Below are 57,671 nucleotides of genomic sequence, written 5' to 3' on the forward strand. Positions count from 1 at the left end.
CCGCTTTTGCGATGCGTTCGACATTCCGATCGTCACGCTGGTCGATGTGCCGGGGTTCCTGCCGGGCACCGCGCAGGAACATAACGGCATCATCAAGCATGGCGCCAAGCTGCTGTTTGCCTATGCCGAAGCCACCGTGCCCAAGATTACCGTCATCACGCGCAAGGCCTATGGCGGCGCTTATGACGTCATGTCTTCCAAGCATCTGCGCGGCGACCTGAACTATGCCTGGCCGACTGCGGAAATCGCGGTGATGGGCGCAAAGGGCGCGGTGGAAATCATCTTCCGTGGCAAATCGACCGAAGAGATCGCGGAAAAGACCAAGGAATATGAAGACCGCTTCGCCAATCCGTTCGTGGCGGCGAGCAAGGGCTTCATCGACGAAGTGATCCAGCCGCATTCGACGCGCCGCCGCATTGCGCTCGGCCTGCGCAAGTTGCGTAACAAGGCGCTCGAAAATCCCTGGAAAAAGCACGATAACATCCCGCTTTGACCGCGGCGCGAAAGAAGAAAAATGGAAAATATCTACATCATCAGCGGCGTCCGCACCGCGATCGGCGATTTCGGCGGCACGCTCAAGGATATGGCGCCTGCAACGCTGGGCAAGCTGGTAATTGCCGAGGCGATCAAGCGCGCCGGGATCGAGGGGCGCGATGTCCAGCACGTCGTTATGGGTCAGGCGATCCCCAGCGAGCCGCGTGACTCCTACGTCGCGCGCATCGCCGCTGTCGAGGCAGGCGTGCCGATCGAGGCTCCGGCGCTGACCGTCAATCGCCTGTGCGCTTCGGGGATGCAGGCGATCGTATCGGGCGCGCAGATGATCGCGCTGGGCGAAGCGGAGGTCGTCGTGTCGGGCGGCACCGAGGTCATGAGCAAGTCGCCCTATGTGCTGACCGCGAGCCGCTGGGGCCAGAAAATGGGCAACATGACCGCGATCGACGCGATGCTGGGCGTTTTGTCCGATCCGTTCGAAGGCATTCATATGGGTGTGACGGCGGAAAATGTCGCGACCCGCTATCAGGTCACGCGCGAAGATCAGGATGCGCTGGCCGTCGAAAGCCATCGTCGCGCTGCCTTGGCGCAGGCGGAAGGTCGGTTTGACACGCAGATCCTGCCGGTCGAACTCAAGACCCGCAAGGGCGTCACCGAGTTCAAGACCGATGAGCATGTCCGCACCGACGTCTCGCTAGACAGCATGGCGAAGCTGCGTCCGGCCTTTGAAAAGGAAGGCTCGGTAACCGCCGGCAATGCCTCGGGCCTGAACGATGGAGCCGCTGCCGTTGTGCTTGCGTCGCAGGCCGCGGTCGACGCCAAGGGGCTCAAGCCGATGGCGAAGCTGATCGGATGGGGTTATGCCGGGGTCGAGCCGAGCCTTATGGGCATCGGGCCGGTGAAGGCCGTGCCGATCGCGCTTAGGCGGGCCGGATTGACGCTCGACGATATCGACGTGATCGAGGCCAATGAGGCTTTCGCTTCGCAAAGCTGCGCCGTAGCCCGCGAACTGGGCTTCGACCCCGACAAGGTCAATCCCAATGGATCGGGCATTTCGCTGGGGCATCCGGTGGGCGCATCGGGCGCGATCATCACCGTCAAGCTGCTCTATGAGCTTGAGCGGACCGGTGGCCGCTATGGCCTGGCGACGATGTGCGTCGGCGGCGGGCAGGGCATCGCCATCGTCGTGGAAAGGGTGGAGCCATGAAGCTTGGTCGCCTGAACCATATCGGTGTCGCGACGCCGAGCCTGGAAAAGAGCATCGCCTATTACCGCGACATCATGGGCTCGACCAAGATTCACGAGCCCTTCGACCTGCCGGCGCAGGGGGTGAAGGTATGCTTTGTCGATACCCCCGGTGAGAACGGAACGGCGGGAACGCAGATCGAACTGATCGAACCATTCGACGAAAGCTCGCCGATCACGGCCTTCATCGCCAAAAATCCGGCGGGCGGGCAGCATCATATGTGCTACGAAGTGCCCGACATTCAGGAGGCGAAGGCCTGGTTCGAAGCGAAGGGCGCACGCGTACTGGGCGAGCCGCGCATCGGGGCACATGGCACGCTGATCTTTTTCGTGCATCCCAAGGACATGAACGGAGTACTGACCGAGATCATGGAGACGCCGAAAGCGGCGCACTAGGCCTAAAGACCCTCTTCCCTGGGGAGAGGAGGGGCCCGCCGCGCAGCGGTGGGAGGGTGAGGGGTTCCGCCCCATCGCGAGGTCCACCCCCTCAACAACTTCGGCTAGCGGACAAGCCGCCAAGCCTGCATATCCTCTCCCTCAAGGGAGAGGGGAGAAGAGTGCAAATGACCGAGAAGCCGACGCTGGACCAATGGACCGCCGCAGCCGCCAAGGAAGTGAAGGGCAAGGACCTGACCTGGCGGACGCCGGAGGGGATCGACGTCAAGCCGCTCTACACGGCCGACGATGTGACGGCCGATCCGGGTCTTCCCGGTTTTGCGCCATTCACGCGGGGCGTACGTGCGTCAATGTATGCGGGCCGGCCCTGGACCATTCGCCAATATGCAGGCTTTTCGACCGCCGAGGAATCCAACGCCTTCTATCGCCGCAACCTGGCGGCGGGGCAGAAGGGGTTGAGCGTCGCTTTCGACCTCGCGACCCATCGCGGTTATGACAGCGACCACCCGCGCGTGACCGGCGATGTCGGCAAGGCGGGCGTCGCGATCGACAGCGTCGAGGACATGAAGATCCTGTTCGACGGCATTCCGCTCGACCAGATGTCGGTTTCGATGACGATGAACGGCGCGGTGATTCCGATCCTGGCATTCTTCGTCGTTGCGGGCGAAGAGCAGGGGGTCGATCGCAAGCTGCTCGATGGGACCATCCAGAACGACATCCTCAAGGAGTTCATGGTTCGCAACACCTATATCTACCCGCCCGAACCATCAATGCGGATCATCAGCGATATTTTCGGCTATACGTCGCGCGAGATGCCAAAGTTCAACAGCATCTCCATTTCCGGCTACCATATGCAGGAAGCCGGTGCGACGCAGGTACAGGAACTGGCCTTCACCATCGCCGATGGCATGGAATATGTGAAATATGGCGTGGCGTCGGGCCTCGACATCGACAAATTTGCCGGGCGCCTGAGCTTCTTCTTCGCGATCGGCATGAACTTCTTCATGGAAATCGCCAAGCTGCGGGCGGCGCGCGTGTTATGGCATCGCGCCATGACGGAGCTGGGCGCGAAGGACGAGCGCAGCAAGATGTTGCGTACCCATTGTCAGACCAGCGGCGTGTCGCTGACCGAGCAGGATCCGTATAACAACGTCATGCGCACCACGATCGAGGCGATGGCCGCGATGCTGGGCGGCACCCAGTCGCTGCATACCAACGCGCTCGACGAGGCGATTGCGCTGCCCACCGACTTTTCCGCCCGGATCGCGCGTAACACGCAGATCGTGATCCAGGAAGAAACCGGCATGACCAAGGTGGTCGATCCGCTCGGCGGCTCCTATTATGTCGAGGCGCTGACGCAGCAGCTGGTCGACGCCGCGCAGGAGATCATCGACAAGGTACAGGCCGATGGCGGCATGGCGAAGGCCGTGGCGGCTGGATGGCCCAAGGCGATGATCGAGACGGCGGCGGCGGCGCGCCAGGCGCGGGTGGACCGTGGCGACGATGTGATCGTGGGCGTCAACAAATACCGCCTCGCGAACGAGGACCTGCTTGAAACGCTGGACATCGACAACGCCAAGGTCCGTGAGGGGCAGATCGCCCGCATCAAGAAGATGAAGGCCGAGCGCGACGAAGCCAAGTGCCAGGCGGCGTTGCAGGCGCTGCGGGAAGGCGCCGCGCAGCCATCGAGCATCGAGAACAACCTGCTCGCGCTCGCGGTCGAATGCGCCCGCGCTCGCGCGACGCTGGGCGAAATCTCCTTTGCCATGGAAGAGAGCTTCGACCGCTATGGCACCCAGCCCACGCCGGTGAAGGGCGTCTATTCCGCGCCCTATAAGGGCGACCCGCGCTGGCAGCAGATCCTTGACGGCGTGCAGGCCGTCGAGCGGCGCCTTGGTCGCAAGCCCAAATTGCTCGTCGCCAAGATGGGGCAGGATGGGCACGACCGGGGCGCCAATGTGATCGCGTCGGCTTTTGGCGACATGGGATTCGATATCGTGTCGGGGCCGCTGTTCCAGACACCGGACGAAACCGTGGTGCTGGCGCTGCAGAATGAGGTCGATGTCGTCGGCGCTTCCTCACTCGCGGCCGGGCACAAGACGCTGATCCCCGAACTGATTGCGAAGCTGCGCGAAGCCGGGCGCACCGATGTCAAGGTCATCGCCGGCGGCGTCATCCCGCCACAGGACTATGACTATCTGCGTGACGCCGGGGTGCAGGGCATTTATGGGCCGGGTTCCAACGTCGTGGAATGCGCCGCCGATGTGCTGCGCCTCCTCGGCCACAACATGCCCCCGGCGGGGCTGGGGGAAGCTGCGTGACCATGACCGCCCGCACCGACTGGACGCGCGAGGAAATCGCCGCGCTGTTCGACCTTCCGTTCAACGACCTGATGTTCGAAGCGCAGTCGATCCACCGCGCCAACCACCCGCGCAACGCGGTGCAGCTTTCGACGTTGCTCTCGATCAAGACCGGCGGTTGCCCGGAGGATTGCGGCTATTGCTCGCAGTCGACGGAGGCGGACAGCGGCCTCAAGGCGACCAAGCTGATGGACGTGCAGGCCGTGCTGCAGGCGGCGGCGCAGGCCAAGGACCATGGATCGGGCCGCTTCTGCATGGGCGCCGCCTGGCGCAATCCCAAGCAGCGCGACATGCCCAAGCTGGTCGCCATGGTGCAGGGCGTGCGCGCCATGGGCATGGAAACCTGCATGACGCTGGGGATGCTGGACGAGGGGCAGGCGAAGACGCTGGCCGACGCGGGGTTGGATTACTACAACCACAACATCGACACTTCGCCGGAAAACTACGCCAACGTCATTACGACGCGGACTTTCGCGGACCGGATCGAGACGCTGGAAAATGTCCGCAATGCTGGCATCAATGTCTGCTGCGGGGGCATCGTTGGCATGGGCGAGACGCGGAGCGACCGCATCGGCTTCCTCCACGCGCTGGCCACCATGCCGCACCCCGAAAGCGTGCCGATCAACGCGCTGGTCCCGGTCGCGGGCACGGTGTTGGGCGACATGCTCAAGGACACGCCACTCGCGAAGATCGACGAGGTGGAATTCGTCCGCACCGTCGCCGTCGCGCGGATCGTCATGCCGCAGTCGATGGTGCGACTGTCGGCGGGGCGCGAGAGCATGAGCGAGGCGTGCCAGGCACTCTGCTTCATGGCCGGCGCGAACAGCATCTTCACCGGCGACAAGCTGCTGACCGCCGCGAATGCCGGCGACGACAAGGATGCCGCGTTGCTGGGGAAGCTGGGTATGACAGCGATGGCCGCCCAGCGGCATGGGCATCTGGAGGCGGCGGAGTGATTCAAGGTTTGGCTTTTCGAAAGCCCCTCCCCTTCAGGGGAGGGGTTGGGGTGGGGCCTGTCCTCCTGACGCAGCCCATGGGGCGAGGCCCCACCCCCAACCCCTCCCCTAAAGAGGAGAGGAGTCAGGTAGGCACTACCTTCGTCACCCCGGACTTGATCCGGGGTCTCGCTTTTCTTCTGCATGGCGCGAAGGCAGCGGGATGCCGGATCAAGTCCGGCATGACAGGCGAGTGCGAGTTTGGGGTGGCGTGATGCGTCTCCGCCCTCTTCGTCATGCTGAACTTGTTTCAGCATCCATTTCTCCCCCCGCGATGCGGTCGATTGGGGCACGATGGACCCTGAAACAAGTTCAGGGTAACGGTCTTTATTTGGACGCGGCGTTGTGAAAATTTCGCTTAAGCTGGGTCTTTCGGCCGCTGCATTGATCGTATTAGCACCTGCATTCTTTGTGGCTGCGTGGCTGGTCGCCGGGTTTTTAATAGGTCATTCGATAGGAATTTCGCCCGACTGGGAATGGCCCATTGCTGGAGCGTTCTTTCTGCTCTTCATTTTGTCAGAAACACTCATCTTATCTTTTATTTGGCGGGAATCCTGATTAATGATCAAAAAAATCCTGATCGCGAACCGTGGCGAAATCGCGTGTCGTGTCATGCGCACGGCCAAGAAGATGGGCATCAAGACCGTCGCGGTCTATTCCGACGCCGACGCGCGCGCGCCGCATGTGCTGATGGCCGATGAGGCGGTGCATATCGGCCCGTCGCCCGCCGCCCAGTCCTATCTGCTGGCCGACAAGATCATCGCTGCGTGCAAGCAGACCGGCGCCGACGCGGTCCACCCCGGCTATGGCTTCCTTTCGGAGCGCGAGAGCTTCCGCAACGCGCTCGACGCAGAGGGCATCATCTTCGTCGGTCCCCCGGCCAACGCGATCGCCGCCATGGGCGACAAGATCGAGTCCAAGAAGTTGGCTTTGGAAGCAGGCGTCAATGTCGTCCCCGGCTTCGTCGGCGTGATCGACGACACCGAACATGCCGTCAAAATCTCCAACGAGATCGGCTATCCGGTGATGATGAAGGCGTCGGCCGGCGGCGGCGGCAAGGGGATGCGCCTTGCCTATAGCGAACAGGACGTCCGCGAAGGCTTCGAGGCGACCAAGCGCGAGGGTCTCGCCTCCTTCGGCGACGACCGCGTGTTCATCGAGAAGTTCATCGAAAGCCCGCGCCATATTGAAATCCAGGTGCTGGGCGACCAGCATGGCAATATCGTCTATTTGAACGAACGTGAATGTTCGATTCAGCGCCGCCACCAGAAGGTGGTCGAGGAAGCACCATCGCCCTTCGTGTTGCCGGAGATGCGCAAGAAGATGGGCGAACAGTGCGTCGCGCTCGCCCGCGCTGTCGGCTATTTCAGCGCCGGCACGGTCGAACTGATCGTCTCGGGCGAGGACAAGACCGGCGACGGCTTCTACTTCCTGGAGATGAACACCCGGCTTCAGGTCGAGCATCCCGTCACCGAGGAAATCACCGGCGTCGACCTGGTCGAGCAGATGATCCGCGTTGCGAACGGCGAGGCGCTGAGCTTCACCCAGGACGACGTCAAGATCAACGGCTGGGCGATCGAGAACCGTGTCTATGCCGAAGACCCCTATCGCGGCTTCCTGCCGTCCACCGGTCGCCTGATCCGCTATAACCCGCCCGAGACCGGCAATGGCGTTCGCGTCGATGACGGTGTCGAGGAAGGCGGCGAGGTCAGCATGTTCTATGACCCGATGATCGCCAAGCTGATCACCTGGGCGCCCACGCGGCTCGAAGCCATCGACAAGCAGATCGTCGCGCTCGACAAATTCGAGATTGACGGGCCCGGGCATAATATCGATTTCGTGTCCGCCCTGATGCAGCATGAGCGGTTCCGTTCGGGCAATATCACCACCGGCTTCATTGCCGAGGAATATCCTGACGGCTTCCAGGGCGCGCCCGCGTCGCCGGAACTGTTGCGCAAGCTGGCCGCGGTAGGCGCCTTTGCCGCGATGGCGCAGGCCGACCGCGCCCGCCGGATCGAGGGGCAACTGGGCAAGAAGCTCAAGGCACCCACCGGCTGGCAGGTGAAGATCGGGACCGGCGACGACGCCACCCTCTATGACGTCGTTATTAGCGGCGATGACGTTACCGTGAATGGAACCGCGCTGGACATGAGCCTTGAATATACGCCGGGCGACCGGCTGATCGAGGCGGAATTCGATGGCGAGGAACTGGCGGTCAAGATTGCTCCGGTGCGCGCAGGCTTCATACTGACCGCCCACGGCGCTAGTCATAAGCTGCGCATCCTGCCCGCGCATGCCGCGCCCTATGCTGCGCATATGATCGACAAGATTCCGCCCGATCTCTCGCGTTTCCTGATTTGCCCGATGCCCGGCCTGCTGGTTGCGCTGCATGTCAAGGAAGGCGACAAGGTCGAAGCCGGCCAGCCGCTGGCGGTGATCGAAGCGATGAAGATGGAGAATATCCTGCGCGCGGGAAAATCCGGCGTGGTCAAGAGCGTATCGGCCGCTCAGGGCGAAAGCCTGCCGGTCGATGCGATCATCCTCGAAATGGAATAGGTCTGGATCGGCGCTTCCGGCCCAGCCAGGCGCTGATCTCGATGCTTGTTTTGTAGCGTTGGTTGCCGGAGCGGCGACGGGCTTTGCGCGCGTCGCCGCAACGCCGTTCGCGGGCCTCATCACATTTGTCCTGCCGGATATGATCAATATCGGGAGAACTGTACCTGCCGCGCTTCGAAATGCTGCTGATCGCAGGAAGGCAATCGGCACCTGAAGATCGCCAGGCCGCTGCCACGGCGCGGTGCCGCGTGAGTTAGTGCAGGGCATTCATCTCGCCGGCTATCCATGCGAGGCGATTTTCGAAGATTAGAGCATCTTGCGGAAATGGGAAAACCGGCTTTCCGCCAAAAACGAAGCGAAAACATAGACCTGGAGCGCGCCAATTGCGTCGGACTAAGCGTGGCGCGCTCTAGAGGCGGTCCATCCTCAGCCAAGTTGGATCACCTACCCACGCTTTCGCAAAAGCGGCTTGGGCGGCTGCGGCCTGTGCTGTCCTACCCAGCGCACGATGCGACGACGCCACACCATAAATGGCCCATCCATTGTTGGGAGAGCGCGCCAACGCAGTGGTAAAAGCAGCCAGCGCCTCGTCATAACGGCGCTGGCGATACAGCACGCCACCCAGCGATTGATGGATGGGATAATACCAAAATGGCGGCTCCATATAGGGGATAGAAGCTTCGATTTCGATGGCGCTCCGATAGAGTTTCTCGGCGTCGCGATACTGGCCGCTGGCATCGGCCCAACGCGCCGCAGCCACCATTTCCGCCAGTTGCAGGAGGTCGCGCGCAGGCACACCTTGGTCGATCATCGGCTGCAAGCTATCGCTTTGGCGCAGCGCGCGCAGATTTGACAATTGCTGGTCGAAGCCTGCCCGGTTCCTCTGCAGGGCATAGGCGAGTGCGCGGGCATAATGATAGATCGCGGTTGCATAGGGCAACCGTCCATCGGGCGCGCGCATTGCGAGGATCTGCCTGGGCGCGGCGAATTGCGCCGCGGCGAAATAGGGTGCGGCATGTATCGCCTGGACCCACGCGATCCTGGCGCTGGTGGCAGGATCAAGAATTTGTTCCAGCCGTCGAGATTCGCGAATGGCGGTGGCCATGTCTCCCGCCATCTGCGCAGACGTGACGATGAAGTGAACATTATGCGGATAATAGCCGTAGCGGACCAGGCCGTGGTCTCCGCTTAGCCTGATCCATCGCTCGTCAGCGCGAGCCGCGGCGATGTTGATGCGCATGGAATCCTTCCACCGGCCGACGCGATAATAGATATGCGACGGCATGTGGACCAAATGCGCCGATCCGGCCGCAAGTGGCGTGGCCAGGCGATCTGCTGCCGCTTCTGCGCGCCTTGGATCAGGTCCGTTCTCCATCAGGTGGATGTAAAGATGCGCCGCTTGCGGGTGATCCTGATTTCGCTGGAGTACGGCCTCGACCAGACCAACCGCTTCCGCCAGTCGCGGCTGCGGCGTTCGCCTGTCCGCTTGCCAGTAATCCCATGGGCGGGTGTTCATCGCTGCTTCCGCCGCCAGCAGCGCGATGTCGTCATTTGCCGGCTGTGCCGCTGCCGCCGCCAGCATCGCATCCGCATAGGCGGCATCCAGCGCAGCACGCTCTACATTCGGATCATCCGAATAGCGTTTGGTCATGGCGGTCGTCAGCAGTTGTTCTGCTGCAGTTCCCTTGCGTGCGAGCCATAGAGCATAGCGGGCCAGGCCAACGGCCCGAGCGTTGGAGGCGGGATCCATCGGCGCGTTGATATCTGGGCCAAGGGCAAGCGCTTCTCCCCAGAAGCACATGGCACAGTCGGGATCGAGCCGCTGCCCTTCGCGGAATGAAGCGATCGCCCCTGCGTGATTGAAGCCGTAGGCGAATGCCAGTCCCTGATCGAAATAGCGCTGTACGATCGGAATGGCTGTCGTAATGGGAAAGTGGACGCTTCCCATATTCTCGTAAAGCGGCGCTCGCACATCGGCTGTCGACCGGGTGAAGGGTGCTGCCGCAAACAGCATCGCACGCATCGATCCCCTGGCGATATTCCTGCCACCGCAAAGACTGCGCGCAGATATTGTGGGGTCGAAGCGATCAAGCAGTAACGCCGCATATTTCGGCTGGGGCGGCGGGGCTACACTCATCAGCATGGGAGCCGCCATGCCAAGCGAAAGCGGAAGCCAGATCTTTTTCATCGCCATCTCCTGCACCCTCAAGCCGGTCGATGGACGATCTCCATATCACAGATTTCTTGCTCCTGCACGCGGAGCGACCTTACCCTGCACTCCGTAATCCCACCCGCGAAGCGTGACCTAATCGGCGCCCGCCTGCTCGCTCATCAGGGTTTCGAGAGAACGGCCGGCATATTCGACGCCGTCCGCCGTCACAATTCGCCTATCCTGGTAGCCTGCGTCTCGGACGAATTGCACTGCCTCCCTTAACGAAATGCGCGATATTTCGCAGTCCTCGTACGCCAGCGGCCTTCCCACGCCCAAATACACCTCGCTCATTTCGCTCCAGTCGATATCGACGGCTGCATCTTCATCGAACTCTTCCATTGATCCTGTCCTGATTTAATATGCGTTTCGCGGGATAAGCGATCGCACCATTTATATTTTCCGCCAATCAACCTGCGGATTGCATTATCTGTGACCAGCATCGAATTGCGGAACAAATGCGGGCGACAAGACGCCATTCAAAAATTATTTCCGATAGACTCTCCTCAACTCTCTGATTTTTGTGTCTGCTTTGCGCCTATATGCCGCGCCCTACTTGTATGATCGTGGCGATATTGTTGACAAATGGCGCGGGGCCGGATTCAGAACAGCTATGAAAGAGCGTAGGACAGATGCCGTCGGAGGGCTGATATCGCCTTTGCCCTGCCTCATGGTCGGCCGATGCACCGCTTGATAGTGGTAACAAGGAAAGCGCATCTCGCATATCCGAGATTGGGCTGAATCAATGTCGTCATGCGAGGATAACAAATGGATAATCAATCGGTTGCAATATCGCAGATGCTGGATCGTCAACAAATAACCGATGTCGTTCATCGCTATGCCCGCGCAGCCGACCGGCTCGATGTCGAACTTTTCAAGACCACCTTTTGGGAAGATGGCGGGTTCGATGGCGGCCCGGCAGAAGGGCCAGCGCTGGCAATCATTCCCCAACTGTTCGAAAAGCTGATCCCCGAAATGTGGGAGGTGAGCCAGCACAGCATATCGAACATCCTGATCGAACTGGATGGCGACCGCGCCTATGTCGAAATGTACCTGACCGCATTTCACCTGTCACATCCTACCCATGCCAGCCGCGCGGCGCTGCTGGGAGAGGAAAATGCCCTGGCTGCCGGCTTCAAGGATGATGACGTCATCGAATTTACTTTCGGCGGTCGCTACCTCGACATCTTCGAGCGCAGACAAGGGGAATGGCGCATCTTCAAGCGGAAGATTGTGCCCGCTTTCAATCGCGTGGAATTGTACACCGGGATCAGGGAGGGCGGCCAATATGATCTGCTCAAGCACCGTTCCTCGCGTGACCGGAGCGATCCGGTATATTTGCGATAAGCCGGTGGCCATTCCGGGCTGTCCTCCCATTGGATCGGCGGCTTTTGCATCAACCCTGGCTGGATATGTTGCGACAAAACTATCGAAGGATGTGGGCAAAACCCGCCACGCCCTGGGGTGGAGATAGTCGGCAAGGTGGTTTTTTAGGGGTTGGCACTGTAACGGTTCCAATGCCGCCAAACATCGCTTCGATATTGCTGACATACGACATGACATTTGCGTCGGCGAGCATGTACCAGACCTGTTTCGCTTCCTTGCGGCCCCGGACCAGATCGGCGCGCCGCAACTCGGCCAGTTGCTGGCTGAGCGCGGGTTGGCCGATGCCGGTCATGTTGGCGATCTCGCCAACACTGCGCTCGCCCCGCAACAGGCAGGACAGGATCATCAGCCGCTGCGGCTGAGCGAATATCCTGATCTTTTCCGCGGCATCTGCGGCGGTTTCCCGATCCTCGTACAGCGCGTTCACGCCAGTTTCTCGAACCGGCAGAACCAGTCGGGCGCTGCTTCAGGCGCTTGCGCGGCTGGCAGCAATGTGGGTTTGCCTTTGGTCCATCCTTCCGGCGTCAATCTGTTTGCGCCGTCGACTTGTTGCAGGGCGCACAGCAACCGCAAAATCTCGTCAACCGAACGACCGAGGGTCATATGCCGCCGCCGGAAAATAATGGTGTCGTCTACCTCAAGATACCGGTCAACCAGCTATGATCCCCGGCTTTCCGCGCGCGCGGCCGGTAGGCGGCTGACAATCTGACTGGCGGCGGCGATCATTCTGCTGGCGCTTGCCTGCGGGAGCTTGCGCATTTCATATCTGCAATGTTGGGCGGCATGGCGATCTACCGAGTCACGAAAAGAGCATAAGCGGCTGTCGGCATCACGTTTTCAGGCGGGCGACGTCACTCCATCCTACAGCACGTACCGGCTAAGGTCTGTGTTGCGCGAAATGCCGCCAAGCTGTTTCTCGACATAGGCGGCATCGACCAGCAGCGTTTCGCCGCGCCGGTCCTCGGCATCGAAGCTAACATCCTCCAGCAGCTTTTCCATCACAGTCTGGAGCCGCCGTGCGCCGATATTTTCCACCTGCTCGTTTACCTCGGCGGCGATGCGCGCGATCGCTCTTATACCTTCGGCGGTCAGGTCGATCGTCACATCTTCGGTTGCGAGCAAGGCCTTGTACTGCGTGACCAAGCTGGCCTTGGTGTCGGACAGGATGGCCACGAAATCTTCCTGCGTCAGGGCTTTCAGCTCAACTCTGATCGGCAGGCGTCCCTGCAATTCGGGCAGCAGGTCGCTGGGCTTGGCAACGTGGAACGCGCCCGACGCGATAAACAGGATATGGTCGGTCTTGAGCGGGCCATATTTGGTCGCGACGGTCGTGCCTTCGATCAGGGGAAGCAGGTCCCGCTGCACGCCTTCGCGACTGACAGATCCGCCGCGCACATCGCTGACGGCAATCTTGTCGATCTCGTCGAGAAACACGATGCCGTTCTGTTCGGCGCTGCTGATCGCGATCCGTGCCACATCATCCTGGTCGAGCCGCTTGTCCTGCTCTTCCTCGACCAACTTGTCCCATGCCTGCGCGACCGTCATCTTGCGGCGCTTTTTCTGGTTCTGGCCAAAGGCCTTGGACATCATGTCGGACAGATTGATCATCCCTACCTGACCGCCCATGCCGGGAATTTCCATGGGCATCGAAGGCACGTCTGTGACCTCGACCTCGACCTCTATCTCATTCATCTGGTCATTCTCGATCCGCTGGCGAAAGGACAGGCGCGTCGCCTCGCTCGCTTCCTTGCCTGTCAGGGCGTCAAGCAAACGTCCCATCGCGGCTTCGGAAGCTGCCTCGCGCACGGATTCGCGGCGGCGGTCACGCTCCAGGCGCACGGCCTCTTCGACCAGATCGCGCACGATCTGCTCGACGTCGCGGCCCACATAGCCGACTTCGGTGAACTTGGTCGCTTCGACCTTGACGAAAGGCGCGTCGGCCAGTTTCGCCAAGCGGCGGCTGATTTCGGTTTTGCCACAGCCGGTAGGGCCGATCATCAGGATATTCTTTGGCGTGACCTCGTCGCGCAGCTCGACAGAAAGTTTCTGCCGCCGCCAGCGATTGCGCAGCGCAACAGCTACTGCGCGCTTGGCGTCGGTCTGGCCGATGATGTGCGCGTCGAGTGCAGCTACGATGGCTTTAGGAGTCAAATTGTCGTTCATGGTCATCCATTGCCCGGGCAGCAGGCCAAGGCCATCAGTTTTGAGGAACAGGCAGTTTTGAGGAACAGGCGATAATCGAAAAATCGGTTTTACCAAGTGACAGCTAGGTGGCGCTATCGAGAATTTCGATCGTCAATTGGTCATTGGTGTATACGCAAATATCGGCAGCCACTGCCATGGCCCTGCGCGCAAGCATTTCCGCATCGGCCTCATAATCGACCAGCGCCCTTGCGGCGGCCAGCGCGAAATTGCCACCCGACCCGATCGCTGCAATGCCGCCCACAGGTTCCAGCACATCGCCGTTGCCGGTCAGGATCAGCGTCACTTCACGATCGGCGACTATCATCATCGCTTCGAGATTTCGCAGATATTTATCGGTGCGCCAGTCCTTTGCGAGTTCGACGGCGGATCGCATGAGTTGGCCGTTATGGCGTTCCAACTTGGCTTCCAGCCGCTCGAACAATGTAAAGGCATCCGCAGTGGCTCCCGCAAAACCGCCAATGACCGATCCGTCATGCAGGCGTCTCACCTTGCGGGCGTTAGGCTTCATCACGGTCTGACCCATGGAAACTTGACCATCGCCTGCAATGACGACCTTGCCGTTTCTGCGTGCGGACATGATTGTTGTGCCGTGCCAGACTGGCATGGTGTGGGGATGTTGGCTCGTCATGGTTCGCGATATGGTGAAAGCACGCGCAACCTGCAAGCCGTGCGCCGAAGCGTTTCATTTAGGCGGCAAATCAATGTCAGTCCCGTGAACGCCTGATCGGCTTTATTGACATTGTGCGATGCAGCATGAAATATCGCCGCTCTATGCTTGTGGAAGGACTCGCAATGTCGCTCAAAGCCAAGGCCCAGGATAAGGTCGAGCGCGCCGGGATTGCGAATTATTCCTTCGATAAAGACATATTAGTCATGTGTGGCGTCCGCTATGCGATCGAAGCATGCGATTGCGGAGAGCCCGATTGCGATGGCGTGCGCCTGCGCAAAGCGTTCGACGGCGTGCGCCGCACCATTCAATGATCGGATCGGCGCAATCGCTTGCCGTTCATGCAAGTCATCCCATGGATAGGCGCGCTTGACAGCATCCATCCTGAATGCCAATGGCCGCTTCCTCCCGCACCGGGGGCGCGTAGCTCAGTGGTAGAGCACACCCTTCACACGGGTGGGGTCGTAGGTTCAATCCCTACCGCGCCCACCATGTCTCTGATGGACATGGTTCTATCGTTCAGCCCGACATTGATCTTTTCCCCAGGGGCGCGTTAATCCCGTGTCATAATCTGGAGCGTCCGCACCTGCCGGCGTCGAAAGGATGCAAATGTCATCGATATTGATCCGAGGCCTGGTGATGAGCGTGCTGCCTTTCAATCTCGTCCCGCAAGCTGTCGCCCAGCAGGCGCTGACATTGGAGCGCGTCTTCGCCAGCCCTGACCTCGCCGGACCACAGCCGCGCGCGCTCAAGCTTTCGCCCGACGGTGGGCTGGTCACGCTGCTGAAGCCTCGCGCCGACGACAAGGATCGGCTCGACCTATGGGCTATCAATGCCAGTACCGGGGCGGAGCGGATGCTGGTCGATTCAAAGAAGGCGGGCAGCGGTGCGGAACTTTCCGAAGCCGAGAAAATGCAGCGGGAACGGGACCGCACCGTTGCGGGCAGCACGGGCATTACCAGCTATGACTGGTCCCCTGACGGACGCAGCCTGCTCGTGCCGGTGGATGGCGACCTCTATCTCGCCAGCCTGGATGGACAGGTCCAGCGTTTGACGGATACGCCCGGCGGCGAACTGAATGGCGTTGTCAGCCCCAAGGGCGGCTTTGTCTCATACGTTCGCGACGGCAACCTCTTCGTTCAGCCCGTTGGCGGCACGGCGCGGCAGGTGACGCGAGGCGCTAGCGAGACGGTAAGCTGGGCGATTGCGGAGTTTGTGGCGCAGGAGGAGATGGACCGGCGTACGGGCTATTGGTGGTCGCCGCAGGACGATAGGATCGCGGTGGCGCGGGTGGACGAAGCGCCTGTTGGATTGGTGACGCGGACGTCGATCGGCGGCGAGGGGACGAAAAGCTATCAGCAGCGCTATCCCGCAGCCGGAACGGCCAACGCGCTGGTCGATCTCTACATCGTCAGGCCCGACGGCAGCGGGGAATTGAAGGTCGATCTTGGCCCCGATCCGGACATCTACCTTGCTCGTGTCGATTGGTCCCGCGATGGCCGGACGCTCTATGTCCAGCGCCAGAACCGCGCCCAGACCAGGCTCGACCTGCTGGCGGTCGATCCGTCGACTGGCCAATCGCGGATAATGTTCACCGAACGCGCCAAAAGCTGGATCAACCTGTCAAACAATTTCAGGGCGCTTGCCGATGGCGGCATCCTGTGGTGGTCGGAACGATCCGGCCATGGGCACCTCTACCGGATACGCAATGGCAAATGGATGGCGCTGACCAGTGGCGCGTGGGATGTCCGCGATGTCGTTGGCGTCGATCAGGCCAAGGGCCTGGTATATTTCACAGGCAATCGCGAAACCCCTCTGGAACAGCAGTTCTACGTCACCTCGCTCGAAAAGGCCGCGAAGCCCCGGTTGCTGACGGAAAGCGGGTGGTGGCACGATGTCGTCATGGACGGTTCTGCGCGTCGGGCGATCATCTCGCGCAGCAACAGCGACCAGCCAAAGCAGGTGTATCTGGCCGATGCCCAGGGCCGCCGGCTGCAATGGCTGTCGGAAAATACGCTGACAGAAGAGCATCCTTATGCGCCATATCTCGCAAGCCATGTGAAGACCCGCTTCGGCACCATCAAGGCCGCCGGCGGCGCAACGCTTCATACCCGGATGCTGACGCCGGCGATGAAGCCGGGCGAGCGTTACCCCGTGTTCATGATCCATTATGGCGGGCCGGGCGGCGGCCGGCAGGTGACCAACCAGTGGGGCGGTGCGCTCAATCAATATCTCGTCGATCAGGGCTGGATCGTCTTTGCCATCGACAATCGCGGCACGCCCGATCGCGGCAAGGCGTTCGAGGAGCCGATCCACCGCGCCATGGGGACGGTCGAAGTCGAAGATCAGCTGGCGGGGCTGGCATGGCTGAAGGCGCAGGATTTCGTCGATAGCAGGCGGATCGCGACCTATGGCTGGTCCTATGGCGGCTATATGACGCTCAAGCTGCTGGAAAAAGCGCCGGGTGCGTTCGCGGCAGGCATCGCCGGAGCGCCGGTCACGAAATGGGAACTGTACGATACCCATTATACCGAGCGATATCTGGGGATGCCGCAGGACAAGGACAGCGCCTATCCCGCCGCCGGTGCGATCGAGGAGGCCGACAAGATTAGCGATCCGCTGTTGCTGATCCACGGCATGTCGGACGACAATGTGGTTTTCGATAATTCGACGGCGCTGATGGCCAAGATGCAGGCGTCGGCAACGCCGTTCGAGATGATGGCCTATCCGGGGCAGACCCATCGCGTCGGCGGTCCGGGGATCAGCCTTCACTTGTGGAGCACGATCCTTGCATTTCTCGCTCGGCACGGGCTGAATGGCGGACCGGCCGACTGATCGTCTTCAACCGGGCGCGCCATTCAGCATCGCGCGCCAGTTCGCCACGCTGACGCTGGCCAGATATTCGGCCTGCATCGGAGGGGTGAGTATTTCGACCATCTGCCGCCCTTCGATCCACATTTCGATCACGCCGAAGGCGCCGCCGCGTTTGCGATATTTGGCGGGCCAGCCTTCGCGCGCGGCGATGGTCATGACGGCGGCTTCGTCCAGCGATGTGGCGATGGCGGCATGTGTTGCGGTGAATGGCGACGCTTCGACGGTATCGCCAAACGCGTCGGCATCTCCCTCCGCTTCGCGCAGGACGGTGCCGATCGGATAGACCTCGATCGCAGATCCGCGATCATCATCGGCCAATGCGATCCAGCCATTGTTCGAAACCGGCGGAAAGGGCAGGGCGTCGCCACCCCATATTTCGGCAAGAACCTGTGCAACGTGGCGTGGATCATGTGCCGCGATCGAAACATGAAACAGCATGGACGGCGCCTCTCTGGACTATCACCTGACCGGCCGCATCCTATCATATATGCCTGACGACGGGGAGAGGGGCTGAACCTGCCACTAAGCCCTTATTGCTGGACAATCGCGTCAGTATCGCTATGGGGCCTGCTCCCGCATTTTGTGCATGGAGTGGAGTTAAGGTCATGGGGTACAAGGTCGTCGTCGTTGGTGCCACGGGTAATGTGGGCCGCGAAATGCTGACCATTCTCGCCGAGCGCGAGTTCCCCATTGCCGAGGTCGCAGCGGTCGCTTCGGCGAGGTCGCACGGCACTTCCGTAGATTTCGGCGATACGGGCAAGACGCTCAAGTGCCAGAATCTGGAACATTTCGATTTTCACGGCTGGGATATCGCCCTGTTCGCGGCAGGCAGCGGCCCAACCGCTGAATATGCGCCCAAGGCGGCGGCGTCCGGCTGCGTCGTCATCGACAACAGCTCGCTGTATCGCATGGACCCGGACGTACCGCTGATCGTGCCCGAAGTTAACCCGGACGCGATCGACGGCTATACCAAGAAGAACATCATCGCCAATCCCAACTGCTCGACCGCGCAGATGGTCGTGGCGCTCAAGCCCTTGCACGATGCCGCGACGATCAAGCGCGTGGTCGTCGCCACCTACCAGTCGGTGTCGGGTGCCGGCAAGGAAGGCATGGACGAGCTGTTCGAGCAGAGCCGCAACATCTTCGTCGGCGATCCGGCGGAAGCCAAGAAATTCACCAAGCAGATCGCCTTCAACGTGATCCCGCATATCGATGTCTTCCTGGACGATGGATCGACCAAGGAAGAATGGAAGATGGTCGCGGAAACCAAGAAGATCCTGGATCCCAAGATCAAGGTGACGGCCACCTGTGTGCGGGTGCCGGTGTTCGTTGGGCATAGCGAGGCCATCAACATCGAGTTCGAGCGCGAAATTTCGGCAAAGGAGGCGCAGGATATCCTGCGCGAAGCCCCCGGCGTCATGCTGGTCGATAAGCGCGAGGACGGCGGTTACGTCACCCCGGTCGAATGCGTGGGCGACTATGCGACCTTCATCAGTCGCGTGCGCGAGGACCCGACGGTGGACAGCGGCCTGTCGCTGTGGTGCGTGAGCGACAATCTGCGCAAGGGCGCCGCGCTCAACGCGGTGCAGATCGCGGAACTGCTCGGCCGCCGTCACCTCAAGAAAGGCTGATTTTCAGCATGATCACCGGCGCTGCCGCTGTCTGGAAGGCGCTTCCGACAGGGCAGCGCCGGATGATCGTTTCGCTGTCGGTTGCCGTGGCGATCGCCAATATCGCGCAACCCTATCCCGATCTCGCGCCGCTTCAGCACGGCCCGACGGTCATCCTGATCGTCGCGGCGCCATGGGTGCTGGCGCGATGGCCATTGTCGACCCCCGGCGTCGCGAGCATCTGGCTGTTCCTGCTGCTGCATACGCTGGGCGCGCGCTACATCTATTCCTACGTACCTTATGACGACTGGCTTCAGGGCGTGACGGGATGGCGCATAGGCGGGGCGCGTAACGATTACGACCGGTTCGTGCATCTTGCGTTCGGCGGCCTGCTGACGTTGCCGGTCGCCGAGTTCGCGCGACGATGGAGCGGCATGGGGCAGAGCAGCGCCTTGCTGGTGGCGCTGCTGGCGATCGGCTTTGGCAGCGCCCTTTATGAAATCTTCGAATGGCTGCTGACGATCGTCGCGGCGGGCAGCACCGCCGACTATTATAATGGCCAGCAGGGCGATGGCTGGGACGCCCAAAAGGATATGGCGCTCGCGCTGCTGGGCAGCTCCATTGCTGCCGCCGCGGGCTTGGCCGGCACTCGACATCGACGGGGTTCGGTCATATCGGGCGAAAGCACCGCCACAGATGACAGGACCATGACGTGACCCAGCCTACTATGGAAACGCAGACCATCCATGGGCTGGGCGGCCTTCCCCTGGCCGTGCACGTCATGGGGGCTGGGCGGGACATCGTTCTGATCCATGGCTATTTTTCCAACGCCCACACCAACTGGATCAAATATGGCCATGCCGGGCGGCTGGTGGAGGCGGGCTTCCGCGTCATCATGCCCGACCTGCGTGGCCATGGCGAGAGCGGCAAGCCGCAAGATGCAATTGCCTATCCCCCCGACGCGCTGACCGAGGATGGACTGGCGCTGGTCGCGCAAATGGGACTGACCGATTATGATCTTGGCGGCTATTCCCTGGGCGCGCGCACGACAGTGCGGATGCTTGCCCGTGGCGCGCTGCCGCGCCGGGTGATACTGGCGGGCATGGGATTACGCGGGCTGACCCGGACTATCGACCGGGGCGGCTATTATACCAATGTCCTGACCAACCCCGGCACGTTCGAGCGCGGCACGTCGGAGTGGATGACCGAAGCCTTCCTCAAGACGACCAAGGGCGATCCCGTGGCCATGCTCCACATTCTCAAGACCTTCGTCGATACCCCCCGTGAGGCAATCGCGGCCATCACGCAGCCGACCGACGTCATCTGCGGCGCCGAAGACCAGGATAACGGTTCGGCGCTTGAGCTGGCGGAAACATTGCCCAATGGCCGTTATGTCGAGATTCCGGGCAACCACATGAACGCCGTGACCCGCAAGGAACTGGGTCAGGCGATGGTGGATTTCCTGACCGCCTGACGCGCCTACCGAAAGGGCGGCTCGTTGAAGGCGCGCAGCTTGCGGCTGTGCAGCCGCGCGCCCTGCTGGCGCAGCAGTTCGCAGGCCATCAGGCCGACGCGCAGATGGCCGGCGATCGCCTGCTCATAAAAACGGTTGGCCTGGCCGGGTAGCTTCAGTTCACCATGGATCGGCTTGTCGGATACGCACAGCAACGTGCCATAGGGCACGCGGAAACGATATCCCTGGGCCGCGATGGTCGCTGATTCCATGTCGATCCCGACGGCGCGCGACAGGCTGAATCGCAGTGCCGAATGGGAATAGCGCAGTTCCCAGTTGCGGTCGTCGGTGGTGATCACCGTGCCGGTGCGCAGGCGGCGCTTGAAGTCGTCCGGATCGCCGCCGCCCAGAACCGCTTCGGCCGCACTGGCGAGCGCGACCTGCACTTCGGCGATGGCGGGCACGGGTATTTCGGGCGGCAGCATCTCGTCGAGCACATGATCGTCGCGCAGATAGGCGTGGGCCAGGACATAGTCGCCGATCCGCTGGCTGGGCCGCAACCCGCCGCAATGGCCGATCATCATCCATGCTTCCGGCCGCACGACCGCCAGATGATCGCATATCGTCTTGGCGTTGGACGGGCCGACGCCGATATTGACGAGCGTGATGCCGCTGCGGTCCGGCGCGATCAGATGATAGGCCGGCATTTGATGCTTGCGCCAGGCGCTGTCGGCGATCATCCGCGCGGGATCGGCGGTTGCCGGCGTCACATAGACCCCGCCGGCCCCCGACAGGGCGGTGAAGCGGCTGCCCTCCTGCTTGAGTTCGGCGCAAGCCCAGGCAACGAATTCATCGACATAGCGATGATAGTTCGTAAACAATATATAGCGTTGGACATGTTCGGCAGGTGCGCCGGTATAATGTTTCAGCCGCGCGAGCGAAAAGTCCGTGCGCAAACCGTCGAACAGCGCCAGCGGCCTGTCACCACCCGCGTCGGGAGTGAACAGTCCGTCGGCGATTTCGTCGCCGATCTGCGCCAGTTCGGTCGCCGGGAAATGGCGCGCGAGTTCCGTCGGCGGAATTCCGTCGAGCGCCCCCATATCCAGCCCGTCGAGGACATAGGGGAAGGGAATGGGCTGGTCGCTGATCCCGGTTTCCACATCGACGCCATAATCGCGCACCAGCAGATCGATCTGTTCGGCGAGATAGTCGCCGAACATGTCCGGCCGAGTGACCGTGGTTACATAATCGCCAGGACTGGAAAGGCGGGCGAAGGATCGTCCCGGCGGTGGCGCGCCTCCCTCGCCGACATAGATGACCCGCAAGGCAGGATAGCAGAAGCGTCCATCCGTCCGCGCATCGGGGCCAGGAACGCTGCCGTCGCGGGCATAGGCGCGCATGGCGGCGCGCAGATTTTCAATGGCCTTGCGATAAATCTCGTCCAGTTGCGCGACGATCAGGCGACCCATGCTTTGTGTCATCGCCTGATGTTAGCCCCAATCCATGGCGAACAAAAGACGGCCGGATGATGAAACATAGGATCAACCAATGCTTAAATTCCCGGTGCTAGATCTTGCTCCATGCTGCGCTTCTATCTCACCGTCGACACCGAATTATCATCGGGTCATTTCGCCCGTCGCGGTCGCGCGGGTCTCGATGCCAATTTCGCGAGCGCGATCGACGGGCGGACGGGACGCGGACCGGTGGGGGTCGCCCATCAGATCGACGTACTCGACGCGCATGGCATGAAGGGCGTGTTCTTCGTCGATCCGCTGCCGGCGCTCGCCGTGGGCATCGACGTGATCAAGCGCATCGTCCACCCGATTTTGGAGAGGGAGCATGACGTTCAGCTTCATGCGCACAGCGAATGGTTGAGCTTTGCGACACGATCGCCGGTCGGTGGCCGGACGGGCCGTAACATGAAGGATTTCGACCTGGCTGACCAGACGGCGATCCTGGAGGTCGCCCGCGATTGCCTGGTGGAGGCGGGCGCGCCTGCGCCGGTTGCGTTCCGCGCGGGCAATTACGGCGCCGATGACAATACGCTGCGGGCGCTGGCGCGGCTTGGCATCCGCTATGATACCAGCCTGACGCCGGGCATCAAGGGTGGCGCATGCGACATTTCGATCGTCGGGGACAGGCTGGAGCCGGTAGAGCATCTGGGCGTGATCGAAGTGCCCGTTGCCGCCATCGCGGCGGCGCGCGGCGGGCGGCGACATGCGCAATTGACGGCTCTGTCCGCTGGTGAAATTCTGGCGGCGCTCGACCATGCCGTCGCTCAGCGCCAGACCAGCTTCACGCTCGTTTCGCACAGTTTCGAGCTGCTGGCGCGGGAGCGCGGCGTCCCCAATCGTATCGTCACGCAGCGGTTCGAGCGGCTTTGCGCGGGCATCGCGGCGCGCGCTGCCATCGAAAGCGCAACCTATGCGAACCAGCCGCCGGAGCCGGGGACGGCATATCCGAGCCTGCTGCCGCACAACCCGATACGAACCGCCATTCGACTGGTCGAACAGGCCGCGTCCAACGCCCTTTACTCTCGTCGGCCCCTATTTGGACTCAGGGCGGCCAGCACAGTCCAACCCCCTGTGCCCGCGGTTCAAAGCTGACCGAGCATATGATCAGCCGACGACAGCTTATAGTCGCCGGGCGCCTCGACATTGAGTTCACTGACGATGCCATCCCTGACGATCATCGAAAAGCGCTGCCCGCGCGCGCCCATGCCGAACTTGCTGCCATCCATCTCCAGCCCCAGCGCCTTGACGAAATCGCCATTGCCGTCCGCCAGCATCGTTACCGTTCCGCTCGCGCCCGCGCTCTTGCCCCAGGCATCCATGACGAAGGCGTCATTGACGGCGGTGCAGGCGATCTCGTCGACGCCACGGCCCTTGAGGTCGTCGGCTTTTTCGACGAAGCCCGGCAGATGCTTGGCCGAGCAGGTCGGTGTGAAGGCGCCGGGCACCGAAAACAGCGCCACCGTCCGCCCGGCAAAAAAATCCTCGCTCTTCACCTGTTCCGGCCCGTTTTCGGTCATCGTCGTGAAGGTGGTGCTGGGAAGGGTGTCGCCCCTGGATATGGTCATGTCTGGCTTCCTCGTTCGCGCCGCTCGTGCAGCCTGACCTGGCGAAGTCGTGAGTCATGCCGCTTTAGTCAAGGGTCTTTTGGCGGCGTGGCGTCACCTTGCGAGCCATATGACCGAACGCGCTGTCCTTGCGACATGCCGCCATTGGATTTGCCGGGACACAGCCTATACTCCGTTTATGGATCAGCCTCTCTATTATGCCGGCCAGTTTCTGCTCGCCCTGCCGGGCATGGGTGACGCCCGGTTCGACCATGCGGTGATCGCCCTGTGCATGCATGACGCCAACGGCGCGCTCGGCATCGGGATCGGCGAGGAAATCGACAAGCTGGGCCTGCGCGAGCTTTTGAAAAGCTTCGACATCGACGGCAGCGCCATTCCCGATGGTCCCGTCTATCGCGGCGGGCCGGTGGAGCCGCGACGGGGCTTCGTCCTGCATTCGCTCGACTGGGGCGGACGGGATATGGTGCAGGTCGGAAATGCGTGGGGCCTGTCCGGCTCGCTCGACATATTGAAGGCGATTGCCGCGGGCAAGGGGCCGAGCCGGTATCTGGTGGCGCTTGGCTATGCCGGTTGGGGAGCGGGGCAGCTGGAACAGGAAATGCGCAGCGCCGGATGGTTCCTGACGCAAGCGGACCCCGATCTGATCTTCGACACCCCCACGAACGGGCGTTGGCAACGCGCTTTCGCTTGCGCCGGGGTCGATTCGGCGCATCTGGTGTCCGACGCCGGGTCGGCATAGCCTTCATCGAAGCCGCCGGTCGGGTTTCGCCAGTACATAAAGAATTCTTTATATTCTGTTGCCTTGCGCGGCAGCGGTTGATAAAGCGCGCCCCATCGCCCCCGCGTCGTTCCGACAAGCGCGGTAGGCACCACCCGATGCAATGGAGATTTTCGTGGCCACAGCTCCCGCCACCGCCGTCCAGGACTATGTGATCCGGGACATCAGCCTCGCTGCCTTTGGCCGCAAGGAAATGGACATCGCCGAAACCGAAATGCCGGGCCTGATGGCGCTGCGCAAGGAATTCGGCGAGACCAAGCCGCTCAAGGGCGCGCGGATCACCGGGTCGCTGCACATGACGATCCAGACAGCGGTGTTGATCGAGACGCTGACCGCGCTTGGCGCGCAGGTGCGCTGGGCGACCTGCAACATCTATTCGACGCAGGACCATGCCGCCGCGGCGATCGCCGCGTCGGGCGTGCCCGTATTCGCGGTCAAGGGCGAAAGCCTTGAGGAATATTGGGACTATGTGATCCGCATCTTCGACTGGGGCCAGGACGAAACCTGCAACATGATCCTGGACGATGGCGGCGACGCCACCATGTTCGCGCTGTGGGGCGCGCGGGTCGAGGCGGGCGAGGCACTGTTCACGCCCGGCAACGAGGAAGAGGAAATCTTCGTAGCGACGCTCAAGCGCTTCATTGCCGAACGCCCAGGTTACCTCACGAAGACGGTCCAGAACATCAAGGGCGTGTCGGAAGAAACGACCACCGGCGTTCACCGCCTGTATGAACTGTCGAAGAAGGGCAAGCTGCCCTTCCCGGCGATCAACGTCAACGACAGCGTGACCAAGAGCAAGTTCGACAATCTGTACGGCTGCAAGGAATCGCTGGTGGATGCCATCCGTCGCGCCACCGACGTCATGCTGGCCGGCAAGGTCGCCTGCGTCGCGGGTTTTGGCGATGTCGGCAAGGGTTCGGCCGCTTCGCTGCGCAACGGCGGCGCGCGCGTGCTGGTGACCGAGATCGACCCGATCTGCGCGCTCCAGGCAGCAATGGAAGGCTATGAGGTCGTCACGATGGAGGAAGCCGCCACCCGCGCCGACATCTTCGTCACCGCGACCGGCAACGAAGCGGTGCTGAGGGTCGATCATATGCGCGCGATGAAGAATATGGCGATCGTATCCAATATCGGCCATTTCGACAGCGAGATCGAGATCGCCGGACTGTCCAACATGAAGTGGACCGAGATCAAGCCGCAGGTCGACGAGGTCGAGTTCCCCGACGGCAAGAAGATCATCGTGCTTTCGAAGGGCCGTCTGGTCAACCTGGGCAACGCCACGGGTCATCCCAGCTTCGTCATGTCGTCATCCTTCACCAACCAGGTGCTGGCGCAGATCGAACTGTGGACCGGCGGCGACAAATACGGCAACGGAGTCTATGTTCTGCCCAAGCATCTGGATGAAAAGGTCGCCGAACTGCACCTTGAAAAGCTGGGCGTGAAGCTGACCAAGCTGACCCAACGCCAAGCCGACTATATCGGCGTGCCGGTCGAAGGGCCGTTCAAGCCCGACCATTACCGCTACTGATCAGGCAGGGCAGGGAGCGTCATGGCTCCCTGCCTTTCGCCATCCTGTCGTTCGGTGCTTCACCCTGCCGCCGCTTTGCGATAGTCGATGACCATGCAGGGTGAATTTTCAGCGACAACGGGCGTGGCATTCGCCCCATGATACCCATCACACCGCTGGCGAGCCTGATTTTGGGCGTGGTTCTGGCTGCGTGGCTGGGCGCTGCCGTCTGGGCGCTGGTGACGGGGCATCGGATGCGGCGAAAGGGCGCCTACGCCCAGGATCAGCTCGATCGGCTTACGGAATTGTTGCAGTCGGCACCCGCCATAGTGGCGATCGTCCGGCCCGATGGCCGATTGGAGGCCACCGATCGGCTGACGGCCTGGCTGGGCCTTGAGCGCGCCCCTGCTTTCGCGTCGGAACTGACTGGGCAGAATGGTGGCCTGACGCCCGAGGATGCGGACAATCTGGCGCAGGATATCGCCGCCGCGCAACGCGCCGGCAAAAGCTTTTCGCGCGCCGTCCGCGCCATTGGGTCTTCGCGCTCGCTGATCGTGCGGGGCGCGCCTGCCGGAGACGATATCGCCGCGACAGGAAGCGTCATATTGTGGTTGTTCGATGCGACCGAAAGCCAGTCGGAGATACTGGCGCTCAAGCATCAGGTCGAACAATATCGCGAAGCGCTGGAAACGATTGCGGCGCTGGTCGAGGCCGCGCCGTTCCCGATATGGCATCGCACGCCCGATCAGCGCTTGAGCCTGGTCAACAGCGCCTATGTCGCCGCGGTCGACGGCAAGAACGCAGGTCAGGTGATCGCGGAAGGCGTGGAGCTGGTGGAAGCGGTCGAGGGGCAGGCGCCCGGCGCGGCGGCCGCCAGCGCGGCACTGGCGGGCAAGCCGCTGGAGCGGCTGGTCCCGGCGACGATCGATGGCGAACGGCGAACCATGCGCGTCATCGACATCCCGCTGGGCGATGCGGGTGTGGCGGGATTCGCTATGGATCAGCACGAGCTGGAGCAGGTGCGCGTTGAACAGCGGCGGCAGGAATCCGCGCAGCGCGACCTGCTGGACCGGCTGTCGGCGGGTGTCGCGCAATTTGGCGCCGATCGCGCCCTGCGGTTCTGGAATCAGCCGTTCCTGAGCCTCTTCGCGCTCGATCAGAGCCATTTGACCGACGGGCCGGCTTTCGAGCGCGTGCTCGACCGGATGCGTGAGGCGGGTCGGATTCCTGAACATCGCGATTTCCCCGCGTGGCGGGCCGAACGCCGCGACTGGTTCCTGTCGCCTGATCCCCGCGAGGAGAACTGGCTGCTGGCCGATGGCACGCATTTGCGCGTCTATGCCCAGCCATTGCCCGATGGCGGCCTGCTGCTGATCTTCGAGGACCGCACCGAGCAGGTGCAGTTGTCGAGCGCACGGGACACGCTGCTGCGCGTTCGCACGGCGACATTCGACAATCTGTTCGAATCGATAGGCGTGTTCGCGGCCGACGGCAGGCTGCACCTGTGGAACAGCCGGTTCCGCACCATGTGGGGCATTGCCGAACAAGCGCTGGCGGCGCACCCGCGCATCGACGATCTGATGCAACAGGTCCAGTCGAAGCTGGCCAAGCCGCAACAGGCCAATATCGTTCGCGAACTGGTGCGCGCCGCGACCATCGAACGCAAGCAGCGCGGCGGGCATGTCGGCTTTGCCGATGGTCGTATCTTCGAATTTGCCGCGATTCCCCTGCCCGACGGCAATGCGTTGTTCACGATGCTGGACGTGACCGACAGTCGGCGAATGGAACAGGCGCTGCGCGATCGCAATGAAGCGCTGGAACAGACCGACAAGGTGAAGACCGCCTTCGTCACCAACATGAGCTACGAATTGCGCACGCCGCTGACCAGCATCGCCGGTTTCGCCGAAATGATGAGCCATGGCTATGCTGGCGAATTATCGGACACGGCGCGCGATTATGTGCAGGGGATCATGGACAGCACCAGCCGCCTGGCCATGCTGATCGACAATGTGCTCGACCTGACGCAGGGCGAGGCCGGCACGCTGGCCATCGAAAAGCGGTCGGTCGATCTGGCGGAAATCGCGCGCGCCAGTGCGAAGCGAATCGAGGGCAATGCCGCTGCGAAGCGGATCGAGCTGGTTGTGGATCTGGAGCCTGCGCTGGGTACGGTCATGGGCGATGCGCGGCGGATCGGACAGGCGCTGGATCATTTGCTGGAAAATGCGGTGCGATATTGCGGGGAGGGCGCGCGGGTGCTGCTTCGCGGCGATGTGGTGGACAAGGTGGCGAGATTGATCGTGTCCGACAATGGTCCGGGAATCGACAGCAGCCGGCAGGGAGAACGGGCGGGCCTTGGCCTGCCCCTGGCGCAACGGCTGGCCGAAGCGCATGGGGGCAAGCTGTCGCTGATGTCCGAGCCGGGCCAGGGGACGGTCGCGATTTTGGAACTGCCGCGTGGCTGAAACCATCATGGTGGACAGCGAGGCGGAGATGCTGGCGCTGGGCGCGCGGATCGCGGCCCAGGTGCGGATGGGCGATGTCATCGCGCTGGCAGGTGGACTGGGAGCGGGCAAGACGACGCTCGCGCGCGGCATATTGGCGGCCCTCGGCCTTGACAGCGAGGCGCCCAGCCCCAGCTTTGCGCTGGTCCAGCCCTATGACGTGCCCGAAGTGCGCTTGCCCGTAACGCATGTCGATCTCTATCGGCTGGACGATCCGGCAGAGGTGGATGAACTGGCGCTGGACGACTATCTGCTGGAAAGCCTGTTGATCGTGGAATGGCCCGACAGGATGGGCGACCGGCTATGGCGACACGCCCTTCAGCTGGCCATCGAAGTGGACGAAGCTGGCGGTCGGCGCTTGACAGCGCAGGTGCCGGACGATTGGAGGGACAGATGGTCGCAGATATGATCCCCCCCGCCGCCGCACCAGCCTTCCTCGCCGGGATCGGCTGGGGCGACGCGGCCATCCTGCCGCTGGCGGGAGATGCGTCCTTCCGGCGCTATTTCCGCGTCGTCGATGGTGGCCGGCGAGCGGTGCTGATGGATGCGCCGCCCCCCCATGAAGACCCGCGCCCGTTTATCGCCATTGCCGAGCATCTGGCCGAGCAAGGGTTCGCCGCGCCGGCAATATACGGCCGCGACCTTGCCGATGGACTGGTGTTGATCGAGGATTTCGGCGACCTGCGGCTGAAGGAATATCTTGAGGAAGCGCCTGCCGACGAGATGGCGGTCTATGGTCGCGCCGTCGACCTGCTGGCGGACCTGCACCGCCACCCTGCCGCCGACCTGCCGCCCTATGACCGCGAGGTCTATCTGCGCGAGGCGGGTCTTTTGACGCAATGGTATTGCCCGGCGATCGGCTTGAGCGTTGATGGAGGCGCCTATGTCGCTGCTTGGGACGCGGTGCTGCCGCTGGTCGAACGGAACGCCGTGCCCGGCGTGACCGTGCTGCGCGACTATCATGCGGAAAACATCATGCTGATCGATCGGCCTGCCGCTCACGGCCTTGGCCTGCTGGATTTTCAGGACGCGCTGGTCGGTCATCCGGCCTATGATCTGGTGTCGCTGTTGCAGGATGCCCGCCGCAATGTGCCGCCAGAGATCGAATTGGCGATGGTCGCCCGTTACAAGGCGGCTGCATCGCCCGCAGGCGATTTCGACGCCGCCTATGCGATATTGGGCGCGCAGCGTAACGCCAAGATCATCGGCATCTTCACGCGGCTGTGGCAGCGCGACGGCAAGCCGCGTTACCTGTCCTTTCTGCCGCGCATGTGGGACCTGCTCGAACGCGATCTTGCCCATCCCGCTCTTGGTCCCGTTGCCGACTGGTTTGCCGCCTCTATCCCGGCCAATATGCGCCACCGGGCGCTCGAAGGAATTGCTGCCGCATGATCGATACGGCAATGCTGATGGCGGCAGGGCTGGGCAAGCGGATGCGCCCGTTGACCGCGACGCGCCCCAAGCCGCTGGTCAAGGTCGCGGGCAAGCCGCTGATCGACCATGCGCTCGATCGGCTGGAGGCCGGCGGCATACGCCGCGCGGTGATCAACGTCCATTATCTTGCCGACACCGTCGAGGCTCATCTTCGCACGCGCAAGAGCGCGATGACTCATGTCATTTCCGATGAACGGTCCAAGCTGCTCGAAACGGGCGGGGGTCTGGTCAAGGCCATGCCCTTGCTGGGCCACGCGCCCTTTTTCTGCGTCAACAGTGACAATTTCTGGATCGACGGGCCGCAGGATACGCTGGCGATGATGCGCGGCCTGTGGGACCCTGAGCGAATGGATGCGCTGTTGCTGCTGGTGCCGCTGGCCCGCGCTCATTGCCACAAGGGGCCAGGCGATTTCCACATGGACGCGCGTGGCCGTATCAGCCGGCGCAAACCTTCCCATATTGCGCCATTCGTGTTCACCGGCATCCAGATCATGTCGCCCGCGCTGGTGACCGATCCGCCGGCAGACGTGTTTTCGACCAATATTTTCTGGAACCGGGCCATCGAGGCGGGGCGGCTTTATGGCGTGTCGCATCAGGGGATGTGGTTCGACGTAGGCACGCCGCAGGCGATTCCGGTCGTGGAGGCGATGCTCGCCCATGGGTGAGCGCGCCCGGCCCGCGCTTTACAGCATTCCGGCGCACCGCGCCTTTGCCGATGCGCTTGCCGCCGGGCTGATCGCCAGGCACGGCGCTGATCCGCTGGGACTCGCTCAGGGCATGGTCTTGTTGCCCAATAACCGTGCGGTACGCGCGGTTGGCGATGCATTCGTGCGCGCATCGCACGGCGGGCTGTTGCTGCCCCGCCTGGTAGCGATCGGTGACCCCGAGCTTGGCGAGCGAGCCGGCGGGGCGCTGGACCCGATCGGGGCGGGAATGGATGTTCCTCCGGCGATAGAGCCGATGCAGCGGCTGATGCTGCTGTCCCGCATGGTGCAGGAGGCCCGGCGGGCGCGCGGCCAGCCGGTGGATGCGGGCGAGGCGATCCGGCTGGGGCAGGCGCTCGCCGCCGTGCTCGACCAGATGCATGTCGAACAGGTGCCGGCCAGCGCGCTGGCCGCGCTCAAGCTGACCGATGCGCTTTCAGCGCATTGGCAGACGTCGCTGGATCTGTTCGAGTTGCTGATCGCGCGTTGGCCGCAGGAACTGGCGCGACGGGGAATGATCGACCAGAGCGACCGGCGCAATCGCATGTTCGCGGCGCTTTCGGCGCGCTGGGGGGAAGCCCCGCCCCGCGCCTTTGTCGTTGCGGCGGGTATTTCCACAACCGCGCCCGCTGTCGCGCATCTGCTTGCGCGGGTGGCGACCATGCGGGGAGGGCAGGTGGTGTTCGCGGGCCTCGACCAGCATATGGACGCTGACGAATGGGCGGCGATCGGCCCGTTCGATGCCGACCCGATATCGGGCCATCGCCCGCGCGGAAATGAGTCTCATCCACAATATGCGTTGAAATTGCTGCTCGACCACATGGGCTTCGCGCGGGACGAAGTCGCGCGCTGGCGCTGGGGTTCCGAACATGATGCGCGCGCCGTGCGGGGACGCAATATTTCCAGCGCGATGTTGCCACCCCGGCTGACGGGCAAATGGCGGGACCTCAAGCCAGCCGAGCGAACCCTGAGCGGCGTTACGGCGCTGGAGGTCGCAACCCCGGCCGAGGAAGCGCAGGCGATTGCGATTGCCCTGCGCGAAGCATTGGAAACGCCCGAACGGACGGCGGCGCTAGTGACACCGGACCGGCAGTTGGCGACGCGGGTGTCCGCGCACCTGCGCCGATGGGGCATCGAGGCGGACGACAGCGCCGGGCGGCCCCTGTCCCAACTGCCGCCCGGCACGCTTCTGATCGCCATCGCCGAGGCGGTGGCGGAACGTTTCGCACCGGTGGCACTGCTCGCGCTGCTCAAGCACCCGCTGGTTCGCCGGGGCGATGAGCGGATAGCCTGGCTGGACGGCGTCCGCGAACTCGACATGCTGTTGCGTGGGCCACGTCCCCCTGCGGGACTGGCGGGCATCGATCAGTTGCTGGCCGAGAGGGATGATGACCGGCAGCGTCACAGGCGGCAGGCGGCGCGCGAATGGTGGGCGCAGGCGCGCACGCTATTCGAGCCGATGGAACAGGCATTCGATCTTGCGACCGATCTGTCGAGCCAACTGGCGGCGGTTCGCGACCATGCATCCGCCCTGTCAGGCGATCAGGTGTGGGCGGGGCATCAGGGGCACGCTGCCGCGGCCCTGTTCGCCGAGATGGAAGCGGCCGCCGGCGATGGCCCGGCCGATGCCGATGTTCGCGCGCTGCCGGCGTTGCTCGAACATATGCTGGGCGGTGTTGCCGTGCATCCGCCGCAGGGTGGGCATCCGCGAATAGCGATATTCGGCCTTATCGAAGCACGGCTTGCGCAGGCCGACCTGATGATATTGGCAGGCCTCAATGAAGGAACCTGGCCGGGGTTGCCCACGCCCGACCCGTGGCTGGCGCCCCGCATTCGCCGGGAACTGGGCTTGCCGAGCCTGGAAACCCGCATCGGCCTGTCGGCGCATGATTTCGCTGGCGGACTTGGCGGGCCGCAGGTGTTGATTACCCGATCCCGGCGAGGGGCAAGCGGACCGGCCGTGGCATCGCGATTCTGGCTGCGACTTCGCGCCATGACCGGGGTGCACTGGCGGCAGGCGGACGATCTGGCCGCATGGGCGCGGGGACTGGACCAGCCGCCGAGCCATGCACCGGCCGAGCGTCCCGCACCGTCGCCGCCGCTGGTCAAGCGGCCCAGGACCATTCCGGTGACAGATGTCGACCGGCTGAAGGCCGACCCCTTTGCATTCTATGCGCGCCGCATCCTGCGGCTCGCCCCGCTAGACCCGGTCGACGCCGACCCCAGCGCCGCCTGGCGCGGCACCGCAGTGCACGAGATATTGCAGCGATGGGGCGAGGAAGGTGCGATGGACCCGGCAAAGCTGGAGGACAAGGCCCGCGCGATGTTCCGCCGCGCCGATGCCCATCCGCTGCTGCGCGCGCTGTGGCAGCCGCGCCTCATCGAAGCGATTCGCTGGATCGCGGCGCAGGTGGAGGCGGACCGGGAAGCAGGGCGATCCATTCTGCTGGTCGAGCAGGAAGGGCGGGCCGAGATCGCCGGGGTGACGCTGACGGGAAAGGCCGACCGGATCGATCGAATGCCCGACGGGTCGCTCGCCATCATCGATTACAAGACCGGCAAGCCGCCGAGCGCGCGGCAGGTGAAGGCGGGCTATGCCTTGCAACTGGGACTGCTGGGTCTGATCGCGGAAGCCGATGGGTTCATCGGCTTGGCCCCACGCCAGATTGCCGGATGTTTCGAATATTGGTCGCTGGGTCGCAACAAGGAGGACGGGTTTGGCTATCGCGAAAGCCCGGTCGATCCGGCGGGCAAGCGCGACAAGGTCGTGACCGCCGACTTTACATCACTGGTGCTCGACCATTTTCAGGAAGCGGCGGCTGCATGGCTGACCGGCGAGGCGCCCTTTGCCGCGCAGATCAATCCCGAAGTCGCCAGCTATGGTGAATATGACCAGTTGATGCGGCTGGAAGAATGGTATGGGCGCGGCAATGCGTAGCGAACCGACGCCGTTGCAGCCGCTCGCAGGCGCGCAGGCGACCGCCGCTGCGCCTGACGGGCATGTGTGGTTGTCGGCATCGGCGGGCACGGGCAAGACCCATGTGCTGACCGCGCGCGTCTTTCGCCTGCTGCTGCGCGGCGTGCGGCCCGAAAATATCCTCTGCCTGACCTTCACCAGGGCGGGCGCAGCGGAAATGGCCGATCGCATTCATGAACGGTTGGCGATGTGGGTGCAGATGAGCGGTCCCGCGCTCGCCGCGGACCTGCGCGCGCTGGGCGAGGATTTCGGGCCGGACATGCAGGATCGGGCGCGCCGGCTGTTTGCCGAAGTGCTGGAGTCGACCGGCGGCGGCTTGCGCATCCAGACCATCCACGCCTTTTGCCAACAATTGCTGGCGTCCTTCCCGCTGGAGGCCGGGTTGGTGCCGGGGTTTCGCGCATTGGAGGGACGCGAGCAGGCGCTGTTGGCGCGGCAGGCGCTGGCCGACATGGTTTTGCGGGCGGAGGCGCAGGGCGACGACGCTTTGATGGCAGCGATGCAGGCGCTCAGCCTGCGATTGGGCGAAGGCGGAGCCGAAGCATTCCTGCTGCGCTGTGCCCGGCGGCATGACCGGTTGATGGCGCTGCCCGACGATCCAGCCCCCTTGATCGCGCAGGCGCTGGAAGTGCCTGCGGGCGATGTTGACGCGTATCTGACGGCGCAGTGCGACGATGCGGCTTTCGATCTGGCGGGGTTGCAGTGGATCGCCAACGCCAATGCGCAATGGAACACGGCCACGGCGCTCAAGCGTTGCGATGCGATTGCGGCGTGGCTGGCACTCGATCCGGCGTCGCGGGGGGCGGCGCTGAACGACCTGCATGGCGTGTGGGCAAAAGCGGACGGCGGCCTGCGCTCGACCACCAAGGGGCAGGCGCCAGCGGTCGATGGCTATGGCGATGCGGTCGCGCGGATGCATGTCTGGTGCGGGCAGTTGCTTAGCCTCAAAATACGGGCCGGCTATGCCGCGCTGCTGGTGGAAGCGCTGCGGGCGGGGCGTGCATATGCCGCAGCCTATGCGCAGGCCAAGCGCCTGGCCGGAGCGGTGGACTTTGATGATCTGATCGCGCGGGCGGTGGAATTGCTGCTGGAAGACGGGATGGCCGACTGGATCCGCTACAAGCTCGACCAGCGGATCGACCATATCCTGGTCGATGAGGCGCAGGATACCAATGGCGACCAGTGGACGATCGTCGCTGCCATCGCACGGGAGTTTTTCGCGAACGAATATACGCCCGGCGACGATGTGCGCACATTGTTCACCGTCGGCGATTTCAAGCAGGCGATCTTCGGCTTTCAGGGCACCAGCCCACAGAATTTCGCGGCGGCGCAGATACGTTTTCGCGATCTGGCCAATGAGGCGAGCCACCCGTTTCACGATCTGTCGCTCGACCGGAGCTTCCGTTCGACCCCGGCGGTGCTGGAGGTGGTGGATGAGACCATCGCTACATTGACGGGCCAGCGGCTCGGATTGTTCGACGAGCGCGTGTTTCATGTGAGCGCCAATCGCCATCCTGGCGAAGTCATGCTGTGGAGGCCGGTGTTGGCCGGTGCCCAGGCGGAGGGTGAGGAGGATTGGGCGGCCGATCAGGAGCGGACCCTGGCCAGCAATATCGCCCGGCAGATCAAGGCGTGGATCGACGGCGGGCTGATGCTGGAAAGCAAGGGCCGGCCGGTGGGCGCGGGCGACATCATGATTCTGGTGCGTCGGCGGAGCGAACTGGCGCGACTGATCGTCGCGCGGCTGTATGAAGAAGGTGTGCCGGTCGCCGGGATCGACCGGTTGCGGCTGAACGCGCCGCTGGCCGTGCGCGACCTGCTGGCGGCGCTGCGCTTCGCGGTGCAGCCGCAGGATGACCTAAACCTCGCCAATCTGCTGGTGTCGCCGCTGATCGGCTGGAGCCAGGATGCGCTGATGGTCGCCGCCATGGACCGGCGGGGCGCCTTGTGGCCGCATCTGGTCGCGACGATGGATGACGCGGTGCTGGAGCCGTTGCGCGGGCTGCTGGGTCAGGCGGACCTGACGACGCCCTATCGCTATCTGGAACGGATATTGTCGGGGCCGATGGACGGGCGGCGACGGCTGATCGAACGACTGGGCAGCGAGGCGCGCGATCCGATCGAGGAATTGCTCAATGCCGCGCTGGCTTTCGAGAGCGAGGACCGACCGTCGCTCCAGCGCTTTATCGACTGGTTCGATCGGGGCGATGTAGAGATCGTGCGCGATGCCGCCGCGCAGATCGATGCCGTTCGGCTGTTGACGGTCCATGGCGCCAAGGGGCTGCAGGCGCCGATCGTGATTCTGGCCGACGCGGCACTCGACCCGGACGCCGGCCGCCGCGCCGACATGCTGGAATGGGAAGGCGTACCGATCGTTCCGCCGCGCAGGGCAGAGAAGGGCGGCGCCATTGCCGAGATCGTCGCCGAGGCCGAGCGGATCGAACGCGAGGAGCATTGGCGGCTGCTCTATGTGGCGCTGACCCGCGCCGAGGAAAAGCTGGTCATCGCGGGATCGCTGGGGCCGCGCGCGAAGGGGGAAGTGAAGCCCGAAAGCTGGTTCGGGGCAGTCGATGCGGCGCTGGCCGCGCTGGGCGCGCCATGGCAGCCCGTTCCGCTGTGGGGCGAGCAGCGCAACTGGCGCGGGCGCGAACGGTTGATGCCTCGTCCGCCGGAAAAGCAGCGTGCGCAGGAGGCCGCCCCTGTCGTCGAACCGGACTGGCTCCGCCGGCCAGCGCCGGTCGAAGCGCGCCCGCCCCGTCCGCTTGCGCCATCGGCTGCGGTCGAGGACGACGTGCCCGACCCACCGCCCGGCCCCGCCATGCGCCGCGCCGCCGAGCGGGGACGCTGGCTGCACGCTTTGTTCGAGCGGTTGCCGCCAGTCGCTGCCGCGGACCGGGCCGCGGCGGCGCATGGCTGGTTGGAGCGGCATGGCGGCATCGCCGATGCGGCCGAGCGCGAGGATATCGTCGCGCACGCGCTGGCAGTGATCGAGCGGCCCGATTTCGCTGATCTGTTCGCGCCGGGTGCGTTGGCGGAAGCCCCGATTGCCGCCGTAGTCGGCGACGCCGTGATTGCCGGCACCGTCGATCGTCTCTGCGTGGGCGAGAGCGTGGTGCAGGTCGTCGATTTCAAGACGGGCCGCGTTGCCCCCTTGTCGGCGCGAGACGTGCCCTTGGCGCATCTGCGCCAGATGGCAGCCTATGCTGCTGCATTGGGAGTGATCTTTCCCGGCCGGCGGGTGGAGGCTGCGCTGCTCTACACCTCTCATGCGCGGTTGATCGCGCTGCCCGATGCGCTGCTTGATCGCTACAAGCCGGGCTTTGTCGCCGCGCAGGACATTTTGTCCGCGCTGCCGGTTGAGCCGGACCCGCTGTCACCCTAGATATTGCGCAACCTAAAGGAGTTTATGAACATGGCGACCAAGGCAGTGACCGACCTGAGCTTCAAAGCGGACGTGATCAATTCCGACAGGCCGGTCCTGGTCGATTTCTGGGCCGAATGGTGCGGGCCGTGCAAGATGATCGGCCCGGCGCTGGAAGAAATCTCCGATGAACTGGGTGAACAGGTGACGATCGCCAAGGTCAATATCGATGAGAATCCAGATGCGCCCGGCCGTTATGGCGTGCGCGGCATTCCGACGATGATCCTGTTCAAGGGTGGCGAGGTGATCGCAACCAAGGTCGGCGCCGCCCCCAAGAGCGCACTGAAGGGCTGGATCGAAAGCCAGCTTTAAGTGTCGGGGGGTCTGTTCAGGCATAAAGCGTCGCGCGGGCATGGTCCCACATACGCGGCGATGATGCGCCGAGCAGGCCCCAGCCGGCTTCGCTGACGCTATAGTCCGACCCGTCCATACGAGCGCATCGTCCGCCCGCTTCGTTGAGAAACAGGCTGCCCGCCGCATGGTCCCACGGCATGGTGCGCGAGAAGATCGACACGTCGTTCTGACCGAGCACCAGCCGGGGATATTGCTCCGCCGCGCAGCGCGGGATCGCCACGATCTCGAACCGGCCAGCCGCGTTGCCGGTGATCTGCGCGCGTTCTTCGGGCGGGATGAAGGACACCGAAAGCGCGGCGATCGGCAGCTTTCCATCGCTTTCGCGCGCCAGGATCGGTTCGCCGTCGATCCAGGCGCCCGCGCCCAGCATCGCATGGCAGAGCCGGTCTGCCAGCGGGTCATATATCCATCCGGCCAGCGTCCTTCCCGCATCCGCGAGCGCGATCATGATCGCAAAGGGCGGCTTGCCGGCGGTGAAGTTGCCGGTGCCGTCGATGGGGTCGATGATCCAGTTCAACCCTTCGCCCAGCCGATCCATGATCGCGGGGTCGGCGGCGCAGGCTTCCTCGCCCACGACGCCAGCGTCGGGCAGGATATCCGCCAGCCCCTCGGCCAGCCGGATTTCACTTTCCCTGTCGGCAATCGTCACGAAATCATTGACGGCCTTTTCACTGATGTCCTCGGCGCGCAGATTGCGGAAACGGGGCATCACGATATCCCGGGCGACCTCGCGCATCAGCGCGGCAACGGGGGCGGCAAGGCCCTGCGCCATCAGCTGCGATAGTCCGCGTTGATCGAGATATAGCCGTGCGTCAGATCGCAGGTCCAAACCGTCGCGCGGCCTTCGCCAAGGCCCAGGTCAACGCCCACCAATATATCCTGGCCCTTGAGATGTGCGGCCACCGGCGCTTCGTCATAGCCTTGGACGGCTAGGCCATCGCGTGCGACTTGGGTGGCGCCGAAGCGGATCGACAGCTTGTCGCGTTCCGCCGGTTCGCCCGCCTTGCCGACCGCCATCACGATCCGGCCCCAATTGGCGTCCTCGCCGGCGATGGCGGTCTTGACCAGCGGTGAGTTGGCGATCGAAAGCGCGATCCGGCGGGCGCTGGCGTCGCTGGTCGCGCCTTCGACGCTGATTTCGATGAATTTCGATGCGCCTTCCCCGTCGCGGACGACGAGATGGGCCAGTTGGCGGCACAGATCGTGGAGCGCGGCGGCGAAAGCATCTGCCCCGGCGCTGTCCATGCCGGCCATTGGCACGTTGCCGGCCGTGCCGGTGGCGAAGGCCAGCACCGTATCGCTCGTCGATGTGTCGCTATCCACCGTGATACAGGAGAAGGTACGGGCGTTGGCCGCCGACAGCATCTGCTGGAGCAGCGGCGCCTCAATCGCCGCGTTGGTGAAGATATAGCCCAGCATCGTCGCCATGTCGGGCGCGATCATGCCCGATCCCTTGATGATACCGACCAGGTCGACCCGAACGTCGCCGATCATCGCGCTGACATGCGCGCCCTTGGCATAGGTATCGGTGGTGCCGATGGTGTTTGCGGCCTCTTCCCAGGTGCACGGCGTCGCGGCGAAGGCCGCGTCGAGACCCGCTTGCGCCTTGTCGACCGGCAGCGGGACGCCGATGACCCCGGTAGAGGAAATGAAGACATCGCTCGGGCGGCAATCGAGACGGTTTGCGACCCGCGCCGCGATCGCTTCCACAGCCGCGCGGCCGCGATGGCCCGTGAAGGCGTTGGCATTGCCCGCGTTCACTACCAGCGCCCGTGCCGATCCCAGGGGAATGGCGTCGCGGCACCATTCGACTTCCGGCGAGGGACACAGGCTATTGGTCGTGACGCCCGCGACAACCGTGCCCGGTTTCAGCTCCGCATAGGTCAGGTCGCACCTCTCCCACGCCTTGTATCCCGCTCGGGCTATGCGTAGCGTGACGCCGTCGATGGCGGGCAGCACGGGGAAGTGCGATGGGGCGAGGGGGGACGGCATGGTCATGGCGCGCGAATGCGGTAAATCAAGGCGAGCGTCAATCGTCTCCCGCCATGGTTGGATGATGATCGCCGTCGCGCTGGTGGCGAGCAATCTGTGTGGGTATGGCGCTCTCGCCAAGTCCAGGGCGCACGGACCCATTCCTCGCCTCAGTCCTGGCGAATGGGTGAGAGACGGCGACTATCCGGTAAAGGCCGTTTTGAACAAGCAGGCGGGCGCAACCGCCTTCCGCCTGACGGTGGATGCCGAGGGCTTTACGAAATCCTGCATTGTGACGGAAAGCAGCGGTAACACTTTGCTGGATGAAACCGCATGCGCCCTGATGCGCGCACGCGGCTATTTTCTGCCTCAGACCGACGATGCGGGACAGCCGATGGAAGGTGAATGGCGCAGTCGGATCGTCTGGCGTTTGCCGGGGAGCGACGACGGCCGCACCGCGCCGGGTGAGAAAGAAGCGGTTGCCGCGTACGAGCAGGAGGAACGCGCCATGGAGAAGCTCTGGAACCGGATGGAGAGTTTTTCCAGCGAAACCCATTTCACGATCCAGGCGGATGGGCATATGACCGACTGCGAACAACGGTTCATTGGCGCCATCGCCGCCCGGTTCGTTCCGTTTCGTTGCGGGGACATGCCGCCGGTCAGCGCCGCGTTCAAGAATGCCGATGGCGCACCCGTCGCCAAGCGCGTCGTCATCACCCATGGTATGAGTTTCGAGGATATAGACGCCCCTCCACCGGAGAGCGCGGCATCAATTGACTATCCCCCGCCCAAACCCTAAATCGCGGCGCATATCCGCGTGTCCCGGCAGGGGCGTTTCGCGTCCTTCACAGCTGTCAGGAATTCGCATGTTCGGCGCACTCGCCAAATCTCTCTTCGGATCGTCCAACGAGCGTTACGTCAAGTCTCTGGGCAAGCTGGTCGATCAGATCGCTTCATTCGAGGACGCGCTCGTCCCGCTTTCCGACGAGGATCTGGCCGCGCAGACGGTGAAGTTTCGCACGCGGCTGGCGGCGGGCGAAACGCTCGACGACCTGCTGCCCGAAGCCTTTGCCACCGTGCGCGAAGCGGCGAAGCGGACCTTGGGGCAGCGCCATTATGACGTGCAGATGATTGGCGGCATCGTCCTGCATCGTGGCGAGATCGCCGAAATGCGCACGGGCGAAGGAAAGACGCTGGTGGCGACGCTGGCCACCTATCTCAACGCGCTCGAAGGCAAGGGCGTGCATGTCGTTACCGTCAATGACTATCTGGCCGCGCGCGATTGCGACTGGATGGGGCAGGTGTATCGCTTTCTGGGACTGACCACCGGTGTCATCGTCCCCAATCTGTCGGAAGATCAGCGCCGCGAAGCCTATGGCGCGGACATCACCTATGCGACCAACAACGAACTTGGCTTCGATTACCTGCGCGACAATATGAAATATGATCGTGCGTCGATGGTGCAACGGCCGTTCAACTACGCGATTGTCGACGAAGTCGATTCGATCCTGATCGATGAAGCGCGCACGCCGCTGATCATTTCCGGGCCGACCGATGACAAGTCGGAACTCTATGTTTCGGTCGATGCGATCGTGAAGCAGCTGGATGCCGACGATTATGAGAAGGATGAAAAGCAGCGCACGATCACGCTGACCGAGGACGGCACCGAAAAGATCGAGCGGCTGCTGGAAGACGCAGGGCTGCTCCAGGGCAGCAACCTGTATGATTTCGAGAATACCCAGGTCGTCCATCATGTGAACCAGGCGTTGCGCGCGGTCGTCATGTTCCGGCGAGACATCGATTATATCGTCAAGGACGGCAAGATCGTCATCATCGACGAGTTCACCGGGCGCATGATGGACGGGCGGCGCTGGTCCGACGGCCTGCACCAGGCGGTGGAGGCCAAGGAAGGCGTCCAGATCGAACCGGAAAATCAGACGCTCGCATCCGTCACCTTCCAAAATTATTTCCGCATGTATCCCAAGATTTCAGGGATGACCGGCACCGCTTCGACCGAAGCAACCGAGTTTCACGAAATCTACAAGATGAACGTCGTCACCATTCCCACCAACAAGCCGGTGCAGCGGATCGACGAGGAAGACAGTTTCTACAAGAATCTGGAGGACAAGTTTCGCGGCATCGCCCGGACGATCAAGGAACATGCGCAGACCGGGCAGCCGGTGCTGGTCGGCACTGTGTCCATCGAGAAGTCCGAGATGCTGTCCGAATTCCTCAATCAGGAAGGCGTGGAGCATGCGGTGCTCAATGCCCGTTTCCATGAGCGTGAGGCGCATATCGTCGCGCAGGCGGGGCGCAAGGGCGCTGTGACGATCGCCACCAACATGGCCGGGCGCGGCACCGATATCCAGCTAGGCGGCAACCTGGAGATGCGGATCGAAGATGAACTAGCGGGGATGCCCGACGGCGCCGAACGCGATGCCGCGATCGAGCGCATCAAGGCGGAGATTGCCGCCGAAAAGGCCGGGGTTCTGGCGGCTGGCGGGTTGTTTGTCCTGGCTACCGAGCGGCATGAAAGCCGTCGCATCGACAATCAGCTGCGCGGTCGTTCGGGTCGGCAGGGTGATCCCGGCCTGTCGCGCTTTTACTTGAGCCTCGACGATGACCTGATGCGCATTTTTGGCCCGGACACGATGTTCGCCAAGATGATCCGGTCGAATCTGGAAGATGGCGAGGCGCTGCCACCGTCCAAATGGCTGAGCAAGGCGATCGAGACCGCACAGCGCAAGGTCGAGGCGCGCAACTATGATATCCGCAAGCAGGTCGTCGAATATGACGATGTGATGAATGACCAGCGCAAGGTCATCTATGAACAGCGCGCGGACATCATGGATGCCGATACGGTTGACGATGTCGTTTCGGACATGCGACGGGAAACCGTCAACGATCTCGTGGGCGCATCATGCCCGCCGGGCACATATCCCGAACAATGGGACATGGAGCGGCTGAAGCAGCGTACCGCCGAAATTTTGGGGCTGGAGCCCGATTTCGACGCATGGCTTGCCGAGGATTCGGTCGATCCTGAAATGATCGAGGAGCGGCTGGCCGCGCTGGCCGACGAGGCGGTGGCACAGAAGGTGGCTGACATCGACCCCCAGGATTGGCACGGGATCGAGAAGAGCATCTTGCTCCAGAGCCTGGATCATCACTGGAAAGAGCATCTTTCGACGCTGGATGCGCTGCGCCAGGTGGTGCATCTGCGTGCCTATGCGCAGAAAACGCCGATCAACGAATATAAGCAGGAAGCCTTTGCGCTGTTCGAACGGATGCTCGGCAATATCCGCGAGGATGTGACCGGGTCGATCGCGCGGGTTCAGTTCCAGATGGAGAATCCGCAAGGCTATCCGCTTCCCGAATTCGACCTGCCCGTGCTGCCCGATTTCATCACGACGCATATCGACCCGTTTTCGGGGGAAGATAATAGCGGCGACATAGATGCGGGGCAGTCGGGCCTGATCACCACCACCATCCCGCGCCCGTTCATAGGTGCGGGAGAAGCGGGCGAGTTCGCCAATCTCGACATCAGCCGAAATGCGCTCTGCCCGTGCGGGTCGGGCCTGAAATACAAGCATTGCCACGGCGCGCTGGCCTGAGCGCGAGCGCGTTCAGGACGGCTCGTCGACCCTCAACCTTCGCAGTTTGGGCGTCTTGATCATGTCTGCGGCGTCCTTGATCTCCAGGCGCAGGTCTTCGCGGGTCTGATGGATCGAGGCGATGACCGGTCCCATCGCCACGCCAAGGTCGATGAGCGCGGTTTCCGCGAGTTGTAGCGAGCTTTCGAGCGTTTCGGGCACCACGTCGCTCGCGCCCGCCTTGTAAAGCTGGGCGGCGTGGTCGGTATCGCGGGCGCGGGCGATGATGGGCAGGTCCGGCACCCAGCCGCGCACCCGTTTGGTCACGCGGACGGACAGCACCGGATCGTCCATCGTCAGGATCAGCGCACGGGCATGGCCAAGGCGCAGCTTGTCGAGCATTTCGGGCCGCGACACGTCGCCGAACATTATGGGATAGCCGCCCCGTCGCGCCTCGGCCACGACATCGGGGTCCGATTCCACCGCGACGAAACGCTGATTGTGGACCTTGAGCAGATCGCAAACCATGCGCCCGACGCGTCCGAAGCCGATGACCACGGCAGCGGGTTCGACCGTTTCCTCGCCGATCGGCAGCGGATCGTCCTTGGCGGTCATTTCGATCCGGCGGGCAAAGTCATGGCCGATCCGCGCCAGCAAGGGCGTGATGGTGAGGCCGATGGCGGTCACGATCTGCCAGAAGGCAGCGGTCGAAGGGAGGATCAGTTGCGCGGCGGCGGCGGCGGACAGGACGATCAGGGTGGTTTCCGACGGGCTGGACATCAGCACGCCGACCTCCAGCGCTACGCCCCGGCGGACGCCGGATATATAGAGCAAGGCGGCCGTCACCAGCGTCTTGACGATGACCACGCCCATCACCGCGAGCATCAGGCTGGTCCAGTTTGCCAGGATCACGCGGATATCGATGCTCATGCCGACGGTGATCAGGAAGACCCCCAGCGCCAACCCCTTGAACGGGGCGGTCATCACCTCGACCTCGCCATGATATTCGGTTTCGGCGATCAACAATCCCGCCAGCAGAGCGCCGACGATGGGCGACAGGCCCGCGATCGAGGTGGCGAGGCTGGAGACGATCACCACCAGCAGGCTGGCGGCGAGGAATACCTCGGGGCTTTTCGTGCGCGCCGCCTGGGCAAAGATATGCGGCAAAAGGAAACGACCGAGCAGCAACATGATGGCGATGGTGATGCCGCCGCGAACCAGCGTTTCAACGAGCCCGTTCCACCCGCCATCGGGGCTGGCGGCGATCGAGGGTGCGAGGGCGCCCAGGAGGAAGATGATCGGCACGAGCGCCAGATCCTCGAAAAGCAGCATCGAGAAGGCGGAGCGCCCCACCGGGCTTTGGGTTCCGACCATCGGCAGGACAAGTGCGGTCGAGGACAGGGCAAGCGCCAGGCCAAGGCCGATCGCGCCTGCGGTTGGCTGGCCCAGAATGTAAAGGCCCGCCGCGATGAATGCGCTGCTGCCCAACAGTTCAGCCGCGCCAACGCCGAAAACCTGGGTACGCATCGTCCATAATCGCCGGAAGCTGAGTTCCAGACCGATGGAGAACAGGAGAAGAATGATGCCCAGTTCGGCAAAGGGCGCGATCGCTTCGCTGTTCGAGATGGTGATATGGTAAAGCCAGGGATATTGGCCGACGAGCGACCCCAACCCTGCTGGTCCGACAGCGAGCCCGACCAGAATGAAGCCGATGACCGGACTGATACGAAACCGGGCGAAGCCGGGGATGACCAGCCCCGCCGCGCCGAGAATGACCAGGGAATCGCTGAAACTGTCGGGATCAATCACACCTGCCATGCGGTCATCATTACGTGCGTACGGCCAAATATCCAGCGAGACGACATAAAAATTGCTGCGGTGCAGCCCCGCAGGCAGATTTCGTCAGGTTGCCGGTCGCGCGTGGCTGGTATCGAGCATCTTGCCGTTGGTGATGATGACAAGGTCACCAAGCTTCGCCACCCCGAACAGCTTCTTTGCAAAGGGTGTCGGCACGCCGATGCAGCCATGCGTTCCGTTGCCCCATTGTACGTCGCTGCCGTGGACGGCGACGCCGTCATTGGTCAGCCGCAACATGTAGGGCATCGGCGCATCGTAGAGATTCGAAACATGATCGGCGTCCTTTTCGGTGATCGGGAAAGCCCCGAGCGGACTCGGCTTGTCGTCCGCGCCATACAGGATCACTGCCGCGCCGATTTCATAGCCGCCCCTGAACACCGACAGGGTTTGCGCCTTGAGGTCGACCGTGATGATGACAGGACCGTCAGGCACGCCAGCGTCGTCCCATACATAGTCGCCATGGCGAAACGGGCCTTCTATAGGCAGCACGCGCTTGACGACCATTGCATCGGCATCGACGTGAACCGGCTGGTCGCGTGATCGCTCAACCGGCTTGACGGGTGCTGGGGGCTTCGCTTTCGCCCTTGCGGGCGCGGTCGCCTCGCTCGGCGCGCGTTCGGGAAAGCCGGTAACCAGAAAAACCGCGATCATCGCGCCGCCGCCGATGATCAGCTTGGGTCCGACCGAACGGAAAAGGGATTTCAGCATGGCTCGACAAAGCTCCGGTTCGCGCGCGAGCTTAACGCCCAAAGGTTAACCGCTGCCTTCGCGCGTCACCTCGGCTGCGGCGATGGCGGTCAGATTGAGGATGCCGCGCGAGGTGACTCCGGGCGTCAGCACGTGGATCGGCTGCGCCAAGCCCATTAGCATCGGACCGACGGTTGGTGAGCTGGATGACCCGGCGAGCGCCGTCAGCGTGATGTTGGCCGCATCGAGATTTGGCATCACCAGCAGGTTGGCAGCCCCTTCGAACCGCGAATCGGGGACCAGTTTCTCGCGCAGGGATTGCGACAGCGCGGCGTCGGCGTGCATTTCGCCATCCACCGCCAGGCCTGGCTCGGCTGCGCGCACCAGCCCCAGCGCGGCCCGCATCTTGCGCGCGCTCGGGGAGTGGGACGCGCCGAAATTGGAGTGCGACAGCAGGGCCGCACGCGGTTCAAGACCGAAGCGTCGAATTTCCGCCGCCGCCAATATTGTCATTTCGGCAACCTGATCCGGCGTGGGATCGGGCACCATATGACTGTCGGTAATGAACAGCGCGCCGGCGTCGAGGATCAGCCCCGACAGCGCATAGACCCGGCTGACGGTCGGCGCGCGCTGGATGATGCGCAGCACATGTTCGACCTGGCCCCAATATTCCGAATTGCCGCCCACGAGTGCGGCGTCGACCCGGCCAGTGCGCAGCAGCATGGCGGCGGTCACGGTCGGGCGGCGATAGACGTGACGGATCACTTCGGCGGCGGGCACGCCCTTGCGAGCGGCAATCGCGCGATAGGCGTCGACCAGGGATTCGAAAACATCATGATCGGTTTCGGGATCGACCACGTCGACATCGCGATCGAGCACGAAGCGCAGGCCAAGCTCGGGCAATTTCTGTTTCAGGATGCGACGGCGGGCGACGATGGTCGGCCGCACCAGGCCTTCATCCAGCGCGTCCTGCACGGCGCGCAGCACCCGTTCGTCCTCCCCCTCTCCATAAGCGATGCGTCGGCGGGTGCCGCGCGCCGCTTCGAATACCGGCATCATCAACTGCCCCGACCGGGCGGTCTGTTGCGCCAGGCGGCGCGCATAGGCGGGGATGTCCAGCGTGCGGCGCGCCACGCCGCTGTCCATCGCCGCCTTCGCCACCGCCGGCGCAATCTCGACGATCAGGCGCGGGTCGAAGGGTGTGGGGATGATATAATCCGGTCCGAACACCAGCTTGCGCCCGCCATAGGCCTGGGCGACGCTGTCGTGCGCGGGCAGGCGCGCGAGCGCGGCTATCGCCTCGGCCGCGGCGACCTTCATCGCTTCGTTGATCTGGGTGGCGCCGACGTCCAGCGCACCGCGAAAGATATAGGGGAAGCACAGGACGTTATTGACCTGGTTGGCATAGTCCGATCGACCCGTTGCGATGATCGCGTCGGGCCGTGCGGCACGCGCGACTTCCGGCAGGATTTCAGGTTCCGGATTGGCAAGGGCGAAGATCAGCGGCTTGTCCGCCAGCAGCGGCAGCCATTCGGGCTTCAACACGCCCGGCGCGGAAAGGCCAAGGAACAGGTTTGCGCCCGGTAATACGTCCGGCAAGGTGCGGGCATTGGTCGTGCGGGCGTATCGCGCCATGTTCGGCAGCATTCCCTGACGCCCGGAATGAATGACGCCGTCCTTGTCGGTCAGCGTCACATTGTCGACGGGCAGGCCCATCGACACGAGCAGATCGACGCAGGCGAGCGCCGCCGCACCCGCGCCCGACGTCACCAGCCGGGCATTTGCCAGAGATCGGCCCTGCAATACCAGCGCGTTGCGCACCGCCGCGGCGACGACGATGGCGGTGCCATGCTGATCGTCATGGAAGACCGGGATGTTCATCCGTTTCTTGAGTTCGGCTTCGATCGCGAAACATTCGGGCGCCTTGATATCTTCAAGGTTGATGCCGCCAAAGGTCGGTTCCAGCAGCGCCACGGCATCTATGAACTTGCGCGGGTCGGTGGTGTCGACCTCGATATCGAAAACGTCGATGTCCGCGAATTTCTTGAACAGCACCGCCTTGCCTTCCATCACCGGCTTGGATGCCAGTGCGCCGATCGCCCCCAGGCCCAGCACGGCGGTGCCATTGGTGATAACGGCAACCAGGTTGCCTCGCGCGGTGTAATCCAGGGCCTTGTCCGGATCGGCGGCGATTTCTTCACAGGGCGCGGCTACGCCGGGCGAATAGGCGAGCGCCAGGTCGCGCTGGTTGACCATCCGCTTGGTCGGTTCGATGCGTAGCTTTCCGGGCCGGGGAAAGCGGTGATAATCGAGCGAGGCCTTGCGAATGTCGTCGTCCATGACTTCGCCTTAGAAGGCCTGCGGGGCAGGGGCAATGGCGGGCCTTTCCCATGGCGGTGCCGGAGCGTAGAGATGTTGCAGGAAGGCAATGAAGGCTGTCACGGCCAGCGGCGGTCGGGGCTGCGGCAGATGGACCGCGAACAGAGCGACATCCGCGAGGCCTTCATGCGCGGGAAGTATCTGTAGCAGCCGACCGTCCGCCAGCGCGTCGCTGACGTCCCACAGCGACCGCAGCGCGATACCGACCCCCGCCAGCGCCAGTTCGCGCGCCACCTCGCTGCTGTTGGTTCGGACGTGGCTGGTGCCATCGACGTTCACGCCGCCGCGGGGGCCGGTCAACCGCCACGGCAATTGCCCCTGCGCGGCGAGAAGGCGGTGGTGTTCGAGGTCGGCGATGCTGGCGGGCATGCCGGCGCGGGCGAGATAGGCCGGCGATGCGCACAGGATGCGCCTGTTTGTCGCCAGCCTGTGCGCCGTCAGGCCGGCACCCGGGTCGGCCGCGATGCGGACCGCCACGTCAGCGCGGCTTTCGATGAGGTCGGCGAATTCGTCCGACAGATCGAGCCGCATCGTCACGAGCGGGTAAGCGTCGAGAAAACGGCCAAGATGCGGGGCGACATGCATCCGGCCAAAGGAGGTCGGCGCTGTCACCGTAAGCAAACCCGATGCCTCGACCGCCGCGCCGGTCACACGGCGTTCGGCATCGTCAAGCGCCGAAAGGATTGCGCGCAAGTCTTCGAACAGGCATTCGCCTGCGGGCGTCAGGGCCAGCCGGCGGGTCGTGCGGTGAACCAGCCGCGCGCCGAGGCGTGCCTCCAGCCGTACCAGGCGCTTTGACACCATGGCGGGTGATATGGCGAGCCTGCGCGCGGCGGCGGACAGTCCTCCTTCCTCGGCGATGGCCGCGAACAAGGCATAATCGGGGTCCAACATATTTTCACCTGGAGAAAGACTGATTTATTATATCGGTGCCTACCGCCCGTAATCGCCATGGTCTATGTGCCCGATGAATTTTCAGCATGAGGAAGCATGGCATGAGCGCCCTGATCGACAAGGCCGGTATCAAGGTCGCCACCGAGCTGGTTTCATTCATCGAGGAGCAGGCGCTGCCGGGCACGGGCATCGCGGCGGACCATTTCTGGCGCGGGGCGGCCGACATATTCGCGCGGTTCGCGCCGGAAAATGTCGAGCTTCTGGCCAAGCGTGACACGTTGCAGGCGCAGATCGACGCCTGGCACGACGGGCAGGCCGGCAAGCCGATCGATATGCAGGCCTATCAGTCCTTCCTGCGCGATATCGGCTATCTCGTGCCCGAACCCGCGCCCTTCCTAGTCGGAAGCGACAATGTCGATGACGAGGTCGCGCGCCTCGCCGGTCCGCAACTCGTGGTCCCTATCCTGAACGCCCGGTTCCTGCTGAACGCCGCCAATGCCCGCTGGGGCAGCCTGTACGACGCGCTTTATGGCACTGATGCGATTCCTGGCGCAGCGACGGGCAAGGGCTATGATGAAGCGCGTGGCGCGCAGGTTATTGCCTGGGCAAAGGCTTTCCTGGACGATGCCGTACCGCTAGCCAACGGCAGCTGGGCCGCGCTTTCGGGGGACGACATCGTGCTGCGCGACCCCGGCCAATATGTCGGCCACAGCGCCAAGGGCCGGCTCTATCGCAACAACGGCCTGCACATCGAAATCATCTTCGACCGCGACCATCCGATCGGCAAGGGCGACCCGGCGGGCATAGCCGACGTCATTCTGGAATCGGCGCTGACCGCGATATGCGATCTGGAGGATTCGGTTGCGGCGGTGGACGCCGCCGACAAGGTGGCCGCCTATGGCAACTGGCTCGGCCTGATGCGCGGCGACCTGACCGACACGTTCGAGAAGAATGGCGCGATGATGACGCGCTCGCTCAACCCGGACCGTATCTATGCCGCGCCTGACGGCAGCGCATTGACGCTGCCAGGCCGCAGCCTGCTTTTTGTCCGAAATGTCGGGCACCTCATGACCACGCCGGCGATATTGTTGGCCAACGGCCAGGAAGCGCCCGAGGGCATATTGGACGGCATGGTCACCAGTCTGATCGCGATGCATGACCTTGCGCGTGAGGGCGGGAACAGCCGGGCGGGAAGCATCTATATAGTCAAGCCCAAGATGCACGGGCCGGAAGAAGCGGCCTTCACCAATCGCCTGTTCGACGCGGTCGAAGATATGCTGGGTCTTGCCCGACACAGCATAAAGGTCGGCGTCATGGATGAGGAACGCCGCACATCGGCAAACCTCGCGGCCTGCATCGAAGCGGTCAAGGACCGTATCATCTTCATCAATACCGGCTTTCTCGACCGTACGGGCGACGAGATGCACACGTCGATGCGTGCCGGGCCGATGATCCGCAAGGGTGAGATGAAGACATCCGACTGGATCGCCGCCTATGAGGATCGCAACGTGCAGATCGGGCTTGCCTGCGGCCTGTCGGGTCGCGCGCAGATCGGCAAGGGTATGTGGGCCGCGCCCGACCGCATGGCGGACATGCTGGAACAGAAGATCGGCCACCCCAGGAGCGGCGCGAACACCGCCTGGGTGCCGTCGCCCACGGCGGCGACGCTGCACGCGACCCATTATCATCGCATCGATGTGTTCGCGCGGCAGGCCGAGCGCAAGGCGGAAGGCATAGCGTCGCTGGACAGCCTGCTGACCATTCCGCTCGCGACCGGCCACAACTGGTCGGAAGACGATGTCGCGCAGGAACTCGACAATAATGCGCAGGGCATATTGGGCTATGTCGTCCGCTGGATCGATGCGGGGATAGGCTGTTCCAAAGTGCCCGACATCCATGACATCGGCCTGATGGAAGATCGCGCCACGCTGCGGATATCGTCGCAGCATATCGCAAACTGGCTGTTGCATGGCGTCTGCAATGGCCGACAGGTGGATGCCGCCTTCGCGCGGATGGCGGCGAAGGTCGATGCGCAAAATAGCGCGGATCCGCTCTATCGCCCGATGGCGGGCCATCCTGACGGGCTGGCATTTCAGGCGGCGCGCGCGCTCGTATTCGAAGGGGTGACGCAGCCCAACGGTTATACCGAGCCGCTGCTTCATGCCTTCCGCGCGCGCGCCAAAGCGGCGGGATGAGGCCGCAAAATTCGAAATCTTTAGCGAAGTTTCGATAACGTAATGCTTGGCATTACGTCCATTTTATACTATTCAAGCTGTCGGGGCGCGGTCGGAGTGCCGTATGACAGTGGTAGTGCATCATCTGGCGGACAGCCGCTCGCAACGCATCTTGTGGCTGCTTGAGGAACTGCAACTGCCCTATGCGGTCAAGCGCTATGAGCGCAACAGCTTTACGCTGCGTGCGCCGCCCAGCCTGCGGCAGGTTCATCCGCTCGGGCGCGCGCCGATCGTGGAAATCGACGGACGCAAGCTGATAGAAACCGGCGCGATCGTCGAATATCTGGTGCGCAGCGCTGGCGGCGAACTGGGCGTGGCGGGGGACGATGACGACGCGGTGCGTTACCGCCTGTTCCTCCACTATGCCGAAGGGTCGTTGATGTCACCGTTGCTTGCGCTGCTGGTGGTGATGAAGCTCGGCTGGCTTGGCCGTCCCGCGCGCGGGACCGTGCAGGGGATGGTGAATGATCACCTCGACTGGTTGGAAACCGAACTCGCGACCCGCCCCTATTTTGCCGGGCAGGAATTCACCGCCGCCGACATCATGATGAGCTTCCCGCTGGAAGCTTCGCGGGCACGCGCGGGTCTTGACCAGCGCAGGCCGCACCTGATCGACTGGATCGACCGGATGCATGCGCGACCGGCCTATCAGGCAGCGCTCAAGGCTGGCGGCCCCTATAGCTACGGGTGAATCCGGCATAGCTACGGGTGAATCCGGCAACCTGATGTTGCGCCGAAAAGCCCGGCTTGTGCGGCGGAGCGCTCTCGCCTAAATCCCCGGCATGACATCGACCAACGACATCCGCCGATCCTTCCTCGACTATTTCGGGGCCAACGGCCACACCATCGTCCCGTCCGCGCCGCTAGTGCCGCATAACGACCCGACGCTGATGTTCGTCAACGCCGGCATGGTGCCGTTCAAGAATGTCTTCACCGGCCTGGAAACGCGCCCCTACAAGACCGCGACGTCAAGCCAGAAGTCGGTACGCGCCGGCGGCAAGCATAATGATCTCGACAATGTCGGCTACACCGCCCGCCATCACACCTTCTTTGAAATGCTCGGCAATTTCAGCTTCGGCGATTATTTCAAGGAGCAGGCGATCAGCCACGCCTGGACGCTGCTGACCAAGGAATGGGGCCTGCCCGCCGACAAGCTGACCGCGACCGTCTATCATACCGACGACGAGGCGTTCGACCTGTGGAAAAAGATCGCGGGCCTGCCCGAAAGCCGCATAATCCGCATCCCGACCAAGGATAATTTTTGGGCGATGGGCGACAGTGGCCCGTGCGGGCCGTGCTCCGAAATCTTCTACGACCATGGCGATCATATCTGGGGCGGCCCGCCCGGTTCGCCGGAGGAGGATGGCGACCGTTTCGTCGAGATCTGGAACCTGGTCTTCATGCAATATGAGCAGGAAGCGAACGAGATCGTTTCGGAACTGCCGCGCCCGTCGATCGACACCGGCATGGGGCTGGAGCGGATCGCCGCGGTGATGCAGGGCGTGCATAATAATTATGATACGGACACGTTCCGGGCGCTGATCGACGCGAGCGGTGCGATCACCAAGACCGCGACCGATGGAGATCATCAGGCCAGCCACCGCGTCATCGCCGATCATTTGCGGTCCACCAGTTTCCTGATCGCGGACGGCGTGCTGCCGGCGAACGAGGGGCGCGGCTATGTGTTGCGGCGGATCATGCGCCGGGCGATGCGGCACGCACATATCATCGGCGCGAAAGACCCGCTGATGTATCGGCTGGTCGGCAGCCTGGTGTCGGAAATGGGCGCGGCCTATCCTGAATTGGTGCGCGCGCAGCCGCTGATCGAGGAAACGCTGTTGCGCGAGGAGACCCGTTTCCGCCGGACGCTGGAAAATGGGCTGAAGCTGCTCGACGAAGCGACCGCCGAACTGGCCGAGGGCGACACGCTGCCCGGCGAGACGGCGTTCAAGCTCTACGACACCTATGGTTTCCCCTATGACCTGACCGAGGACGCGCTGCGATCGCGTGGGCTGGGCGTCGACCGGGGCGGGTTCGACAGCGCCATGGCCGAACAGAAGGCGGCGGCGCGGGCGGCGTGGAAGGGATCGGGCGAAAAGGCGTCGGACGACATCTGGTTCGACATTGCCGAAAATGTCGGCGGCACGGAATTCATCGGCTATTCGGGCACCCAGGGTGAAGGCGAGGTGCTGGCCATCGTCAAGGCCGGAGCGCGGGTCGAGCGCGCGGAGGTTGGCGAGGATGTCGTCATCATCACCAACCAGACGCCCTTTTACGGCGAGAGCGGCGGGCAGGCCGGCGATGCCGGCGTCATCACGACGCAGGCCGGGCTGATCGCCCAGGTGACCGATACGTCCAAGCCGCTGGGGCGGCTCAACGCCCATCAGGCGACGATCGGCGCGGGCAGCGTCAAGGTTGGCGACACCGTGCATTTGGCCGTCGACAGCGATCGTCGCGACCGCGTGCGCGCCAACCACAGTGCGACCCATTTGCTGCATGCGGCGCTGCGCAAGGAACTGGGCGCGCATGTGACGCAGAAGGGCAGCCTGGTGGCGGCCGACCGGTTGCGGTTCGATTTTTCGCATCCAGAGGCTTTGACGCACAAGCAGATCGCGGCGGTCGAGGCCGATGTGAACGCGCAGATCCGGCATAATGAGGAAGTCACCACCCGGTTGATGACCCCTGACGATGCGATCGCCGCCGGCGCGATGGCGCTGTTCGGCGAAAAATATGGCGACGAGGTCCGCGTCCTTTCCATGGGGCGGGGCGATGACAGCAGCTATTCGGTCGAACTGTGCGGCGGTACGCATGTGCGGGCGACGGGCGATATAGCACTGTTCAAGATCGTTGCCGAAAGCGCGGTCGCGAGCGGTGTCCGCCGGATCGAGGCGCTGACCGGGGAGGCGGCGCGGTTGTGGCTGGTCGATCGCGAGGACCGGCTGCGGCAGGCGGCCGCCGCGCTCAAGGCCGCGCCCGAGGATGTGCCCTCGCGGATATCGGCGCTGGTCGAGCAAAGCCGCAGGCTGGAACGCGAACTGGCCGAGGCGAAGAAGGCGCTGGCGCTGGGCGGCGGATCGGGCGCCGTTGCCGCTGGCCCCGAACAGGTCGCGGGCGTCAGCTTCATGGGCCAGGTGATCGAGGGCCTGGATCCCAAGGAATTGCGCGGCATCGTCGATGGCAACAAGAAGACGCTGGGCAGCGGCGTTTCGACCATCGTCGCGGTGGTCGATGGGCGCGCCACCGTCGCGGTCGGCGTGACCGACGACCTGACCGGGACGATCAGCGCGGTCGACCTGGTCCGGGTGGGAGTCGAGGCGCTGGGCGGCAAGGGCGGCGGCGGGCGGCCCGACATGGCGCAGGGCGGCGGTCCCGAAGGCGACAGGGCGGCGGCGGCGGTCGAGGCGGTGAAGCAGGCGCTCGCGAGCCGGGCTGCTTAACTTCGCACTTTTCACGCTCGTTGCGACATTTTATTGCGCGGACCCGATCCTGACGGGACGTTTGAAATCGACGGTTGGAAAGAGCAATTCCCGCCTTATCATGGACCGCGTCCTGTAGGACAGCGGGGGGAGGCAAGATGGACCTGACCGACATCGTCGCCGACATCGTCGCGTATATCGCCGCGCAGGAGGATCGCGGGACAGTCGCCAGCTATATCCCCGAACTGGCCAGCGTCGACCCCGCCGGGTTCGGCATCGCCATCGTCACCGCCGATGGTGCCATGGTCGCGGGGGGCGACGCCGATGCGGGCTTTTCGATCCAGTCGATTTCCAAGGTGTTCGCGCTGACGCTGGCGCTGGGCAAGGCCGGGGACCAGTTGTGGGAGCGGGTCGGGCGCGAGCCGTCGGGCAATGCGTTCAATTCGATCGTCCAGCTGGAGCAGGAGCGGGGCATTCCCCGCAACCCGTTCATCAATGCCGGTGCGATCGTGGTCAGCGACGTCAATCTGGGCGGGCATCAGCCGCGCGTCGCGATCGGCGAAATGCTGCGGTTCCTGCGCTATCTGACCGGCGACGACAGCATCGCCATCAACGAAGCGGTGGCGGCGTCGGAAACCGCGACCGGATTTCGCAACATCGCGCTTGCCAATTACATGCGTGCGTTCGGCAATATCCATCATCCGGTGGAACTGGTCCTGGGCACCTATTTTCATCAATGCGCGATCGAGATGAATTGCCGGCAACTTGCCCTGGCCGGGCGTTTCCTGATGCTCGACGGGCGGCATCCCGACGAGGGCAGGGTGGTATCGCCCAGCCGTGCCCGCCGGATCAATGCGCTGATGCTGACCTGCGGTCATTATGACGCATCGGGCGATTTTGCCTTTCGCGTCGGCATTCCGGGGAAATCGGGGGTGGGCGGGGGCATTTTGGCGATCGTGCCGGGACGGGCGTCGATAGCGGTATGGTCCCCAGGCTTGAACGAAAATGGCAACAGCCGGCTCGGCACGCTGGCGCTGGAGCGGCTGGCGCAGCGCACCGGATGGTCGGTATTCAGCCCGGCGGGCGATAGCGCCGATCAATAACAAGGGACTATGCACTGGCCAAGAGGACCGCTAAAGCCGCGTGTGGGGGATTAAGGGTGCGATCATATGGCTGAAGAAGCCAATTTCCTGAACGAACTGGGCGCGCGGCGCTTTGAACTGCTGGTCAATTCCGTATTCGATTACGCCATCTACATGCTCGACCCGACGGGGCATATCGCCAGTTGGAACGCGGGCGCCCGCCGCTTCAAGGGCTATGAGGCGCACGAGATCATCGGATCGCATTTCTCCCGATTCTTCACCGACGAGGATCGCGCATCGGACCTGCCCGGCCGCGCGCTGCAAACCGCGCGGACCGAAGGCAAGTTCGAATCCGAAGGATGGCGCGTCCGCAAGGATGGCAGCCGGTTCTGGGCGCATGTGGTCGTCGACCCGATCCGCGACGAGGACGGAACCCTGATCGGCTTTGCCAAGATCACCCGCGACAACAGCGACAAGAAGGCGGCGCAGGAGGAAGTCGAGCGCACCCGCGCCGCGCTGTACCAGGCGCAAAAGTTGCAGGCATTGGGCGAACTGACCGGTGGCATCGCCCATGATTTCAACAATCTGATGACGGTCATACGCGGTTCGGCGGATATGCTCGATCGCGAGGGATTGCCCCCCCAACGGCGGCAACGCTATCTTCGCGCGATCATCGAAACCGCCGATCATGCGTCCACGCTGATCAGTCACCTGCTGGCCTTTGGCCGGCGGCAGCCGGTGAACCCCGAAATACTGGACCTCAACCTGCGCATCGACGCGATCGGCGACGTGCTGGACCGCACGCTGGGCGGCGCGATCATCGTGGCGCTCGACCTGGCGCCGGACCTGTGGCGGACGGAAGTGGACGCCGCGCAACTGGAAACCGCCTTGCTGAACGCGGCATTCAATGCCCGCGACGCGATGCCCGAGGGCGGACGCATCACCATTCGCACCGAAAATCGTCCCGCAACCGCGACCGACCCTGACATGGTGTGCGTTACGCTGGCGGACACGGGACAGGGCATGGCCCCGGAGGTGGCGGAACGGGTGTTCGAACCGTTTTTCACCACCAAGCCGGTGGGCAAGGGCACCGGCCTTGGCCTGTCGCAGATCCACGGTTTTGCCGCGCAGGCGGGCGGACGGGCCGAAATCCGGTCGGCGCCGGGCGAAGGAACGGCGCTGAGCCTGTTGCTGCCAAGGACGATGAAGATCGCGGCGGCCGACAAGGCGGCACTGGCGCTGTCGCACGATGGGATGGGCCAGCGGGTGCTGCTGGTCGAAGACAATGACGCGGTGCGGGACGTCGGCACGGCGATGCTGGAAGATCTGGGCTATACCGTGGTCGGCGCCAACTGCGCCGAGGAGGCGCTGACGCTGTTGCAGACGCATAGCGTCGACCTGCTGCTGACCGACGTGGTGATGCCGGGGCGCAGCGGCATCAGCCTGGCGCGCATGGTTCGCAAAAGTCACCCCACGCTGCCGATCCTGCTTGCAAGCGGCTATAGCGAGGAGATCATCAGCGGGTCGGCGACAGAGTTCGAGCTTTTGCGCAAACCGTTCGACACCCGCGCGATCGACGTGGCGATCCAGAGCGCGTGCGGCCGCGCTGCGGAAATGCGATTGGGGTGAGGGGGCGGAGAGGGGCCGCTGCCCCGGCCCGGATTGTAGTCAACACCCCGGAAGGGCGCGCGAAGCGCCCAGCGCCGTTCTTGAACGCGGCAAGGTCGTCCGGCCGCGAACGGGCGCGAATCGCGACCATTTTTCATGCCATGTTCGATGACGCTTTTATGACATCTGCGTGAAATAATTATAACTATATGAAATTATACATCAATAAGTTGATTGCGCGCGAAAGGCAGGGGCTTGTGCCTGTGTCATGAAGATGAAATAATTCCAGCTATAGTCAAAAGGTTTTGCTTGAGAAATTGGATGAGAAAGCTGGTCCTCGCATTGACCCTGTCGGTCGGACTGCTCGCGCCTGCGACCGCGTTCGCGTCTCCCGAAACGCTGACCGTGGTCGGCGTGCCCGATGGCGGGCTGGCAGCCGCAGCGCTGATCGCGCGGGATTACCAGGCGGCCGAGGCGAAGCTGTCGGCGGCATGGCCGGATTCGTTCAACGACCCCGCCCGGCTCATCAACCTGGGCAACGCCTATGCCGGTCTGGGCCGCATCGCCCAGGCCCGTGAAGCCTATCGCGCCGCCGCATTCGCGCCCAAGGAAATGCTGGTGATGGCCGATGGCAGCGAAGCGCCGGCGCGCGATGTCGCCCGCAAGGCCCTGCGCCGCATGGATGTTGCGCTCGCGATGAAATAAAATTTCCCGTCCCGCGATGGCGAAAAGGGCTTGCTGCAACCGCGC

General features: G+C 63.4%; 45 protein-coding genes and 1 tRNA gene (1 of these 46 only partly in view). 31 read left to right on the top strand and 15 right to left on the bottom strand.

All coding sequences use genetic code 11. From position 1 onward, the window contains the following. From WG908_RS07430 to WG908_RS07455, 6 genes are all read left to right on the top strand, one after another. On the top strand, positions 1-493 hold the final stretch of the coding sequence (locus WG908_RS07430; protein WP_340185929.1) for an acyl-CoA carboxylase subunit beta. It extends 1,040 nt beyond the left edge of the window; only the last 493 of its 1,533 coding nucleotides appear in the window; the start codon falls outside the window, past its left edge; it ends in the stop codon at positions 491-493. Positions 494-514: 21 nt separating this feature from the next. Further along, positions 515-1,699 (top strand): acetyl-CoA C-acyltransferase family protein, encoded by a 1,185-nt coding sequence (locus WG908_RS07435; RefSeq protein WP_340185930.1) that lies wholly within the window; start codon positions 515-517, stop codon positions 1,697-1,699. Beyond that, positions 1,696-2,133 (top strand): methylmalonyl-CoA epimerase, encoded by a 438-nt coding sequence (gene mce, locus WG908_RS07440; protein WP_340185931.1) that lies wholly within the window; start codon positions 1,696-1,698, stop codon positions 2,131-2,133. The genes WG908_RS07435 and mce overlap by 4 nt, the downstream gene beginning before the upstream one ends. Positions 2,134-2,300: 167 nt before the next feature. Continuing rightward, positions 2,301-4,454 (top strand): methylmalonyl-CoA mutase, encoded by a 2,154-nt coding sequence (gene scpA, locus WG908_RS07445; RefSeq protein ID WP_340185932.1) that lies wholly within the window; start codon positions 2,301-2,303, stop codon positions 4,452-4,454. A gap of 2 nt (positions 4,455-4,456) precedes the next feature. Next, on the top strand, positions 4,457-5,449 hold the full coding sequence (bioB, locus tag WG908_RS07450) for a biotin synthase BioB (protein WP_340186070.1): 993 nt from the start codon (positions 4,457-4,459) through the stop codon (positions 5,447-5,449). A gap of 600 nt (positions 5,450-6,049) precedes the next feature. After that, positions 6,050-8,044: an acetyl-CoA carboxylase biotin carboxylase subunit gene (locus WG908_RS07455; protein ID WP_340185933.1), complete on the top strand. Its 1,995-nt coding sequence runs from the start codon at positions 6,050-6,052 to the stop codon at positions 8,042-8,044. A gap of 409 nt (positions 8,045-8,453) precedes the next feature. Here the strand turns inward: WG908_RS07455 and WG908_RS07460 are convergent, their stop codons facing one another. Both WG908_RS07460 and WG908_RS07465 read right to left on the bottom strand, forming a co-directional pair. Next, positions 8,454-10,232, bottom strand: a complete 1,779-nt coding sequence (locus tag WG908_RS07460) for a tetratricopeptide repeat protein (protein WP_340185934.1) — start codon at positions 10,230-10,232, stop codon at positions 8,454-8,456. Between the two features lie 117 nt (positions 10,233-10,349). Then, complete coding sequence (locus WG908_RS07465) at positions 10,350-10,595, bottom strand: hypothetical protein (protein WP_340185935.1); 246 nt, start codon at positions 10,593-10,595, stop codon at positions 10,350-10,352. A 426-nt stretch (positions 10,596-11,021) separates the two neighbouring features. Here WG908_RS07465 and WG908_RS07470 point away from each other — a divergent pair, with 426 nt between their 5' ends. After that, the gene (locus WG908_RS07470; RefSeq protein ID WP_340185936.1) at positions 11,022-11,600 is read left to right on the top strand and encodes a nuclear transport factor 2 family protein; all 579 of its coding nucleotides are present in this window, start codon (positions 11,022-11,024) and stop codon (positions 11,598-11,600) included. A 79-nt stretch (positions 11,601-11,679) separates the two neighbouring features. On the opposite strand, the gene WG908_RS07475 is transcribed toward WG908_RS07470, so the two are convergent. The 4 genes from WG908_RS07475 to hslV all read right to left on the bottom strand — a co-directional run bounded on the left by WG908_RS07475 (position 11,680) and on the right by hslV (position 14,448). Next, entirely contained in the window at positions 11,680-12,066 is a 387-nt protein-coding gene (locus WG908_RS07475; protein ID WP_340185937.1) for an ArsR/SmtB family transcription factor, read from the bottom strand. Next, positions 12,063-12,242, bottom strand: a complete 180-nt coding sequence (locus WG908_RS07480; RefSeq protein ID WP_340185938.1) for a hypothetical protein — start codon at positions 12,240-12,242, stop codon at positions 12,063-12,065. The genes WG908_RS07475 and WG908_RS07480 overlap by 4 nt, the downstream gene beginning before the upstream one ends. A 258-nt stretch (positions 12,243-12,500) precedes the next feature. Next, positions 12,501-13,802 (bottom strand): ATP-dependent protease ATPase subunit HslU, encoded by a 1,302-nt coding sequence (hslU, locus tag WG908_RS07485; protein WP_340185939.1) that lies wholly within the window; start codon positions 13,800-13,802, stop codon positions 12,501-12,503. A gap of 103 nt (positions 13,803-13,905) precedes the next feature. Beyond that, positions 13,906-14,448 (bottom strand): ATP-dependent protease subunit HslV, encoded by a 543-nt coding sequence (gene hslV, locus WG908_RS07490; protein ID WP_340186071.1) that lies wholly within the window; start codon positions 14,446-14,448, stop codon positions 13,906-13,908. A gap of 188 nt (positions 14,449-14,636) precedes the next feature. On the opposite strand from hslV, the gene WG908_RS07495 reads away from it, so the two are divergent. The 3 genes from WG908_RS07495 to WG908_RS07505 all read left to right on the top strand — a co-directional run bounded on the left by WG908_RS07495 (position 14,637) and on the right by WG908_RS07505 (position 17,346). Next, the gene (locus WG908_RS07495; protein WP_340185940.1) at positions 14,637-14,825 is read left to right on the top strand and encodes a hypothetical protein; all 189 of its coding nucleotides are present in this window, start codon (positions 14,637-14,639) and stop codon (positions 14,823-14,825) included. A gap of 103 nt (positions 14,826-14,928) precedes the next feature. Beyond that, positions 14,929-15,003 (top strand) — tRNA-Val (locus tag WG908_RS07500). Positions 15,004-15,150: 147 nt separating this feature from the next. Further along, on the top strand, positions 15,151-17,346 hold the full coding sequence (locus WG908_RS07505; RefSeq protein WP_340185941.1) for a S9 family peptidase: 2,196 nt from the start codon (positions 15,151-15,153) through the stop codon (positions 17,344-17,346). A 6-nt stretch (positions 17,347-17,352) separates the two neighbouring features. Here WG908_RS07505 and WG908_RS07510 read toward each other — a convergent pair whose 3' ends face one another. Beyond that, the gene (locus WG908_RS07510; protein WP_340185942.1) at positions 17,353-17,823 is read right to left on the bottom strand and encodes a hypothetical protein; all 471 of its coding nucleotides are present in this window, start codon (positions 17,821-17,823) and stop codon (positions 17,353-17,355) included. Positions 17,824-17,990: 167 nt separating this feature from the next. Between WG908_RS07510 and WG908_RS07515 the strand changes: the two genes are divergently transcribed. Genes WG908_RS07515 through WG908_RS07525 form a run of 3 tightly spaced genes read left to right on the top strand, consistent with a single transcriptional unit; the run spans position 17,991 to position 20,469 of the window. Further along, positions 17,991-19,016 carry an aspartate-semialdehyde dehydrogenase gene (locus WG908_RS07515; protein ID WP_340185943.1) on the top strand — a complete coding sequence of 342 codons (1,026 nt, stop codon included), beginning with the start codon at positions 17,991-17,993 and terminating at the stop codon, positions 19,014-19,016. Between the two features lie 8 nt (positions 19,017-19,024). After that, positions 19,025-19,711, top strand: a complete 687-nt coding sequence (locus WG908_RS07520) for a DUF2238 domain-containing protein (protein WP_340185944.1) — start codon at positions 19,025-19,027, stop codon at positions 19,709-19,711. A gap of 11 nt (positions 19,712-19,722) precedes the next feature. Beyond that, positions 19,723-20,469, top strand: a complete 747-nt coding sequence (locus tag WG908_RS07525; RefSeq protein ID WP_340186072.1) for an alpha/beta fold hydrolase — start codon at positions 19,723-19,725, stop codon at positions 20,467-20,469. Between the two features lie 5 nt (positions 20,470-20,474). Here WG908_RS07525 and WG908_RS07530 read toward each other — a convergent pair whose 3' ends face one another. Further along, positions 20,475-21,929, bottom strand: a complete 1,455-nt coding sequence (locus WG908_RS07530) for an AMP nucleosidase (protein WP_340185945.1) — start codon at positions 21,927-21,929, stop codon at positions 20,475-20,477. Positions 21,930-22,028: 99 nt separating this feature from the next. On the opposite strand from WG908_RS07530, the gene WG908_RS07535 reads away from it, so the two are divergent. Beyond that, positions 22,029-23,054 (top strand): polysaccharide deacetylase family protein, encoded by a 1,026-nt coding sequence (locus WG908_RS07535; RefSeq protein ID WP_340185946.1) that lies wholly within the window; start codon positions 22,029-22,031, stop codon positions 23,052-23,054. Here WG908_RS07535 and WG908_RS07540 read toward each other — a convergent pair. After that, positions 23,045-23,527, bottom strand: coding sequence for a peroxiredoxin (locus WG908_RS07540; protein ID WP_340185947.1), 483 nt, complete (start codon positions 23,525-23,527; stop codon positions 23,045-23,047). The genes WG908_RS07535 and WG908_RS07540 overlap by 10 nt on opposite strands. 178 nt (positions 23,528-23,705) lie before the next feature. Between WG908_RS07540 and WG908_RS07545 the strand changes: the two genes are divergently transcribed. The 9 genes from WG908_RS07545 to trxA all read left to right on the top strand — a co-directional run bounded on the left by WG908_RS07545 (position 23,706) and on the right by trxA (position 37,161). Then, entirely contained in the window at positions 23,706-24,266 is a 561-nt protein-coding gene (locus WG908_RS07545) for a YqgE/AlgH family protein (RefSeq protein ID WP_340185948.1), read from the top strand. 142 nt (positions 24,267-24,408) lie between these two features. Continuing rightward, complete coding sequence (ahcY, locus tag WG908_RS07550) at positions 24,409-25,833, top strand: adenosylhomocysteinase (protein WP_340185949.1); 1,425 nt, start codon at positions 24,409-24,411, stop codon at positions 25,831-25,833. A 137-nt stretch (positions 25,834-25,970) separates the two neighbouring features. Continuing rightward, positions 25,971-28,274 (top strand): PAS domain-containing sensor histidine kinase, encoded by a 2,304-nt coding sequence (locus WG908_RS07555; RefSeq protein ID WP_340185950.1) that lies wholly within the window; start codon positions 25,971-25,973, stop codon positions 28,272-28,274. Between the two features lie 7 nt (positions 28,275-28,281). Next, positions 28,282-28,722 (top strand): tRNA (adenosine(37)-N6)-threonylcarbamoyltransferase complex ATPase subunit type 1 TsaE, encoded by a 441-nt coding sequence (gene tsaE / locus WG908_RS07560; protein WP_445326685.1) that lies wholly within the window; start codon positions 28,282-28,284, stop codon positions 28,720-28,722. Then, on the top strand, positions 28,719-29,705 hold the full coding sequence (locus tag WG908_RS07565) for an aminoglycoside phosphotransferase family protein (protein WP_340186073.1): 987 nt from the start codon (positions 28,719-28,721) through the stop codon (positions 29,703-29,705). Before tsaE ends, WG908_RS07565 begins: the two co-directional genes overlap by 4 nt. Continuing rightward, positions 29,702-30,412 (top strand): nucleotidyltransferase family protein, encoded by a 711-nt coding sequence (locus WG908_RS07570; protein WP_340185952.1) that lies wholly within the window; start codon positions 29,702-29,704, stop codon positions 30,410-30,412. Before WG908_RS07565 ends, WG908_RS07570 begins: the two co-directional genes overlap by 4 nt. Further along, a complete protein-coding gene (gene addB / locus WG908_RS07575; protein WP_340185953.1) occupies positions 30,405-33,389 on the top strand; it encodes a double-strand break repair protein AddB in 2,985 nt (994 codons plus the stop codon). The genes WG908_RS07570 and addB overlap by 8 nt, the downstream gene beginning before the upstream one ends. Further along, entirely contained in the window at positions 33,370-36,810 is a 3,441-nt protein-coding gene (gene addA / locus WG908_RS07580) for a double-strand break repair helicase AddA (protein WP_445326680.1), read from the top strand. The genes addB and addA overlap by 20 nt, the downstream gene beginning before the upstream one ends. Before the next feature lie 30 nt (positions 36,811-36,840). After that, the gene (gene trxA, locus WG908_RS07585) at positions 36,841-37,161 is read left to right on the top strand and encodes a thioredoxin (protein ID WP_340185955.1); all 321 of its coding nucleotides are present in this window, start codon (positions 36,841-36,843) and stop codon (positions 37,159-37,161) included. A 16-nt stretch (positions 37,162-37,177) separates the two neighbouring features. Here the strand turns inward: trxA and WG908_RS07590 are convergent, their stop codons facing one another. Together WG908_RS07590 and argJ are read right to left on the bottom strand one after the other, a co-directional pair. Beyond that, positions 37,178-37,975 carry an inositol monophosphatase family protein gene (locus WG908_RS07590; RefSeq protein WP_340185956.1) on the bottom strand — a complete coding sequence of 266 codons (798 nt, stop codon included), beginning with the start codon at positions 37,973-37,975 and terminating at the stop codon, positions 37,178-37,180. After that, positions 37,975-39,201 carry a bifunctional glutamate N-acetyltransferase/amino-acid acetyltransferase ArgJ gene (argJ, locus tag WG908_RS07595; protein WP_340185957.1) on the bottom strand — a complete coding sequence of 409 codons (1,227 nt, stop codon included), beginning with the start codon at positions 39,199-39,201 and terminating at the stop codon, positions 37,975-37,977. The genes WG908_RS07590 and argJ overlap by 1 nt, the downstream gene beginning before the upstream one ends. Between argJ and WG908_RS07600 the strand changes: the two genes are divergently transcribed. Then, positions 39,194-39,973: an energy transducer TonB gene (locus WG908_RS07600; protein ID WP_340185958.1), complete on the top strand. Its 780-nt coding sequence runs from the start codon at positions 39,194-39,196 to the stop codon at positions 39,971-39,973. The two genes, argJ and WG908_RS07600, sit on opposite strands and share 8 nt — an antisense overlap. 67 nt (positions 39,974-40,040) lie before the next feature. Further along, the gene (gene secA, locus WG908_RS07605; RefSeq protein ID WP_340185959.1) at positions 40,041-42,785 is read left to right on the top strand and encodes a preprotein translocase subunit SecA; all 2,745 of its coding nucleotides are present in this window, start codon (positions 40,041-40,043) and stop codon (positions 42,783-42,785) included. Positions 42,786-42,797: 12 nt separating this feature from the next. On the opposite strand, the gene WG908_RS07610 is transcribed toward secA, so the two are convergent. From WG908_RS07610 to WG908_RS07625, 4 genes are all read right to left on the bottom strand, one after another. Then, the gene (locus tag WG908_RS07610) at positions 42,798-44,582 is read right to left on the bottom strand and encodes a cation:proton antiporter domain-containing protein (RefSeq protein WP_340185960.1); all 1,785 of its coding nucleotides are present in this window, start codon (positions 44,580-44,582) and stop codon (positions 42,798-42,800) included. An 84-nt stretch (positions 44,583-44,666) separates the two neighbouring features. Then, positions 44,667-45,329, bottom strand: coding sequence for a L,D-transpeptidase family protein (locus WG908_RS07615; RefSeq protein ID WP_340185961.1), 663 nt, complete (start codon positions 45,327-45,329; stop codon positions 44,667-44,669). Between the two features lie 45 nt (positions 45,330-45,374). After that, a complete protein-coding gene (locus WG908_RS07620) occupies positions 45,375-47,648 on the bottom strand; it encodes an NADP-dependent malic enzyme (RefSeq protein WP_340185962.1) in 2,274 nt (757 codons plus the stop codon). Positions 47,649-47,657: 9 nt separating this feature from the next. Further along, positions 47,658-48,581, bottom strand: a complete 924-nt coding sequence (locus WG908_RS07625; protein ID WP_340185963.1) for a LysR family transcriptional regulator — start codon at positions 48,579-48,581, stop codon at positions 47,658-47,660. Positions 48,582-48,682: 101 nt separating this feature from the next. On the opposite strand from WG908_RS07625, the gene WG908_RS07630 reads away from it, so the two are divergent. The 6 genes from WG908_RS07630 to WG908_RS07655 all read left to right on the top strand — a co-directional run bounded on the left by WG908_RS07630 (position 48,683) and on the right by WG908_RS07655 (position 57,626). Next, entirely contained in the window at positions 48,683-50,776 is a 2,094-nt protein-coding gene (locus WG908_RS07630; protein WP_340185964.1) for a malate synthase G, read from the top strand. Between the two features lie 103 nt (positions 50,777-50,879). Then, positions 50,880-51,506 carry a glutathione S-transferase family protein gene (locus WG908_RS07635; RefSeq protein WP_340185965.1) on the top strand — a complete coding sequence of 209 codons (627 nt, stop codon included), beginning with the start codon at positions 50,880-50,882 and terminating at the stop codon, positions 51,504-51,506. Between the two features lie 91 nt (positions 51,507-51,597). Continuing rightward, positions 51,598-54,252 (top strand): alanine--tRNA ligase, encoded by a 2,655-nt coding sequence (gene alaS, locus WG908_RS07640; protein WP_340185966.1) that lies wholly within the window; start codon positions 51,598-51,600, stop codon positions 54,250-54,252. Positions 54,253-54,389: 137 nt separating this feature from the next. After that, entirely contained in the window at positions 54,390-55,334 is a 945-nt protein-coding gene (locus WG908_RS07645; RefSeq protein WP_340185967.1) for a glutaminase, read from the top strand. 66 nt (positions 55,335-55,400) lie between these two features. Beyond that, positions 55,401-56,942 (top strand): PAS domain-containing hybrid sensor histidine kinase/response regulator family protein, encoded by a 1,542-nt coding sequence (locus WG908_RS07650; protein WP_340185968.1) that lies wholly within the window; start codon positions 55,401-55,403, stop codon positions 56,940-56,942. Between the two features lie 300 nt (positions 56,943-57,242). Next, a complete protein-coding gene (locus tag WG908_RS07655) occupies positions 57,243-57,626 on the top strand; it encodes a tetratricopeptide repeat protein (RefSeq protein ID WP_340185969.1) in 384 nt (127 codons plus the stop codon). Positions 57,627-57,671 lie beyond the last annotated feature (45 nt).

The sequence above is a fragment of the Sphingobium anseongense genome, from assembly GCF_037725245.1.
Classification (GTDB): domain Bacteria; phylum Pseudomonadota; class Alphaproteobacteria; order Sphingomonadales; family Sphingomonadaceae; genus Sphingobium.

What these genes read in the sequence shown, in the direction of transcription:
- WG908_RS07535 (WP_340185946.1), top strand. Translation starts at nt 22,029, where the DNA reads ATGCTGCGCTTCTATCTCACCGTCGACACCGAATTATCATCGGGTCAT.
- WG908_RS07645 (WP_340185967.1), top strand. Translation starts at nt 54,390, where the DNA reads ATGGACCTGACCGACATCGTCGCCGACATCGTCGCGTATATCGCCGCG.
- addA (WP_445326680.1), top strand. Translation starts at nt 33,370, where the DNA reads ATGGGCGCGGCAATGCGTAGCGAACCGACGCCGTTGCAGCCGCTCGCA.
- WG908_RS07650 (WP_340185968.1), top strand. Translation starts at nt 55,401, where the DNA reads ATGGCTGAAGAAGCCAATTTCCTGAACGAACTGGGCGCGCGGCGCTTT.
- ahcY (WP_340185949.1), top strand. Translation starts at nt 24,409, where the DNA reads ATGGAGATTTTCGTGGCCACAGCTCCCGCCACCGCCGTCCAGGACTAT.
- argJ (WP_340185957.1), bottom strand. Translation starts at nt 39,201, where the DNA reads ATGACCATGCCGTCCCCCCTCGCCCCATCGCACTTCCCCGTGCTGCCC.
- WG908_RS07590 (WP_340185956.1), bottom strand. Translation starts at nt 37,975, where the DNA reads ATGGCGCAGGGCCTTGCCGCCCCCGTTGCCGCGCTGATGCGCGAGGTC.
- WG908_RS07495 (WP_340185940.1), top strand. Translation starts at nt 14,637, where the DNA reads ATGTCGCTCAAAGCCAAGGCCCAGGATAAGGTCGAGCGCGCCGGGATT.
- tsaE (WP_445326685.1), top strand. Translation starts at nt 28,282, where the DNA reads ATGGTGGACAGCGAGGCGGAGATGCTGGCGCTGGGCGCGCGGATCGCG.
- WG908_RS07635 (WP_340185965.1), top strand. Translation starts at nt 50,880, where the DNA reads ATGACAGTGGTAGTGCATCATCTGGCGGACAGCCGCTCGCAACGCATC.
- WG908_RS07545 (WP_340185948.1), top strand. Translation starts at nt 23,706, where the DNA reads ATGGATCAGCCTCTCTATTATGCCGGCCAGTTTCTGCTCGCCCTGCCG.
- hslV (WP_340186071.1), bottom strand. Translation starts at nt 14,448, where the DNA reads ATGCCAGTCTGGCACGGCACAACAATCATGTCCGCACGCAGAAACGGC.
- WG908_RS07540 (WP_340185947.1), bottom strand. Translation starts at nt 23,527, where the DNA reads ATGACCATATCCAGGGGCGACACCCTTCCCAGCACCACCTTCACGACG.
- WG908_RS07460 (WP_340185934.1), bottom strand. Translation starts at nt 10,232, where the DNA reads ATGAAAAAGATCTGGCTTCCGCTTTCGCTTGGCATGGCGGCTCCCATG.
- WG908_RS07510 (WP_340185942.1), bottom strand. Translation starts at nt 17,823, where the DNA reads ATGCTGTTTCATGTTTCGATCGCGGCACATGATCCACGCCACGTTGCA.
- scpA (WP_340185932.1), top strand. Translation starts at nt 2,301, where the DNA reads ATGACCGAGAAGCCGACGCTGGACCAATGGACCGCCGCAGCCGCCAAG.
- WG908_RS07620 (WP_340185962.1), bottom strand. Translation starts at nt 47,648, where the DNA reads ATGGACGACGACATTCGCAAGGCCTCGCTCGATTATCACCGCTTTCCC.
- WG908_RS07610 (WP_340185960.1), bottom strand. Translation starts at nt 44,582, where the DNA reads ATGGCAGGTGTGATTGATCCCGACAGTTTCAGCGATTCCCTGGTCATT.
- WG908_RS07600 (WP_340185958.1), top strand. Translation starts at nt 39,194, where the DNA reads ATGGTCATGGCGCGCGAATGCGGTAAATCAAGGCGAGCGTCAATCGTC.
- WG908_RS07655 (WP_340185969.1), top strand. Translation starts at nt 57,243, where the DNA reads ATGAGAAAGCTGGTCCTCGCATTGACCCTGTCGGTCGGACTGCTCGCG.
- WG908_RS07465 (WP_340185935.1), bottom strand. Translation starts at nt 10,595, where the DNA reads ATGGAAGAGTTCGATGAAGATGCAGCCGTCGATATCGACTGGAGCGAA.
- alaS (WP_340185966.1), top strand. Translation starts at nt 51,598, where the DNA reads ATGACATCGACCAACGACATCCGCCGATCCTTCCTCGACTATTTCGGG.
- WG908_RS07505 (WP_340185941.1), top strand. Translation starts at nt 15,151, where the DNA reads ATGAGCGTGCTGCCTTTCAATCTCGTCCCGCAAGCTGTCGCCCAGCAG.
- WG908_RS07555 (WP_340185950.1), top strand. Translation starts at nt 25,971, where the DNA reads ATGATACCCATCACACCGCTGGCGAGCCTGATTTTGGGCGTGGTTCTG.
- WG908_RS07630 (WP_340185964.1), top strand. Translation starts at nt 48,683, where the DNA reads ATGAGCGCCCTGATCGACAAGGCCGGTATCAAGGTCGCCACCGAGCTG.
- addB (WP_340185953.1), top strand. Translation starts at nt 30,405, where the DNA reads ATGGGTGAGCGCGCCCGGCCCGCGCTTTACAGCATTCCGGCGCACCGC.
- WG908_RS07480 (WP_340185938.1), bottom strand. Translation starts at nt 12,242, where the DNA reads ATGACCCTCGGTCGTTCGGTTGACGAGATTTTGCGGTTGCTGTGCGCC.
- WG908_RS07615 (WP_340185961.1), bottom strand. Translation starts at nt 45,329, where the DNA reads ATGCTGAAATCCCTTTTCCGTTCGGTCGGACCCAAGCTGATCATCGGC.
- trxA (WP_340185955.1), top strand. Translation starts at nt 36,841, where the DNA reads ATGGCGACCAAGGCAGTGACCGACCTGAGCTTCAAAGCGGACGTGATC.
- WG908_RS07565 (WP_340186073.1), top strand. Translation starts at nt 28,719, where the DNA reads ATGATCCCCCCCGCCGCCGCACCAGCCTTCCTCGCCGGGATCGGCTGG.
- hslU (WP_340185939.1), bottom strand. Translation starts at nt 13,802, where the DNA reads ATGAACGACAATTTGACTCCTAAAGCCATCGTAGCTGCACTCGACGCG.
- WG908_RS07515 (WP_340185943.1), top strand. Translation starts at nt 17,991, where the DNA reads ATGGGGTACAAGGTCGTCGTCGTTGGTGCCACGGGTAATGTGGGCCGC.
- mce (WP_340185931.1), top strand. Translation starts at nt 1,696, where the DNA reads ATGAAGCTTGGTCGCCTGAACCATATCGGTGTCGCGACGCCGAGCCTG.
- WG908_RS07520 (WP_340185944.1), top strand. Translation starts at nt 19,025, where the DNA reads ATGATCACCGGCGCTGCCGCTGTCTGGAAGGCGCTTCCGACAGGGCAG.
- WG908_RS07570 (WP_340185952.1), top strand. Translation starts at nt 29,702, where the DNA reads ATGATCGATACGGCAATGCTGATGGCGGCAGGGCTGGGCAAGCGGATG.
- WG908_RS07435 (WP_340185930.1), top strand. Translation starts at nt 515, where the DNA reads ATGGAAAATATCTACATCATCAGCGGCGTCCGCACCGCGATCGGCGAT.
- WG908_RS07625 (WP_340185963.1), bottom strand. Translation starts at nt 48,581, where the DNA reads ATGTTGGACCCCGATTATGCCTTGTTCGCGGCCATCGCCGAGGAAGGA.
- secA (WP_340185959.1), top strand. Translation starts at nt 40,041, where the DNA reads ATGTTCGGCGCACTCGCCAAATCTCTCTTCGGATCGTCCAACGAGCGT.
- WG908_RS07530 (WP_340185945.1), bottom strand. Translation starts at nt 21,929, where the DNA reads ATGACACAAAGCATGGGTCGCCTGATCGTCGCGCAACTGGACGAGATT.
- WG908_RS07455 (WP_340185933.1), top strand. Translation starts at nt 6,050, where the DNA reads ATGATCAAAAAAATCCTGATCGCGAACCGTGGCGAAATCGCGTGTCGT.
- WG908_RS07525 (WP_340186072.1), top strand. Translation starts at nt 19,723, where the DNA reads ATGGAAACGCAGACCATCCATGGGCTGGGCGGCCTTCCCCTGGCCGTG.
- WG908_RS07470 (WP_340185936.1), top strand. Translation starts at nt 11,022, where the DNA reads ATGGATAATCAATCGGTTGCAATATCGCAGATGCTGGATCGTCAACAA.
- bioB (WP_340186070.1), top strand. Translation starts at nt 4,457, where the DNA reads ATGACCGCCCGCACCGACTGGACGCGCGAGGAAATCGCCGCGCTGTTC.